The organism is Williamsia sp. Y844, assembly GCF_056786475.1.
Map to the genome: position 1 here is coordinate 746,966 of NZ_JBXCJB010000004.1, position 56,083 is coordinate 803,048.

58 protein-coding genes and 1 riboswitch (2 of these 59 cut by a window edge) are annotated in these 56,083 nt (G+C 64.1%); of the genes, 27 read left to right on the forward strand and 31 right to left on the reverse strand.

Annotation, left to right across the window (positions count from 1 at the left end):
* From AC1TQG_RS24665 to AC1TQG_RS24690, 6 genes are all read left to right on the forward strand, one after another.
* Positions 1-991, forward strand: the 3' portion of a protein-coding gene (locus AC1TQG_RS24665; RefSeq protein ID WP_482141160.1) for a M20/M25/M40 family metallo-hydrolase. 371 nt of this gene lie to the left of the window's left edge; only the last 991 of its 1,362 coding nucleotides appear in the window; its start codon lies off the left edge, out of view; its stop codon occupies positions 989-991.
* The gene (gene moeA, locus AC1TQG_RS24670) at positions 991-2,226 is read left to right on the forward strand and encodes a molybdopterin molybdotransferase MoeA (RefSeq protein ID WP_482141162.1); all 1,236 of its coding nucleotides are present in this window, start codon (positions 991-993) and stop codon (positions 2,224-2,226) included. Before AC1TQG_RS24665 ends, moeA begins: the two co-directional genes overlap by 1 nt.
* A gap of 93 nt (positions 2,227-2,319) precedes the next feature.
* A complete protein-coding gene (locus AC1TQG_RS24675) occupies positions 2,320-3,033 on the forward strand; it encodes a phosphatidylserine decarboxylase (protein WP_482141164.1) in 714 nt (237 codons plus the stop codon).
* Positions 3,030-3,959, forward strand: a complete 930-nt coding sequence (locus tag AC1TQG_RS24680) for a CDP-alcohol phosphatidyltransferase family protein (protein WP_482141166.1) — start codon at positions 3,030-3,032, stop codon at positions 3,957-3,959. The genes AC1TQG_RS24675 and AC1TQG_RS24680 overlap by 4 nt, the downstream gene beginning before the upstream one ends.
* Before the next feature lie 19 nt (positions 3,960-3,978).
* Positions 3,979-6,219, forward strand: a complete 2,241-nt coding sequence (locus AC1TQG_RS24685) for an AAA family ATPase (RefSeq protein WP_482141168.1) — start codon at positions 3,979-3,981, stop codon at positions 6,217-6,219.
* A gap of 177 nt (positions 6,220-6,396) precedes the next feature.
* Entirely contained in the window at positions 6,397-7,239 is an 843-nt protein-coding gene (locus AC1TQG_RS24690) for a mycofactocin-coupled SDR family oxidoreductase (RefSeq protein ID WP_482141170.1), read from the forward strand.
* Here AC1TQG_RS24690 and AC1TQG_RS24695 read toward each other — a convergent pair.
* The gene (locus AC1TQG_RS24695; protein WP_482141172.1) at positions 7,232-8,140 is read right to left on the reverse strand and encodes an FAD binding domain-containing protein; all 909 of its coding nucleotides are present in this window, start codon (positions 8,138-8,140) and stop codon (positions 7,232-7,234) included. The genes AC1TQG_RS24690 and AC1TQG_RS24695 overlap by 8 nt on opposite strands.
* Before the next feature lie 10 nt (positions 8,141-8,150).
* Positions 8,151-9,521, reverse strand: coding sequence for an ABC transporter substrate-binding protein (locus AC1TQG_RS24700; RefSeq protein ID WP_482141479.1), 1,371 nt, complete (start codon positions 9,519-9,521; stop codon positions 8,151-8,153).
* 417 nt (positions 9,522-9,938) lie between these two features.
* On the opposite strand from AC1TQG_RS24700, the gene AC1TQG_RS24705 reads away from it, so the two are divergent.
* The gene (locus AC1TQG_RS24705; protein WP_482141173.1) at positions 9,939-10,784 is read left to right on the forward strand and encodes a mycofactocin-coupled SDR family oxidoreductase; all 846 of its coding nucleotides are present in this window, start codon (positions 9,939-9,941) and stop codon (positions 10,782-10,784) included.
* A gap of 94 nt (positions 10,785-10,878) precedes the next feature.
* Here AC1TQG_RS24705 and AC1TQG_RS24710 read toward each other — a convergent pair whose 3' ends face one another.
* On the reverse strand, positions 10,879-11,484 hold the full coding sequence (locus tag AC1TQG_RS24710; protein WP_482141175.1) for a TetR/AcrR family transcriptional regulator: 606 nt from the start codon (positions 11,482-11,484) through the stop codon (positions 10,879-10,881).
* A gap of 169 nt (positions 11,485-11,653) precedes the next feature.
* Between AC1TQG_RS24710 and AC1TQG_RS24715 the strand changes: the two genes are divergently transcribed.
* Together AC1TQG_RS24715 and AC1TQG_RS24720 are read left to right on the forward strand one after the other, a co-directional pair.
* Entirely contained in the window at positions 11,654-12,928 is a 1,275-nt protein-coding gene (locus AC1TQG_RS24715; RefSeq protein WP_482141177.1) for a cytochrome P450, read from the forward strand.
* Between the two features lie 5 nt (positions 12,929-12,933).
* Complete coding sequence (locus AC1TQG_RS24720; RefSeq protein WP_482141179.1) at positions 12,934-13,140, forward strand: ferredoxin; 207 nt, start codon at positions 12,934-12,936, stop codon at positions 13,138-13,140.
* Positions 13,141-13,205: 65 nt separating this feature from the next.
* On the opposite strand, the gene AC1TQG_RS24725 is transcribed toward AC1TQG_RS24720, so the two are convergent.
* The 3 genes from AC1TQG_RS24725 to AC1TQG_RS24735 are packed head-to-tail and all read right to left on the reverse strand — an operon-like array spanning position 13,206 to position 16,325.
* On the reverse strand, positions 13,206-14,669 hold the full coding sequence (locus AC1TQG_RS24725) for an aldehyde dehydrogenase family protein (RefSeq protein ID WP_482141181.1): 1,464 nt from the start codon (positions 14,667-14,669) through the stop codon (positions 13,206-13,208).
* 46 nt (positions 14,670-14,715) lie between these two features.
* Complete coding sequence (locus AC1TQG_RS24730; RefSeq protein ID WP_482141183.1) at positions 14,716-15,546, reverse strand: mycofactocin-coupled SDR family oxidoreductase; 831 nt, start codon at positions 15,544-15,546, stop codon at positions 14,716-14,718.
* A 2-nt stretch (positions 15,547-15,548) separates the two neighbouring features.
* Positions 15,549-16,325, reverse strand: a complete 777-nt coding sequence (locus AC1TQG_RS24735; protein ID WP_482141185.1) for a carboxymuconolactone decarboxylase family protein — start codon at positions 16,323-16,325, stop codon at positions 15,549-15,551.
* An 80-nt stretch (positions 16,326-16,405) separates the two neighbouring features.
* Here AC1TQG_RS24735 and AC1TQG_RS24740 point away from each other — a divergent pair, with 80 nt between their 5' ends.
* Positions 16,406-17,089, forward strand: coding sequence for a TetR/AcrR family transcriptional regulator (locus AC1TQG_RS24740; protein ID WP_482141187.1), 684 nt, complete (start codon positions 16,406-16,408; stop codon positions 17,087-17,089).
* Here AC1TQG_RS24740 and AC1TQG_RS24745 read toward each other — a convergent pair.
* Positions 17,064-17,486 (reverse strand): hypothetical protein, encoded by a 423-nt coding sequence (locus AC1TQG_RS24745; RefSeq protein ID WP_482141189.1) that lies wholly within the window; start codon positions 17,484-17,486, stop codon positions 17,064-17,066. The two genes, AC1TQG_RS24740 and AC1TQG_RS24745, sit on opposite strands and share 26 nt — an antisense overlap.
* Positions 17,487-17,741: 255 nt before the next feature.
* Here AC1TQG_RS24745 and AC1TQG_RS24750 point away from each other — a divergent pair, with 255 nt between their 5' ends.
* Genes AC1TQG_RS24750 through AC1TQG_RS24780 form a run of 7 tightly spaced genes read left to right on the forward strand, consistent with a single transcriptional unit; the run spans position 17,742 to position 25,571 of the window.
* Positions 17,742-20,627: a Na+/H+ antiporter subunit A gene (locus AC1TQG_RS24750; RefSeq protein WP_482141191.1), complete on the forward strand. Its 2,886-nt coding sequence runs from the start codon at positions 17,742-17,744 to the stop codon at positions 20,625-20,627.
* Entirely contained in the window at positions 20,624-21,217 is a 594-nt protein-coding gene (locus AC1TQG_RS24755; protein ID WP_482141193.1) for a Na(+)/H(+) antiporter subunit C, read from the forward strand. The genes AC1TQG_RS24750 and AC1TQG_RS24755 overlap by 4 nt, the downstream gene beginning before the upstream one ends.
* Complete coding sequence (locus AC1TQG_RS24760) at positions 21,214-22,827, forward strand: Na+/H+ antiporter subunit D (protein ID WP_482141195.1); 1,614 nt, start codon at positions 21,214-21,216, stop codon at positions 22,825-22,827. Before AC1TQG_RS24755 ends, AC1TQG_RS24760 begins: the two co-directional genes overlap by 4 nt.
* Entirely contained in the window at positions 22,824-23,558 is a 735-nt protein-coding gene (locus tag AC1TQG_RS24765) for a Na+/H+ antiporter subunit E (RefSeq protein WP_482141197.1), read from the forward strand. Before AC1TQG_RS24760 ends, AC1TQG_RS24765 begins: the two co-directional genes overlap by 4 nt.
* Positions 23,555-23,818 carry a monovalent cation/H+ antiporter complex subunit F gene (locus tag AC1TQG_RS24770; RefSeq protein WP_482141199.1) on the forward strand — a complete coding sequence of 88 codons (264 nt, stop codon included), beginning with the start codon at positions 23,555-23,557 and terminating at the stop codon, positions 23,816-23,818. Before AC1TQG_RS24765 ends, AC1TQG_RS24770 begins: the two co-directional genes overlap by 4 nt.
* Positions 23,819-23,821: 3 nt before the next feature.
* Positions 23,822-24,154, forward strand: a complete 333-nt coding sequence (gene mnhG / locus AC1TQG_RS24775; RefSeq protein WP_482141201.1) for a monovalent cation/H(+) antiporter subunit G — start codon at positions 23,822-23,824, stop codon at positions 24,152-24,154.
* A 16-nt stretch (positions 24,155-24,170) separates the two neighbouring features.
* Entirely contained in the window at positions 24,171-25,571 is a 1,401-nt protein-coding gene (locus AC1TQG_RS24780) for an ABC1 kinase family protein (RefSeq protein ID WP_482141202.1), read from the forward strand.
* Here the strand turns inward: AC1TQG_RS24780 and AC1TQG_RS24785 are convergent.
* The 4 genes from AC1TQG_RS24785 to AC1TQG_RS24800 all read right to left on the reverse strand — a co-directional run bounded on the left by AC1TQG_RS24785 (position 25,561) and on the right by AC1TQG_RS24800 (position 28,537).
* Complete coding sequence (locus tag AC1TQG_RS24785; protein WP_482141481.1) at positions 25,561-26,697, reverse strand: glutamate--cysteine ligase; 1,137 nt, start codon at positions 26,695-26,697, stop codon at positions 25,561-25,563. The two genes, AC1TQG_RS24780 and AC1TQG_RS24785, sit on opposite strands and share 11 nt — an antisense overlap.
* Position 26,698: 1 nt before the next feature.
* Positions 26,699-27,382: a superoxide dismutase[Cu-Zn] gene (gene sodC / locus AC1TQG_RS24790; RefSeq protein ID WP_482141204.1), complete on the reverse strand. Its 684-nt coding sequence runs from the start codon at positions 27,380-27,382 to the stop codon at positions 26,699-26,701.
* A gap of 129 nt (positions 27,383-27,511) precedes the next feature.
* Positions 27,512-28,084 (reverse strand): LytR C-terminal domain-containing protein, encoded by a 573-nt coding sequence (locus AC1TQG_RS24795; RefSeq protein WP_482141206.1) that lies wholly within the window; start codon positions 28,082-28,084, stop codon positions 27,512-27,514.
* Positions 28,085-28,186: 102 nt separating this feature from the next.
* Positions 28,187-28,537, reverse strand: a complete 351-nt coding sequence (locus AC1TQG_RS24800; RefSeq protein ID WP_482141208.1) for a DUF3263 domain-containing protein — start codon at positions 28,535-28,537, stop codon at positions 28,187-28,189.
* A 152-nt stretch (positions 28,538-28,689) separates the two neighbouring features.
* Here AC1TQG_RS24800 and AC1TQG_RS24805 point away from each other — a divergent pair, with 152 nt between their 5' ends.
* Positions 28,690-29,307 carry a peptide deformylase gene (locus AC1TQG_RS24805; protein ID WP_482141210.1) on the forward strand — a complete coding sequence of 206 codons (618 nt, stop codon included), beginning with the start codon at positions 28,690-28,692 and terminating at the stop codon, positions 29,305-29,307.
* Positions 29,308-30,270, forward strand: a complete 963-nt coding sequence (locus AC1TQG_RS24810) for an N-acetylglutamate synthase, CG3035 family (RefSeq protein ID WP_482141212.1) — start codon at positions 29,308-29,310, stop codon at positions 30,268-30,270. It abuts the gene before it with no gap.
* Positions 30,271-30,296: 26 nt separating this feature from the next.
* Here the strand turns inward: AC1TQG_RS24810 and AC1TQG_RS24815 are convergent, their stop codons facing one another.
* From AC1TQG_RS24815 to AC1TQG_RS24830, 4 genes are read right to left on the reverse strand one after another with little or no spacing between them, the layout of a single operon-like run.
* The gene (locus tag AC1TQG_RS24815) at positions 30,297-30,968 is read right to left on the reverse strand and encodes an SRPBCC family protein (RefSeq protein ID WP_482141214.1); all 672 of its coding nucleotides are present in this window, start codon (positions 30,966-30,968) and stop codon (positions 30,297-30,299) included.
* Positions 30,965-31,456, reverse strand: a complete 492-nt coding sequence (locus tag AC1TQG_RS24820) for a (2Fe-2S)-binding protein (RefSeq protein WP_482141216.1) — start codon at positions 31,454-31,456, stop codon at positions 30,965-30,967. Before AC1TQG_RS24820 ends, AC1TQG_RS24815 begins: the two co-directional genes overlap by 4 nt.
* Positions 31,449-32,324 (reverse strand): FAD binding domain-containing protein, encoded by an 876-nt coding sequence (locus tag AC1TQG_RS24825; protein ID WP_482141218.1) that lies wholly within the window; start codon positions 32,322-32,324, stop codon positions 31,449-31,451. The genes AC1TQG_RS24820 and AC1TQG_RS24825 overlap by 8 nt, the downstream gene beginning before the upstream one ends.
* Positions 32,321-34,675 (reverse strand): xanthine dehydrogenase family protein molybdopterin-binding subunit, encoded by a 2,355-nt coding sequence (locus tag AC1TQG_RS24830; RefSeq protein WP_482141220.1) that lies wholly within the window; start codon positions 34,673-34,675, stop codon positions 32,321-32,323. Before AC1TQG_RS24830 ends, AC1TQG_RS24825 begins: the two co-directional genes overlap by 4 nt.
* Before the next feature lie 148 nt (positions 34,676-34,823).
* Here AC1TQG_RS24830 and AC1TQG_RS24835 point away from each other — a divergent pair, with 148 nt between their 5' ends.
* The gene (locus tag AC1TQG_RS24835) at positions 34,824-35,444 is read left to right on the forward strand and encodes a TetR/AcrR family transcriptional regulator (RefSeq protein ID WP_482141222.1); all 621 of its coding nucleotides are present in this window, start codon (positions 34,824-34,826) and stop codon (positions 35,442-35,444) included.
* Positions 35,445-35,449: 5 nt separating this feature from the next.
* Here the strand turns inward: AC1TQG_RS24835 and AC1TQG_RS24840 are convergent, their stop codons facing one another.
* Entirely contained in the window at positions 35,450-35,878 is a 429-nt protein-coding gene (locus tag AC1TQG_RS24840) for a protein-tyrosine phosphatase family protein (RefSeq protein WP_482141224.1), read from the reverse strand.
* 113 nt (positions 35,879-35,991) lie between these two features.
* Between AC1TQG_RS24840 and AC1TQG_RS24845 the strand changes: the two genes are divergently transcribed.
* Entirely contained in the window at positions 35,992-36,576 is a 585-nt protein-coding gene (locus AC1TQG_RS24845; RefSeq protein ID WP_482141225.1) for a hypothetical protein, read from the forward strand.
* A gap of 103 nt (positions 36,577-36,679) precedes the next feature.
* On the opposite strand, the gene AC1TQG_RS24850 is transcribed toward AC1TQG_RS24845, so the two are convergent.
* The 7 genes from AC1TQG_RS24850 to AC1TQG_RS24880 all read right to left on the reverse strand — a co-directional run bounded on the left by AC1TQG_RS24850 (position 36,680) and on the right by AC1TQG_RS24880 (position 44,011).
* A complete protein-coding gene (locus tag AC1TQG_RS24850) occupies positions 36,680-37,654 on the reverse strand; it encodes an alpha/beta hydrolase (protein WP_482141227.1) in 975 nt (324 codons plus the stop codon).
* 146 nt (positions 37,655-37,800) lie between these two features.
* On the reverse strand, positions 37,801-39,045 hold the full coding sequence (locus AC1TQG_RS24855; RefSeq protein ID WP_482141229.1) for a wax ester/triacylglycerol synthase domain-containing protein: 1,245 nt from the start codon (positions 39,043-39,045) through the stop codon (positions 37,801-37,803).
* Between the two features lie 32 nt (positions 39,046-39,077).
* On the reverse strand, positions 39,078-39,806 hold the full coding sequence (gene eutC / locus AC1TQG_RS24860) for an ethanolamine ammonia-lyase subunit EutC (RefSeq protein ID WP_482141231.1): 729 nt from the start codon (positions 39,804-39,806) through the stop codon (positions 39,078-39,080).
* A complete protein-coding gene (locus AC1TQG_RS24865; RefSeq protein ID WP_482141233.1) occupies positions 39,803-41,227 on the reverse strand; it encodes an ethanolamine ammonia-lyase subunit EutB in 1,425 nt (474 codons plus the stop codon). The genes eutC and AC1TQG_RS24865 overlap by 4 nt, the downstream gene beginning before the upstream one ends.
* 3 nt (positions 41,228-41,230) lie before the next feature.
* A complete protein-coding gene (eat, locus tag AC1TQG_RS24870) occupies positions 41,231-42,640 on the reverse strand; it encodes an ethanolamine permease (RefSeq protein WP_482141234.1) in 1,410 nt (469 codons plus the stop codon).
* A 68-nt stretch (positions 42,641-42,708) separates the two neighbouring features.
* A complete protein-coding gene (locus tag AC1TQG_RS24875; RefSeq protein ID WP_482141236.1) occupies positions 42,709-43,929 on the reverse strand; it encodes a N(5)-(carboxyethyl)ornithine synthase in 1,221 nt (406 codons plus the stop codon).
* On the reverse strand, positions 43,883-44,011 hold the full coding sequence (locus AC1TQG_RS24880; RefSeq protein WP_482141238.1) for a hypothetical protein: 129 nt from the start codon (positions 44,009-44,011) through the stop codon (positions 43,883-43,885). Before AC1TQG_RS24880 ends, AC1TQG_RS24875 begins: the two co-directional genes overlap by 47 nt.
* 117 nt (positions 44,012-44,128) lie before the next feature.
* Here AC1TQG_RS24880 and AC1TQG_RS24885 point away from each other — a divergent pair, with 117 nt between their 5' ends.
* The gene (locus AC1TQG_RS24885; protein WP_482141239.1) at positions 44,129-44,935 is read left to right on the forward strand and encodes an exodeoxyribonuclease III; all 807 of its coding nucleotides are present in this window, start codon (positions 44,129-44,131) and stop codon (positions 44,933-44,935) included.
* Between the two features lie 4 nt (positions 44,936-44,939).
* Here AC1TQG_RS24885 and AC1TQG_RS24890 read toward each other — a convergent pair whose 3' ends face one another.
* The gene (locus AC1TQG_RS24890) at positions 44,940-45,377 is read right to left on the reverse strand and encodes a MarR family winged helix-turn-helix transcriptional regulator (RefSeq protein WP_482141241.1); all 438 of its coding nucleotides are present in this window, start codon (positions 45,375-45,377) and stop codon (positions 44,940-44,942) included.
* Positions 45,378-45,452: 75 nt separating this feature from the next.
* Entirely contained in the window at positions 45,453-46,376 is a 924-nt protein-coding gene (locus AC1TQG_RS24895) for a hypothetical protein (RefSeq protein ID WP_482141243.1), read from the reverse strand.
* A gap of 209 nt (positions 46,377-46,585) precedes the next feature.
* Here AC1TQG_RS24895 and thiC point away from each other — a divergent pair, with 209 nt between their 5' ends.
* Together thiC and thiD are read left to right on the forward strand one after the other, a co-directional pair.
* Positions 46,586-48,244, forward strand: a complete 1,659-nt coding sequence (gene thiC / locus AC1TQG_RS24900) for a phosphomethylpyrimidine synthase ThiC (protein WP_482141245.1) — start codon at positions 46,586-46,588, stop codon at positions 48,242-48,244.
* Positions 48,241-49,092, forward strand: a complete 852-nt coding sequence (gene thiD, locus AC1TQG_RS24905; RefSeq protein ID WP_482141247.1) for a bifunctional hydroxymethylpyrimidine kinase/phosphomethylpyrimidine kinase — start codon at positions 48,241-48,243, stop codon at positions 49,090-49,092. Before thiC ends, thiD begins: the two co-directional genes overlap by 4 nt.
* 4 nt (positions 49,093-49,096) lie before the next feature.
* On the opposite strand, the gene AC1TQG_RS24910 is transcribed toward thiD, so the two are convergent.
* The 5 genes from AC1TQG_RS24910 to thiO all read right to left on the reverse strand — a co-directional run bounded on the left by AC1TQG_RS24910 (position 49,097) and on the right by thiO (position 52,941).
* Positions 49,097-49,849: an ABC transporter permease gene (locus tag AC1TQG_RS24910; protein WP_482141249.1), complete on the reverse strand. Its 753-nt coding sequence runs from the start codon at positions 49,847-49,849 to the stop codon at positions 49,097-49,099.
* Positions 49,849-50,868, reverse strand: a complete 1,020-nt coding sequence (locus AC1TQG_RS24915; RefSeq protein ID WP_482141251.1) for an ABC transporter ATP-binding protein — start codon at positions 50,866-50,868, stop codon at positions 49,849-49,851. The genes AC1TQG_RS24910 and AC1TQG_RS24915 overlap by 1 nt, the downstream gene beginning before the upstream one ends.
* A gap of 78 nt (positions 50,869-50,946) precedes the next feature.
* Positions 50,947-51,708: a thiazole synthase gene (gene thiG / locus AC1TQG_RS24920; protein WP_482141253.1), complete on the reverse strand. Its 762-nt coding sequence runs from the start codon at positions 51,706-51,708 to the stop codon at positions 50,947-50,949.
* Positions 51,701-51,904 (reverse strand): sulfur carrier protein ThiS, encoded by a 204-nt coding sequence (thiS, locus tag AC1TQG_RS24925; protein WP_482141255.1) that lies wholly within the window; start codon positions 51,902-51,904, stop codon positions 51,701-51,703. Before thiS ends, thiG begins: the two co-directional genes overlap by 8 nt.
* Positions 51,901-52,941: a glycine oxidase ThiO gene (thiO, locus tag AC1TQG_RS24930; protein WP_482141257.1), complete on the reverse strand. Its 1,041-nt coding sequence runs from the start codon at positions 52,939-52,941 to the stop codon at positions 51,901-51,903. Before thiO ends, thiS begins: the two co-directional genes overlap by 4 nt.
* A riboswitch (TPP riboswitch) is annotated at positions 52,932-53,054 on the reverse strand. (Overlaps the previous gene by 10 nt.)
* Positions 53,055-53,086: 32 nt before the next feature.
* Here thiO and thiE point away from each other — a divergent pair.
* Both thiE and AC1TQG_RS24940 read left to right on the forward strand, forming a co-directional pair.
* Positions 53,087-53,785, forward strand: a complete 699-nt coding sequence (gene thiE / locus AC1TQG_RS24935) for a thiamine phosphate synthase (protein WP_482141259.1) — start codon at positions 53,087-53,089, stop codon at positions 53,783-53,785.
* Positions 53,786-53,920: 135 nt separating this feature from the next.
* Complete coding sequence (locus AC1TQG_RS24940; protein WP_482141260.1) at positions 53,921-54,391, forward strand: 2-isopropylmalate synthase; 471 nt, start codon at positions 53,921-53,923, stop codon at positions 54,389-54,391.
* On the opposite strand, the gene AC1TQG_RS24945 is transcribed toward AC1TQG_RS24940, so the two are convergent.
* Positions 54,384-54,884 (reverse strand): NUDIX hydrolase, encoded by a 501-nt coding sequence (locus tag AC1TQG_RS24945; protein WP_482141262.1) that lies wholly within the window; start codon positions 54,882-54,884, stop codon positions 54,384-54,386. The two genes, AC1TQG_RS24940 and AC1TQG_RS24945, sit on opposite strands and share 8 nt — an antisense overlap.
* A gap of 219 nt (positions 54,885-55,103) precedes the next feature.
* Between AC1TQG_RS24945 and AC1TQG_RS24950 the strand changes: the two genes are divergently transcribed.
* Positions 55,104-56,083: the 5' portion of an MCP four helix bundle domain-containing protein gene (locus AC1TQG_RS24950; RefSeq protein ID WP_482141483.1), read on the forward strand. 379 nt of this gene lie beyond the right edge of the window; 980 of the gene's 1,359 nt are visible here — the first part of the coding sequence; the start codon lies at positions 55,104-55,106; the stop codon falls past the right edge of the window.

Here is a 56,083-nt window from a genome sequence, read left to right on the forward strand (position 1 = left end):
CGCATCGGACTGCAAGGGCAATCTGGTTGCCATCCTCACCGCATTGCGCGCGCTCGATCCGCTCCCGCCGGTCGGGATCCGGATCGTCATCGAGGGATCCGAAGAAGCAGGCGGCGAAGGACTCGACCACCTGGCGCGCACGCGACCCGAACTCTTTCAGGCCGACATGATCCTCATCTGCGACACCGGCAACGTCGCGCCCGGCATTCCCACGCTCACCACCAGCCTGCGGGGCATGGCCGCAGTGAAGGTGTCCGTGGAAACCCTTGCCTCCGAGGTTCATTCCGGCCAGTTCGGGGGCGGCGCACCCGACGCACTGGCCGCGCTGATAGCCGGCCTGGCAACTCTGCGCGACGCCGACGGCAACACCACGATCGACGGCCTCACCAACGATCAGTCCTGGCCCGGCGCCGCCTACGACGCGCAGCAGTTCCGGGCGGACTCGACCACCCTCGACGGTGTCGACCTCATCGGTTCGGGCTCCCCCGCCGAAATGGTGTGGGCGCGCCCGGCGGTGACCGTGATCGGTATCGACGCACCACCGACGGCCGGCGCCCCGGCCGCGATCAACCCGCGGGCAGCCGCGCAATTGAACTTGCGGGTACCACCAGGCATGGATCCCGACGAGGCCGCGACAGCGCTGGAAAAGCATCTACGCGAACACATTCCGTGGCATGCCCGGGTGGACGTCGAGATCCAGGCGACCGGCGCCCCGTTCTCTGCCGTCACCACCGGACCCGGCTACACCGCCCTGACCGCGGCGATGGCCAAGGCCTACGGCAAACCCGTCGTCCACTCGGGCCAGGGTGGATCGATCCCGCTGTGCACCGTCCTCGCGGAAATCTGTCCACAAGCCGAGATCGCGTTGCTCGGTGTCGAGGAGCCTGCGTGCCGGATCCACGCACCGAACGAGAGCGTCGATCCCGACGAGATCTCCAAAACTGCACTGTCCCTTGCCCTTTTCCTCTCGAAGTACGGAGCGAAGAACTGATGCGCAGCGTCTCCGAACATCAGGATGCGGTGACCGCTCTGTTCCGGGCGCCACGCGTTGTCACCGTGCCTGCCGCATCGGCACTGGGCCGGGTACTCGCCGAAGACACCGATGCCCCGATCACGTTGCCCGGCTTCGACAATTCGGCCATGGACGGCTATGCCGTCCGCGCCGAAGACATCGCCACCGCCACCGAGGACGCCCCAGTGGCTCTGCCGGTCGCCGCCGACATCCCGGCCGGACGGACGGACGCGCTCACGCTGGCGCCCGGAACCGCGCACCGGATCATGACCGGGGCACCGATGCCTGCAGGCGCCGACGCGGTGATCCAGGTCGAACGCACCGACGGTGGCACCGACACCGTGCGGGTCTTCGCAGCTGCCCCGGCCGGCACAGCGATCCGGCGGGCCGGATCCGACATCGGCATCGGAGCCCGCGCGCTGCCCGCCGGTCGAGTCCTGCGGGCACCGCAACTCGGTCTCGCCGCCGCACTGGGTCTGGCCGAATTGCCGATCTACGCTCCGCTGCGGGTACTGGTCCTCTCCACCGGCAGCGAACTGGTTCCGGCGGGCACACCACTCGAGTTCGGGCAGATCTACGAGTCGAACGGCGCGATGTTGACCGCGGCGGCCATCGAGGCCGGCGCGCATGCCGAGCAGGCTCATTTCGTGCCCGATGACGTCACCGAGTTCCGGGCCAGTCTCGACAGTTACATCGACGGAAAAGAAGGCCCGCATGTCGATCTGATCATCACCTCCGGTGGAGTCAGCGCGGGCGCCTACGAGGTCGTCAAGGACGCCCTCACCGGCGAAGGTGTCGACTTCGTGAAGGTTGCGATGCAACCCGGGATGCCGCAGGGCTGCGGCATCTACACGAGCGCAGGCGGCAACCCGGTGCCGATCATCACGCTGCCGGGCAATCCCGTGAGCGCGCAGGTGTCGTTCGAGGTGTTCATCCGCCCGCCACTGCGGTCCGCGATGGGACTACCGGCCCAGCGCCGAACCATCGCGGCATCGGTTACCGAGGCCTTCACCTCGCCCAAGGGAAAACGGCAATTCCGGCGTGGAGAACTCACGATCACCGATGGTGTCGCACAGGTCCGGCCCATCGGACCCCCGGCGTCACATCACCTCGCGTACATGGCTTCGGCCAACGTCCTACTGGACATCTCTGCCGACACCGACAAGGTCGACGCCGGCAGCACAGTCGAGGTCCTGGTACTCGAAGAGCTATGACACACCACCACCAATATCGATTCGGACCTGCGAAAACACTCGCCTCATCGGCACCGGCCGCGGCTCCGGCCGATGGCCTGGAACAATAACGCCATGGCCAGACGCCCCACTCCGACAGACGCCGAGCCGAGTACCGGTCTGGCTCACATCGCAGACCTCATCCGCGAGACCGTGCCGCCGCTGCACCGAGCCGGAATCCCGTTTGTTGCGGTTCCGGCCGCCATCGCCGTGGCCGGGCGCAAACATGGGTGGATCCGCACCCCGGCCACCGTTGCCGCGCTCGCCACCGCCGCGTTCTTCCGCCACCCGTCGCGGGTGCCACCGAACGCGCCCGGTGTTGTTGTCGCTCCGGCCGACGGGCAGGTCGCCCTGGTCGATCACGCGGCCCCACCCGTCGAACTGGGACTCGGCGACACCCCGCGTCCCCGGGTCTCGATCTTTCTCTCGGTTTTCGACGTGCACGTGCAGCGGATTCCCGTCGCAGGCAAGGTCGAGGCGATCGAATACCGATCCGGTTCGTTCGTCAGCGCCGACCTCCCGGCGGCCAGTGAGGCGAACGAACGCAACTCGATGCTGATCCGCACCGCCGACGGCGCCGAACTCGCCGTGGTCCAGATCGCCGGACTCCTGGCCCGCCGCATCGTCTGCGACGCCAAACCAGGTGATGAGGTCACACTCGGCGACACCTACGGCCTGATCAGGTTCGGATCCCGGGTCGACCTCTACCTTCCCGAGGGCACCCGCCCGCTGGTTGCCGTCGGGCAGCGTGCGGTGGGCGCGGAAACCATTTTGGCGCAATTGAAATGATTGCCTACGGACGGGGCGAAACCCAACGCACAGCCTCCCGCCGCGTCACACCGACAACCGGCCGTCGGCGGCCGAGTCGAGCCGGAACGCTGAACACCGGCAAGCTGCTGGTGCCATCTGCGTTCACCGTGCTGGCGATCTGCGCCGGTTTGTCGGCGACCAAGTTCGCACTCGACGGCCGGGTCGACCTGTGCGTGGCGATGATCGCCGCGGCGGCTCTGCTCGACGGCATCGACGGACGGATCGCGCGACTGCTCGGCGCGACAACCAAGATCGGCGCCGAACTCGATTCACTCGCCGATGCCATCAACTTCGGTGTCGCGCCCGCACTCACGCTGTACGTGCTCATGTTGCAGGGCAATGACGCCGGCTGGTTGCTGTCGCTGATCTACTGCTGTGCAATCGTTTTGCGACTGGCCCGGTTCAACACCCTGATCGACGACGATGACCGGCCGCAGTACACCAAGGACTATTTCGTCGGCGTACCCGCACCGGCGGCCGCCCTGATCGCGATCCTGCCGATCGCGCTCGACCAGCAGTTCGGCTCCGGCTGGTGGACATCGGACATATTCGTCGGCGGCTGGATGACCTTCACCGCACTGCTCGCGGTGAGCCGACTGCCCACCGCGTCGCTGAAATCGTTTGCGGTACCACCCAATGCACTGGTGCTGGTGCTGATCGGGGTGGCGCTGGTCGCCGCGGCCCTGCTGACTTACCCGTACGCTCTGATGTTCGCCGCCATCGGCCTCTACCTGATCCACATCCCCTTCGCCTGGCGCACCAAACGCTGGGTCGCCAGCCGCCCGGAGACCTGGGATTACCATCCGCGGGAACGGCGTGCCGAGCGCCGCGCGATCCGCCAGGTGCGTCGCGGACGGCCGACCCAATCCGCGGCCCGTCTCGGATTGCGGCGTCCCGGGGCCTGATACCGGTAGTTTTGCTTCTGTGACATCCGAATCCGCGGCCGCTGATCCCACCCACACCGGATCACCGCAGCTGACACTGACCGCACGACTCAACCTGTCGGCCGCCGAGGCCCGGCGCGGCATCGTCCGGGTGCACCCTGAAGTGCTCACCGGCCTGGCATTGCGCGAATGGGATGGCGTTGCGGTCATCGGATCCCGGACCACCACCGCGGTCATCGCCGCGACCTCGGCGTCCGAACCGACAGGTATCGCCCTGCTCGACGAACTGACGCTGTCGAATGCCGGGATCAAACCCGATGCGCCCGTGGTGCTCGCACCGGCCGTGGTCCATGGCGCCACCCGCATCGTGGTGCGTGGTTCGTCCCTGACCTCTGAATCGGTCGACGAACGAACACTGCGCCGGGCCCTGCTCGGCAAGGTGGTGTCGGTGGGCGATGTGGTCTCGTTGCTCCCCCGCGACCTCGGCCCCGAGTTCGCCACCTCCGAGGCCACCCGCACCCTGGCACGTTCGGTCGGCATCACCTGGACCAACGAACTGCTGACCGTCGTCGCCGCCGAGCCGGCAGGCCCGGTGAGTGTGCAACCCGACACCGCTGTGCTGTGGGCCGACCGCACGAGCACAGCCACGAACCCGACGCCGACCCCGAGCGCACCGATGCGGGTACAGACTCCGAGTACACCGGCGCCACCCGTACGCCGGGTCGATGAACTGGTCGGCGTCGATGCCCAGGTCGGCAAGCTCACCGAGTGGATCGGCTTGGCACTCGACAACCCCGAATTGCTCACCGCGCTCGGCGCGCAGGCACGGCTCGGCGCGATCGTCACCGGTCCACCCGGAGCGGGCAAGGCCACGGTGGTCCGGGCCGTGTGTGCCGACCGCAACCTGATCTACCTGGACGGTCCGGTGACCGGCGCCCTGGAGTCATCCGCCCGGCTGGCCGCGGTCAGAGATGCTGCCGACCAACTGGTTTCATCATCCGACGAGCGCGGATCAGTCCTGCTGATCAGCGACGTCGAAGCACTGCTGCCCGCAGAGGCCGATCCGGTGTCCGCCTTGATCCTCGACGCGCTGCGGACCGCCATCACCGCGTCGCGAGTCGCCTTGATCTGCACCAGCTCCCGGCCGGAGAACCTCGATACCCGCCTGCGCGATCCAGAACTCTGTGATCGGGAACTGTCAATCGCTCTTCCGGACAACAAGATCCGGCGAGGACTGCTCACCGCACTGCTGACCGACGTTCCCACCGAGACCATCGATCTCAGTGACATCGCCTCCCGAACACCCGGCTTCGTTGCCGCGGACCTCGCTGCCCTGACCCGCGAAGGTGCGCTGCGCGCCGCCGCCCGCAGCGCGCGAGATGGCAAGCCTCCCAAGCTGACCGAGGCCGACCTCAGCGGCGCATTGGAAGTGATCCGGCCGGTGTCACGGTCGGCCTCACCGGAGGTTACCGTCGGTGGCATCACCCTCGAGGACGTCGGCGACATGGTCGAGACAAAGCAGGCCCTGACCGAGGCCGTCCTGTGGCCACTGCGACATCCCGACACCTTCACCCGTCTGGGCGTCGACCCGCCGCGCGGTGTGCTGCTCTACGGCCCTCCCGGCTGCGGCAAGACCTTCGTGGTGCGCGCACTCGCCGCATCCGGGCAGCTCAGTGTCCACAGCGTCAAAGGTGCTGAACTCATGGACAAGTGGGTCGGCAGTTCGGAAAAAGCCGTCCGGGACCTGTTCGACCGGGCCCGGGAGTCCGCACCATCGCTCATCTTCCTCGACGAGATCGACGCGCTCGCGCCACGACGAGGGCAGTCCTCTGATTCCGGCGTCGGCGATCGGGTGGTCGCGGCCCTGCTCACCGAACTCGACGGCGTCGAACCGCTACGTGATGTGGTCGTCCTGGGCGCGACCAACCGACCCGACCTGATCGACCCCGCACTGTTGCGGCCCGGCCGGCTCGAACGCCTGGTGTTCGTACCACCACCAGACGCCGAAGCCCGCGGCGACATCCTGCGGACCTCGAGCCGGTCGGTACCGCTCGCAGAAGGCATCGATCTCGATGAGCTCGGCGCCGATCTGGACGGATACTCCGCGGCCGACTGTTCGGCGCTCTTGCGCGAGGCGGCGCTGGCCGCCATGCGTCGCAACATCGACGCCGCCACCGTGACGGCCGAAGATGTGGCCGTCGCCCGGGCAAGGGTCCGCCCCTCGCTCGACCCAGATCAGGTCGAGAACCTGCGGCGATACGCCGACAAACGCGGCGCCTGAACGCCGCAGAATACGTCAAACCCGACGCACCTGAGATCGATTTCGCCTGTTCGGTCAAAACGTTGACATGCTGACCCGTTTGGTGGAAATGTGCTGAGCGAGTGTTCAGCATTTACGTAAACAGTCGGCTCTGAGCGAGAACCGACGATGAGTCGATCTCGAAAGGGTTGGTGCACGATGGCGGGACGTATGGAGGGCAAGGTTGCCTTCATCACGGGAGCAGCGCGCGGGCAAGGGCGCAGCCACGCAGTGCGTTTGGCACAGGAAGGTGCCGATATCATCGCAGTCGACATCTGCGGACCGATCTCCGAAGAGGAGGCCGTGATCGCGGTGTCCACACCGGAAGACCTCGCCGAAACCGTCAAGCTCGTCGAGGACCTCGACCGCCGGATCGTTGCGGTACAGGCGGATGTCCGCGACTACGACGCTCTGAAAGCCGCCGTCGACAGTGGCGTCGAACAACTCGGGAGGCTTGATGTCATCGTTGCCAATGCCGGCATCGGCAACGGCGGCGAGACCCTCGACAAGACGAGCGAGCGCGACTGGCAGGAGATGATCGACGTCAACCTGTCGGGCGTCTGGAAGTCGGTGAAAGCCGGTGTTCCGCACCTGATCTCAGGGGGCAATGGCGGATCGATCATCCTGACCAGCTCGGTTGGCGGACTCAAGGCCTACCCGAACACCGGCCACTACATCGCCGCCAAGCACGGCGTTGTCGGGCTCATGCGCAGCTTCGCCGTCGAACTCGGAGAGCATTCGATCCGCGTCAATTCTGTGCACCCGACCAATGTGAACACTCCGATGTTCATGAACGAGGGCACGATGAAGCTGTTCCGTCCCGATCTGGAGAACCCGGGGCCCGACGACATGGAACTCGTCGCGAAGTTCATGCACGTGCTCCCGATCGGCTGGGTCGAACCCGAGGACATCAGCAACGCGGTGCTCTTCCTCGCCTCCGACGAAGCCCGCTTCGTCACCGGTGTGACACTGTCCGTCGACGCAGGCAGCTGCCTCAAGTAGCCGTCCCGGTATCGCGAATATCCACGAGGGGCGGGAAATCGGCCCCTCGTGGATATTGCGCTTCGTGAACTGCACGGCGCCACGCACGTGCCACCATCGCGGCTCCCGTACGTCCGCGATGGGCATTGATGGCCGACAGCCCCGAAATCGCTTCAGAACCAACCTCTTCGGGACAGATCTCCTCCACATGCGAACCCACAACCGCCAGTTCGGCAACAAGAGCCCGCACCACCGACGGGGCCAGACCGAACAGTGCGATCGCGCAGTGGTCGACGCGAGAGTAGGCGTCGAGCCAGACGACCACAGCTGCACCCGCCACTGCGAACTCCCCGCTGCGCCAGACGAACTCTTCGATGGCGTACCCGCTTCTGTCACAGCGGATCGGAACCACGATCCCGGTCAGGAGTTCGTCATCGGCCAATGCGGTTCGCCACGGGCCGACGAAGAAGTCCGTTGCCTCGATCGTGCGATTGCCACGAGGCGAGATCGCCTCGAACTCGGCATCAAGCGCCAACGCCACCGCGGCGTACTCGGCCGCAGCATCGGCATGGGCGATCGATCCGCCGATCGTTCCCCTGTCGCGAATACCGGAATGGCCGATCAGAGGAGTCGCACGCGAGAGCAATGGCACATTGGTCCCGATCAACCCCGATCGTCCGATCGCGGCATGCGTTGTACCCGCGCCGATCCAGACCGAATCCGGACCGATGTCGAAGCCCTGCATTTCGGGTATGCCACGCAGATCAACCAGGTGGGAGTACTCGACCAACCCCATCTCCATCATCGGCAGCAAACTCTGTCCACCGGAGACAGCGGTCGCGTCGTCACCCAGCTCGGCGAGGAGGGTCACCGCTTCCGCCACTGTGGACGGTGAATGATATTCGGCTGCCATCGTTTTCACGGCACTCCACTCATTTGACGTCGCTCATGCTCTTACCTACGTCGGCCAGAGTGAGGGGGGTGCCGTAGGTCTCGGTGTATTTGTACGGGGCAACGTCACATCGGTACGGGCCGTTGTCGGGTTGAAAGTCTGCAGGCTCCCATCCCGCACCGGTCAGTCGTTCGACGTTGAAGCAGGCTGACGGCGGCGTCGGCTGCGCCAGATTCACAGGCGCGTGCAGACCCCCACCGGTCCAGGCGGTTTCCTTCTTCGCGGTGTCGTGAAGGCAGGTACGTGTGAGGTCGTCCCCGCACTTGGCGGCCGATGTGGCAAAGAGTAGCCAGGAGGACATCGCGCGCATCGCCGGATGTGTCAGCTCTGCACCGGGGGCATATTTCGCCCATAGGTCCTTGAGCTGCTTCATCGCCGGCGCGTCACTGCTGAGCGGCAGATTTCCGCCGAGGTCCACGTAGTTGTGCTGATAATCCGCGGAGTTGCCCACCAAGTCGGCGAACTGCTGCCCGTAGGCGTTGTTGTTCGCATCAATCCAATCGAGCTTGTACTCCATGGACGTCAGCACGCTCTCCAGTTTGGCCAACTGCGAGAACTCACCATAGAAGATCAGTCCCTTGACACCCTTGCTCTTCAAGGCCTGCGCGTACGGTGTCCAATCCGAAACGCCCATAGCCGGATACAGATCGTTGTAGACAAACACCCCACCGGCCGCTTCGGTGGACTCAACGGCCTGCTCCCCCATGAGCTTGGTGACCGGCGAATCTCCGTTGATGATTCCGACCGCATCGGCCGAATCGGGATGGGCATCGTTGATCAACCACTGGCGGAACCCGAAGAACGGGTCGTAGCCGGGCACCTGAGTCGGATCCGCACTGATCTCGAGATCAGAACCCACCGACGACAATTGAGCGACCTGCGCAGGGAAGCTCGGCAACAGACAAGAGACCCGTTCCTTCACTCCGAGGCCGTCGAGTGCACTACCACCGCCGACAAGAGCAAAATCCTCGCGACACGCCTCCAACATCTGCTTCCGTACATCCATCAGCTTCGAGTCGCGGGTGGTGGCCGTGATCTTGCGGCCGCCGATGCCGCCCAACTCGTTGCACCACGACGTGAAAACCTTCGCCGCATTGACGAATTCGGCATTCTTGTTGAACCCCACGTCAGAGAAGACACCGACCCCGATCGCATCGGCCGTCACACCCTGAGTCGGCGAGGCAGACATCGAACCCTGCTGACACACATCCGACAGATCGCCGAAGTCGGCCGAAACGGCGTCTGAAGACGAACCCGAGGTGCCGGTGCTGTCGCCGTCGGCAGTTCCACCCCCGCCCCGGTCGCCACAGCCGGCCACCAGCAGAACAATCGCCACCGCGGCGACAAACATACGATGTGCAGTCACGATTTTCCTCCTCGGAGAGCATCCGGGTTGTGAGGCATGAGGGAAGAGCAGCGGCGGTGCGCAAGCCGCGTACGGTCCGAAAGGAGGGATCGGAGATGGTCCGTCCACTACCCGGCAAAGCTAGCTCTCCCGCATCGAAGAATCAAGCATTTCGCGAAATTTGTCCTGATCGATCGATCATATTTATGCGGCACTCGACTATGGAGGGCCCAGAGTATCGACGCTCAGATACCCCGATCTTGCTATTAGACCGGCTATTCCGTGTCCTTCGGCAGGATTGTTGCCGAGACCCCATCGTTGACAGAACAACCCCACAGTGACAGAGTCCTGATCGAGTGATCAGTTCCTGTCGGCGAACAATTGGATCGACGGGCAATCAATTTCGAAAGGATCGGTGGGACAATGGCAGGACGCATGGAGGGCAAAGTCGCCTTCGTCACCGGAGCAGCGCGTGGGCAAGGGCGAAGCCACGCTGTGCGCCTGGCACAAGAAGGTGCCGACATCATCGCGGTCGACATCTGCGGGCCGATCTCCAAAGAGGTCGAGCCACTGATCGCGGCGTCCACACCGGAAGACCTCGCCGAGACCATCAAGCTGGTCGAAGATCTGGACCGCCGAATCATTGCCAGCCACGTCGACGTACGCGACTTCGACGCACTCGCGTCGGCGGTCGACAAAGGTGTCGAAGAGCTCGGCCACCTCGATGTCATCATTGCCAACGCAGGCATCGGCAACGGCGGCGAGACCCTCGACAAGACCAGCGAGCGCGACTGGCAGGAAATGATCGACGTCAACCTGTCGGGCGTCTGGAAGACAGTCAAAGCCGGTGTGCCACATCTACTGTCAGCAAACAATGGCGGATCCATCGTGCTGACCAGCTCGGTCGGCGGCATGAAGGCCTATCCGAACACCGGCCATTACATCGCCGCCAAACACGGCGTCATCGGACTCATGCGCAGCTTTGCCGTCGAACTCGGACAGCACTCGATCCGAGTCAACTCGGTCCTTCCGACCAATGTGAACTCCCCGATGTTCATGAACGAGGGCACGATGAAAATGTTCCGGCCCGACCTGGAGAACCCGGGCCCCGACGACCTCGAAGTCGTCGCAAGGATGATGCACGTTCTGCCGATCGGCTGGGTCGAACCCGAAGACATCAGCAACGCGGTCCTGTTCCTCGCCTCCGACGAATCCCGCTACGTCACCGGCACATCGCTCGCCGTCGACGGGGGAAGTCTCCTCAAGTAACACCTCGATCGATTTCAGAGCTGCGCGGCATGTGCGAACCCCCATACCGCGCAGCTCTGATCAACCGACAAATCCAGGGTAGATCTCTCGATACTCATGCGTTGTGCTCCGGCGAAGATGCGGAGGAGTACTCGTCGATGAACCGCTCGATGAACGCCACGAGTTCGGCATGGCCGGCAGTGACGCCGACAGCTTCCTCGTTGCGGAGGTTGCGAGCCATACCCGTCAGGATCATCGACATCACCACCGGCGGATACTTTTCCAAGTCGACGCCACGAGCCCGAAGAACCATGGTCACCGCCGCGGTCTCGATGTCGCGAATGCGCTCGGACGACTTCTTCAATTCAGCACTGATCACCTTCCGATGATTGGCCAGTGCCATGAATTCGGTGTTCAGCTTGGTGGCCCGGGCATCGCCACTGACCAGCCACAACGCCCGCAGTGGATCATTCTGTTCCAGCGCGCGACGTTGACGCTCGTACGTGACCTCGGCGCCTCCACGGACCACGGCGAGAAACAGGTCGTCCATCGTCGGGAAGTAGTAGTACACCAACGCCTGCTTGACGCCTGCCCTGGCGGCGACCTTCCTGGATGTCGCCGCGGCGTAACCCTCTTCGAGAATGACCTCGATCGTCGCTTCCATCAAACGGGTGCGGGCATTGACCGCATCCGGATCACGCTTCGTGCGTGGCGTTGCCATTCAGCGTCCCCCGCCGACAAAGACGCGTACGGACTTCAAGCATCGCGAGCCCGAACACGATCTTGACTTCAAATTCACTCCCGCACTATGCATGACTCACTGTAACATTCTGATCGATCGATCAATTTGTGCTTCGGCAGTCTCACAGCCCACCACCGAAAGGCCTCCGATGGTTGACATCACCAAGGCAGACTTCTTCAGCGAACCCGCACTGGCGGACGACCCGTATCCGTATTTCGACGAGCTGCGGTCGCGGTGCCCGGTACATCCCATCGCCATGCCCCGTGTCATGGCCGTCACCGGCTATGAGGAAGCCATCGAGGTTTACCGGGACCCCGAGGTGTTCTCTGCCTGCAATTCCGTTGCCGGCCCGTTCCCACCGCTCGAAGGCCAGCCCGACGGCGACGACATCAGCGACTATGTCGAGCAGAACCGCGAGCACTGGTTCTTCCACGAGTACCTGATCACGATGGACGGCGCGCCACATGAGCGCGAACGGGGACTGCTCCGTCGCATCATGACCCCGCGTCGTCTACGGGAGAACGCCGAAGCGATGTCCGCCATCGCCGACCAGTGCCTCATCGAGGATGTTGCGACTGGCGCCAGCGAGGTGATCGCCGACTATTCCCGGCCCTTCACCACTCTGGTGATCGCCGACCTGCTCGGCATGCCGGACGAAGATCGAGAGAATCTCCGCATGAGCAACTTCAAGGCCAAAGTTGTTGGTGCGCTGGGTGGCTCAGAAACCGTCGAGACCAACCTGCTCGAGTATTGCGAAGAGCGATTCATGGAGTACGTCATCGATCGTCGCGAGAACCCACAGGAGGACGTACTCACCCAACTCGCAACCGCCACCTATCCCGACGGCTCCGTTCCGGAGCCCGAGGTGGTCGTACGATTGGCATCTTTCCTCTTCGGTGCCGGCCAGGACACCACCGCACGCCTGATCGGATCTGCGCTTCGCATCATCGCCGAAGACCAAGAGCTGCAGGCGAAGTTGCGTGAAGACAAGAAGGTCATAGCACCGTTCATCGAAGAGGTCCTGCGACTGGAAAGTCCCACCAAGAGCGACTTCCGGTTCACGAAGATGGCCGTCAACCTCGGGGGCGTCGACGTGCCGCCCGGTACGACCCTCATGGTCCATCCAGGTGCCTGTAACCGCGACGACCGCAAGTTCGAGAATCCGGATGTGTTCGACCTCGCTCGCGAAAACAACAGGGAACACATCGCATTCGGCCGCGGGGCGCACACCTGTCCCGGAGCGCCCCTGGCACGCGCGGAAGCCACCGCCACGGTCGAACGCTACCTCGCGAACACCGGCAACATCGCCATCAACGAGGACAAGCACGGACCGGCAGGCAATCGGCAGTACAGCTACGAAAAGACTTTCCTGCTGCGTGGTCTTTCAGAACTCCATCTGCTCTTCACCCAACCCGGGGAGTGATGAACATGACCACATCGCGTCCAAGGCTCACCGTCGACAAGGATCGTTGCGAAGGCCACGCACTCTGTGTCCAGACCGCGCCTGACATTTTCGACATCGGCGACGACGACATGGCCATCTGGGTTGAGTTTCCTCCAGAAGGATCCGAGAAGTCGATCCGCGCGGCGATAGCCGTCTGTCCCCGCCAGGCGATCAGCATCGAGGAACGCTGAACAAGGCAGGAGCAACCAGAACCGGCGACGAGATGGCTCGTCGCCGGTTCTGGTTGAACGACAGTTCACATACCGATTCGAATGTTCTTGACCTGCAAGAACTCGTGGAGTCCTTCCAGTCCGCCAGCGCGGCCGGTGCCACTTTGTTTGTAGCCGCCATACGGCCCCTGCGGCGAGATGTCGCTGTTCCTGTTGATCCACACCGAGCCCGACTCCAGTTGCCGCGCAACACGATGCGCGCGTGCCAGGTCGGTCGTCTGAACGTACGCATTCAGACCGAAAGTGGTGTCGTTCGCCAGGGCGACGGCTTCTGCCTCATCGGTAAAACGCATCACCGACACCACCGGTCCGAAGGTTTCGACGGTCGCCAATGGCGATGTGTTGTCGACATCGACGAACACTGTCGGCTCGATATAGAACCCGGAGCCGAGGTCACCACCGATCCGATGACCTCCGGTGATCAATTCACCCATCTCTTCTTCAACAGCACGGTCGATGACACCCAGGATCCTGTCGGCCGCAGCCTGGCTCACCACGGGACCGACCATGGTGTCTGCGTCGAACGGGTCCCCGATCGGCGCAGCCGAGATCACGTTCAGGAATCGCTCGAGGAAGTCATCGTAGACGCTGTCCTGCACCAGAATGCGGCTCGCACATGCACAACTCTGCCCTGATTGGCCCAAAGGGCCCTGCCAAGCCGCAAGGATCGCCGCCTGGTCGAGGTCGGCATCCCCGAACACGATGTCCGCGGATTTGCCACCCAACTCCGTGGCCACCGGAGTGAGATTGGGTGCGGCGGCGGCGATGATCTTGCGGGCCGTGTCGCCGCCACCGGTGAAGTGGATTTTCCCGATCCCGGGGTGACGGACAAGCGCGTCGCCACCCTCGGGTCCCGACGGCAGCACGTTGACAAGCCCTGGCGGCATTCCGACGTCGAGACACAACTCGCCGAACCGCAGAGGGCTGAACGGCGACAACTCCGATGGTTTGAGAATTACCGCATTCCCAGCGGCCAAGGCGGGAGCAACGTTCAGACCGACGACCACCATCGGGCCGTTCCATGGCGCGATGATGCCGACCACGCCATAGGGCTCACGCTCGATGAGATTGATGTCGAACCTGCTCGATACCGGGGTGCTCGACCCATGAGCCTTGTCGACGTACCCGGCGTAGTACCGAATGAAGCTCTCGGCAAGCATCACGTGGCCGGGGCTGGTTCGAACCGGCACGGCAAAATCGTGAACATTCAGGCGCGCCAGTCGATCAACGTCCTGCTTGACGGCGTCGGCAAGGTCGAACATGAGATCACGCCTTTGCGCCGGGGGCATGGAGATCCACTCACGCTGGGCCTCTCGCCCCGCTGACACTGCACGATCGATCTCGTCATATCCGGCGAGTTCGACAGTCGCATTACACAACCCATTCGCCGGATAGATGTGATCGTACGTTCCGCCCGACGACCCGGTGACCCGATCACCTCCGATCAACAACGCCGAAGGTAACGCTTCAGAAACCGGTACTGTGCTCATGCTTCCATCCAATCCATCCTGCGGTCAGAGTTGCCGATACGCATGTTCAGCGGATCATGAAGCCCGCGTCCAGGGCCCATTCGGTTCCGGTGATGAACTTGGCTTCGTCGGAGACCAGGAAAGCCACTGCGTTGGCAACATCTTCGGGCTCGAGCATCTGAATCGGGAGTGCGTTCTGCATTCCCGAGATGGAGTTGGAGCCACCGGCCGATGCTTCCTCGAACAGCTTCGTCATGGCTTCGTTCATCGTCATACCACTGGCCACACCCGTCGGATGAATGGTGTTGACCCGAATCCATTCGGGTGCAAGATAACTGGCCAGTCCCTGCATGAGTCCGACAAGTCCGCGTTTGGCGGATGCATAGGCCATGCCACTGGCATTGAGTGATGCCGACGCCTTCAATCCCGCAGTGGAGCTGGTGATCACGATCGATCCGCCGCGGCCACCTTCGCGGAGCGCGGGCAGTGAGGCACGGACGGTATGGAACACCCCGGACAGGTTCGTGTCGATGACGTCGTTCCAATCGGCGAGGAAGTCCTCCGATTCCGGTCCCATCCTGATGATCCCGGCGTTGGCGATCACGATGTCCAGCCGTCCGAACTCGGCCAGCCCCTCACCAAATGCAGCCGAAAGCTCCTCGTAATTCCGCACATCCGCCTTGCGGGCGACGATCCGGCGATCCTGCTGCTCCACAAGCCGCACGGTTTCGGCCAAATCCGCCTCGCTTGCATTGGGGTACGTCATCGAGTCGACGTTCTCGCAGATGTCCACAGCGATGATGTCGACACCTTCGCGTGCCAACCGCACGGCGTGAGCGCGGCCCTGCCCACGGGCGGCACCGGTGATGAACGCAACGCGACCTTCAAGTCCTGACATTTTCACGCTTCCTTTTCCAGTGGCCGGGCGATCCTTGCCCAGGCTTGTTCCGCAACTGCATGGAGAGCTTCACCTTTGGCGAAGCCGGAGTACGCCGACAGTTGGAGCACAACCTCGTCCATCTCGGCCTTGGTGATGTCGCCGGATTCGAGGGCCGATCCGGTATGCGACGTCAGTGGCAACGCCGAATCACACACCGCCACAGAGGCAACGGTGATGAATCGTCGATCACGCCGACTGAGACCGGGGCGCTGCCAGACGTGTCCGAATACAAAGTTCAGGATGCCGGCGTGCATGTACGGCGTGTCGGGACCGGGAGCCTCGATCAGATTGACGTCACGGAACTCCTGCACGCCACGCTCGATCCGCTCGTCCCAGTCGGACAATCCCAATTGCGTGTTCTCTTGCGGGGCCACCACACCCGAGCGGCCCCGGCCCTGCTCCAATATCGCCCACTGCCGTCGCACAACGCCCTCGAGGTGTGACGCCTTGGGCCAGCCGTTGTAGACCGCGAAATGCAAGACGAACTCCAGCATCTCGTCGATGGTGATGTCACCGCTACTCAGCGCGGCGATGACCTGATCCTCGATCGGCTGCTGCGCGTCGGCGGCGCCGACACAGGTCAATGTGACCCAGCGGCGGTTGCGGCGGCTCAATCCAGGCCGCGCCCACACCTCGCCGAAGACAAACCGCTGCTGCGCATCAACGAACGGGGTCGAGCCGATCGGGGGGGCCGACATCATCACGTCGCGATAGGCGGAAGGAGCCAGATTTTCCATTTTTGGTACTCACTTTCAGGTCGAGTGCCTGAACTTTAAGTCTCTAGACCTAATTTTGTCCATCATGGTTTCATGGTCAGATGTCGATGCCCCCGGTCGGTCGGTCCGCCAAACAGCAACTGGTGCTCACCGCCGAGCGCCTTTTTGCGGTCCACGGAATCGACGGGGTACCGCTGCGCCAGATCGGGACCGAAGCGGGCATGGCGAACAAATCGGCAGTGCAATATCACTTCGGATCAAAAGAAGGCCTGGTCGAGGCCATCCTGGTCAACCGCCTCGACGATCTGGACCGCAGGCGGGCACTGCTCCAGGCCCGAACACCCGCTGACGACTTGCGCGGGGTGATCGAGGCACACCATCTACCGTTGATCGAACTCGCCGAAGACGAAGACTGTTACTACTTGCAGTTCCTCGAACAACTCGGACACAAGGTCCACCCCTTGGACAGGCTTCCCTCGTCCAATCGGACAGTCGAGGACGCGTACACCGCACGGGTCGACTCACTGATCAGTGACATACCGAAACGTTTGCGGGAAATACGGATTCGCCAGGCATCGGCGACAAGCCTGCACGTGTGCGCGGATCGGCATCGCACCCGCATGCTGGGGCTACGGGTTCCGCCGTACGCGGTGCATGTGAGTCAGCTACTGGACAGCTTGATGGCGCACCTCGTGACCCCGCCGTCAGCGGAGACTCTCGCGGCCCTGGCCGCCTGGCCACAATCAAAGAGCAGACGGGCTACGACTGCGACACCTGATAGGTGATGGCCGTCGGGCCGCTGACCGATGCCTCGGTCGTGCCGATCACCACGGTGTAACGCTTGCCGTCCGCCTCGGCCACAAAACCCTTCACGGACTCGGCGCCTTCCTGGCGCTGGAATTGCTCGGTGAAACCAACGTCGAGAAGTTGCGTCGACGCGTTGTCGAACGGGTCGCCCGCGTCGGCCCGGCCGGCCACGGTCAGGTTCCAGCCGTCCTTGGCCGTGCCTCCGACAGCCAGCACCGCACCCTCGATCACCGGCACCTGGGAAGGGAAGTCACCGGGCAGCGCCAGCGATCCTGCCGACGTCGAATCGGCCTCTTTCTCGTCGCTGCCGCACGCTCCGACAAGCAACATCAAACCCGCCAGGATCAGCATCACAACCACGCGCACCCGAATCATGGAGACAGACTAGGTGGTGAGGTCGTCAACTGTCCTACCGACCGGCGGACAGCTTTACGGTGACCTGGGCGATTACTTGCATTCGGAAACGAATCGAAGCCCGAATACGGCACCTAGCAGCAGCAACGGTAGACTGGACCGCAGAGAACGAGGCCGAACACCCCACAGCAGGTAGCGCGACAGCAGGTATCGCGCAGTTTGTTCCCTGAGGCCTCGTGCGCCGACACACCGCCCACCTGATCGACGGAGTGCCCCTTGATTGCAGTCCTGGCCGCCTTGGCCATCACGGCTGTGCTGGCGCCTGCGATCATCACCTGGCTGGGCAGGCGCGGCTTCTACGTTCTGGCCCTGGCACCCTTCGGCGGGCTCATCTGGGTCTTCGCGAACTGGCCCGACGAATCCAGTGGCATCCGCACCGAGTCGATCACCTGGGTGCCCGCACTGCAGATGAACATCGACCTGCGATTCGACACCCTGGCCGCGATCATGTCGGTCCTGGTCCTCGGGGTCGGAGCCCTGGTGCTCTGTTATTGCGCCGAGTACTTCACCGAGACCCGGCGCCGGGTCGCCGGCTTCGGTGGCGAGATGGTCGCATTCGCGGGTGCCATGTTCGGCCTGGTCTGCAGCGACAACATGCTGGTCCTCTACATCTTCTGGGAATTGACCACGGTCCTGTCGTTCCTACTCGTCGGCTTCTACGCGGTACGCGCCACCAGCCGTCGCGCCGCCACCCAGGCACTGCTGGTCACCACGGCAGGCGGCCTGGCCATGCTGGTCGGCATCGTTCTGCTCGGTGAGATCGCCGGCACGTACTCACTGTCGGAGATCGTCGCCGATCCGCCTGCCGGAACGTCGGTCACCATCGCGATCGTGCTGATCCTGATCGGCGCCCTGAGCAAGTCCGCCATCTTCCCGTTCCACTTCTGGCTTCCTGGCGCGATGGCCGCACCCACCCCGGTCAGTGCCTACCTGCACGCCGCGGCGATGGTGAAGGCCGGCATCTTCCTGGTCGCCCGACTGGCACCGGGATTCTCCGACCTCGTGTCCTGGCAGGTCCTGGTCCTGGGTCTGGGCACGCTGACGATGCTGCTCGGCGGGTTCCGTTCACTGCGCGAATACGACCTCAAGTTGGTACTCGCCTTCGGCACCGTCTCCCAGCTCGGCTTCCTGATGGTGCTGGTGGGTATCGGCGATGCGAACGTGGCGATGGCCGGACTAACGATGCTCGTCGCGCATGCCATGTTCAAGGCCGCGCTGTTCATGGTCGTCGGCATCATCGACCACTCCACCGGTACCCGCGACCTGCGCAAGCTCGCGTGGCTGGGCTCCAGGTCGCCGTGGCTCGCCGCGATCGCGACGCTGGCCGCGGCCAGCATGGCCGGTCTGCCGATCACCCTCGGATTCGTCGGCAAAGAGACTGCCTTCGCCGAGATCTGGCACACCGGCGCGTTGAACTCCTGGCAGGGCCCGGTCGAGGTGATCTTGCTGGTGATCGGCTCCATCCTCACCGTTGCGTACTCGCTGCGTTTCCTGTGGGGTGCCTTCGGCCGTAAGCGCAAGTCGTCGCCGAGTCCGGCCGTCGCCCGACTGCACAAGCCGACCGCCGCATTCCTCATCCCGGCCGGGGTCCTGGCTTTGGCAGGCGTTGCCTCCGGTCCACTCGCCGGTCTGATCGGCGAGAGCTTCGAGCCCTACGCCGAGACCGTCCCCGACTACGGCGAACCGATCGTCCACCTGGCACTCTGGCACGGATTCAACCTGGCGTTGGCACTGTCCGGAGTCGCCGTGGTCGGTGGCATCGCTCTGTTCGTGCTGGTTCGCGAACTGGGTCGCCTCGGATTCGTGAAGCCGGCGCTGGGCAACGCCGACCGGATCTACGACGCGGTCCTTCGCGGCGCAGATACCCTCTCGGTCAACCTGACCCGTAACACCCAGCGCGGCTCGCTGCCGCGGACACAGGGCATCATCGTCGTCACCCTGGTGCTGCTACCGACCATCGTCCTGTTCGTCGGTTCGCGAAACCGGCTGGAGCTGAACGGGTTCGAATCACCTGTTCAGCTGGTCATCGGCGGCATCATGGTCGCGTCCGCGATCGCAGCCACCGTATTGCGCAATCGCCTTGCCGCCGTGTTGGTCGTCGGCGTCACCGGCTACAGCTGCGGTGTGTTGTTCGCCCTCCACGGCGCACCCGATCTGGCGCTGACGCAGTTCCTGGTCGAAACACTGACGCTGGTCATCTTTGTCCTGGTGTTGCGCAAGCTGCCTGCCGAAGCCGAGACGCGGCACGCCACCGGCTTCAAGCCGCTGCGCGCGCTCCTCGGCCTGGCGTTCGGCGCGCTCCTCGTCACGGTCGGCCTGTTCGCCGCGGCCGCCCGCACCACGATTCCGATGTCGACCGAGTTGCCCTACGCCGCATACAAGTACGGCAACGGCTCCAACACGGTCAACGTCCTGCTGGTCGACATCCGCGCCTGGGACACCCTCGGCGAGATCTCCGTCCTCCTGGTGGCCGCGACCGGTGTCGCCTCGATGGTCTTCCGGCACCGGCGGTTCGGATCGGCCCCCAGCGTCGCCGACGCCACCCGCGATCAAGCGCCGCGCACCGAATACGACGGCACCCAACAGTTCGGTGAGCGGACGACCTGGCTACGCGGCAGCAACTTCCGCGATCCGCGGCACCGGTCGCTGGTGCTCGAGGCCACCACCCGGCTGATCTTCCCGACGATGGTCGTGTTGTCGCTCTACTTCTTCTACGCCGGACACAACGCGCCCGGCGGCGGATTCGCCGGTGGTCTGACGATGGGACTCGCCCTGGTGCTCCGGTACCTCGCGGGCGGCCGCTACGAACTCGGCGAAGCCATCCCGATCGATGCCGGCCGAATCCTCGGTATCGGACTGGGTCTTTCGGTGGCCGCGGCGGTGGCCTCGGTCTTCGTCGGCGCACCAGCACTGTCATCGGCGACGATCGAGTTCACACTCCCGATCTTCGGCGACGTGAAACTGGTGACCGCACTGTTCTTCGACCTCGGCGTCTACTTCATCGTTGTCGGCCTGGTCCTCGATGTCCTGCGCAGCCTCGGCGCCCGCCTCGACGAAGACGCTCCACGGGTCCGCCGCGAGACACAGGAGGTCGACGCATGAGTGTCAACCTCGGACTACTCATCGTGGTCGGCCTGATGGCAGCCTGCGGCGTGTACCTGCTCCTCGAACGCAGCCTCATCAAGATGCTGCTCGGGTTGTTGTTGGTCGGCAACTCGATCAACCTGCTGATCATCACCATCTCCGGCGGAATGGGAAACCCCCCGATCATCGGACGTAGTTCGGGGGACCGAACTCAAGACGCCGATCCGCTGGCGCAGGGCATGATCCTGACCGCGATCGTCATCACGATGGGCATGGCCGCGTTCATCCTGTCGCTCGCCTACCGCAGCTTCATGATCAACACCGACGACGAGGTCGACGACGATCCGGAAGATCTGAAGGTCCAGCACCAACGCAGCGCGGACGCACCCGACCGCGACCGCAGCGACGACCCGGTCACCGGCCTCGACACCAGGCGCGGCGACATGTTCGACGATGCAGGCAATCCGTTGACCGAAGAGCAGATCAAGGCCCGTCGCGCCGAGATCTACGAAACCGACATCCTTCCCGACCCCGACGACCTCGCCGACGAAATGGCGGCAGATCTCGAGGAAACCGCGACGGACACCAGAGGGGGCTCAGACACATGACGTTGTCGAATGCCTGGTTCCCCACGCTGATCGTGGCGCCGGTGCTGGTTCCGATGATCGGCACCGTGCTCACGCTGATCATGGGCCGCTATCCCCGTTTTCAGCGTGTGGTGACCATCGTGGCGATCTCGATCGCCTTCATCTCCGCCTGCCTCTTGCTGTATCTGACCAACCGCGACGGTACCTACGCCCTGCACATCGGTGGCTGGGATTCCAAGGGCGGCGATCTCGGCCCATTGGGTATCACGCTTGTCGCCGACCAGCTCTCGGCCCTGATGCTCGTGGTCTCGACCGCGGTCCTGCTCTGTGTCATGCTCTACGCGGTCGGCCAGGGTATCCGCGACGGCACCGTCGACCAGCCGGTCTCGATCTTCCTGCCGACCTATCTGCTGCTCTGCACCGGAGTCTGCAACGCCTTCCTCGCCGGCGATCTGTTCAACTTGTACGTCTCGTTCGAAGTACTGCTGGCGGCCAGCTATGTGTTGCTGACGCTCGGTGCCAGCGCGGACCGGGTACGGGCCGGTGTGTCGTACGTGATGGTCTCGATGGTCTCGTCGCTGGTGTTCCTCGCGGGCATCGCGTTCGCCTACGCCGCCACCGGAACCCTGAACCTTGCCGAGATGGCGATCCGCCTGCAGGACGTACCCGATGGCACCAAGGGTGCGCTGTATGCGGTGCTGCTGGTTGCCTTCGGCATCAAGGCGGCCGTGTTCCCGCTGTCGACCTGGTTGCCCGACTCCTATCCCACCGCTCCGGCGCCGGTCACCGCGGTGTTCGCCGGCTTGCTGACCAAAGTCGGTGTGTACGCGATCATCCGGGCCCACACGCTGCTGTTCCCGGGCGGTTCCATGGACAAGGTCCTGATGGTGGCCGGATTGCTGACGATGCTGGTGGGCATCTTCGGTGCGATAGCCCAGTCCGACATCAAACGACTGTTGTCGTTCACACTGGTCAGCCACATCGGTTACATGATCTTCGGCCTCGCGCTGTCCACAGAGTTCGGACTGTCCGGCGCAATTTACTATGTGGCGCACCACATTCTGGTGCAGACAACCCTGTTCCTCGTGGTCGGACTCATCGAGAGACAGGCCGGCTCCGCCTCACTGCGCCGCCTGGGTGGTCTGGCGGCCAGTCCCCTACTGGCAGCTCTGTTCTTGATCCCGGCACTGAATCTCGGTGGCATCCCGCCGTTCTCCGGGTTCATCGGCAAGGTCGCGCTCATCGAAGCCGGCGTCCAGGACGGCAGCGTGCTCGCCTGGTTCCTGGTCGTCGGTTCGGTCGTGACCAGCCTGCTCACGCTCTACGTGGTGGCCCGGGTTTGGACCAAGGCCTTCTGGCGCCCGCGCGCCGACGCCCCCGAAGGTGACATGGCCGATGCCGGCCCCTCACCGCTGCTCGACGGATCCGACGCCGATGACGTCGCCTTCGACGACCGTGTGGATGTCGGCCGGATGCCCATCGGCATGGTGGTCCCCACCATCGCGATGGTGGTCGCAGGCATCATCCTGACCCTGTGGGCCGGACCCATCTTCGAGTTCACAGATCAGGCCGCCGCCGATCTCACCGACTCGAGCATCTACCTCGACGCCGTGCTGGGAGGTGGCCGGTGACCGGGCCAACCGCATCGTCACGACCACAACCGCCGTCCCCGCGCGGTCCGATACGTGCGCACCTGGTGAACGCCTGGCGGTTCACCGTCATCTTCATCGCCTGGCATCTGACCAGGACCGGGATCCTGATCAGGAACCGCATCCAGATCAAGCGATGGTTCGGTTCGGACCGCCGCGAAGTCGCGGTCCGGGTGTGGACGATCTCCTGGCTCGCCTTCGTCTGGGTTCTGCTCTGGGGTACGTTCGACCTCGCCAACGTCATCGCCGGCATCGGCGTCGCGATCGTGGTACTCATCCTGCTGCCGCTGCCGCGGGTCCCGGTTGAAGGCCGCATCCACCCGTTGACGGTAGTGGAGTTGATCTCCCGCCTGCTGATCGACCTCTTCAAGTCGAGTTTGCAGGTCGGCTGGCTGGCGATCCGGCCCGCCAAACCACCCCTGAGCGCGGTGTTGCGTGTCCGGCTTGCCATCAAGTCGGACCTGGTACTGACGCTTGCCGTGGACTATCTGAATCTGGTGCCCGGAACCATGGTGGTCGAGATCGACCACAGCCGCCGACTGCTGTATGTCCATATCATCGACGCCAGCTCACCGGAAAAGGTGAAAGCCTTCCACGAGCAGGTCGAAACCGTCGAACGGTTGTTCATCAAGGCCTTCGAACGCGATAGTGAATGGCATGCCAGCCCGTACCACGGAATCGACGACGACTACACGAGCGGAGTCATGAAGTGAACGTTGTCTGGATCATCGCTGCCTGTCTCCTGCTCTCCGCGTCGGTGCTCACCACCGCGCGCATGCTGATCGGCCCCGACACGCTCGACCGGCTCGTCGCACTCGACACCGCGGTGGCGGTGGCGACGTGTTCACTGGCGGTGTGGGCGGCCTACTCCATGGACTCGACTGTGGTGTCCGGGATTGTCGCGCTGTCGCTGCTCGGCTTTGTCGGAACCGTTGCGGTCGCCCGCTTCCGCGTCCGGGACAACGAGGTCTAGCGCATGATCTCCGACATCATCGTCTCCATCCTGGTCCTGAGCGGATCACTGATGGCATTCACGGCCTCCATCGGAATCCTGCGTTTCCCGGACACGCTGACCCGCATGCACGCGGCCACCAAACCTCAGACACTCGGACTGCTCCTGGTCCTGATCGCCGCCATGGTCCGCCTCTGGAACACCGTCGATTTCGGCATGCTGGTGCTATCGGCGATGTTTGCCCTGGTCACCGCGCCGGTCATCGCACATCGGGTCGGCAAACTGGCGTACCAGGAGCAGCGGATGCGCGACGATCTCATCCGCGAGGACGAGATCGAGACGCATCGCACCGACTGATGGCGCTGCCGAACTGATGGACCCCGAACCGTCCCCGTCCACACCCGCGCCATCTGCGTCGGCACTGCGCCGCGGTGGCGAGCTCGGAAAAGTGGCTGCACACACCGCGATCCGGCGAGTTCGTTCGCGCGCGGCCACCCTGGGCGGCTCGCCCGACGAACGCCGCCGACGCGCTGAGCGTGATGCCCTCGCCGCTGCCGACGAGCTGATCACCGTCCTCGGGTCCATGAAGGGCGCGGCAATGAAGGTCGGGCAGTTCCTCTCGCTGCTCGACCTGAACATGGTGCCGCAGTCGGCCCGACCCGCGTTCAACCAGAAACTCGCGATACTCCGCGACAACGCTCCCCGAGTGGCGAACGAGACGATGCTCGCCGTGGTCCGTGCCGAACTCGGTGACCGGATGTCTGCCGTCGCCGAGATCGATCCCGTCCCGATCGCCGCCGCATCCATCGGGCAGGTGTACCGGGCCCGGCTCACCGACGGCCGCGACGTCGCGATCAAGGTGCAGTACCCCGGGATCGACCGGGTGGTGCGTGCCGATCTGAAGAATCTCGCCATTGCGCTGCGCCTGTACAAGGGCCTTCTGCCCACGGCGGATCCACACTCGTTCGTTCGTGAGATCACCGGCAACATCGTCGCCGAACTCGACTACGCGGCCGAGGCCGACAACCAGCGCAGGCTCGCGGTGCGCTATCAGGGGCACCCCTTCATCCAGATCCCGGATGTGATCGACAGTCTCTGCAGTTCAAAGGTTCTGACCACGGAGCTGGTCAGTGGCATCACCTTTGACGAGGTGGCGAAACTGGATTCGGAGACCCGCGACCAGGTCGGGGAAGTGATCTACCGGTTCTACTGCGGCAGCATCCACACCGACGCCACGTTCTGCGGCGACCCACATCCGGGCAACATCATGCTCGCCGACGACGGCCGGGTCGCCTTCCTCGACTTCGGATCCAGCAAGACGATGTCCAAACGCGCTTTACAACTCGAGCGAGCGGCACTGATCGCCGCCCGCGCCGGTGACTCCGAACAGGTCGCCCGGATATTGCGGCGCGGCGACATCCTGATCGACGAGGACAACATCACCGATGCCGACGTCCTGGCCTACGTCCAGGACTCCACGTGGTGGCATATGGACGACGTGACACTGACCATCACACCCGAGATCGCCAACAGCGCCATGGTGGCGGCGGTCCATCCCGCCCATGACTACGCCGAACCCGCACGTAGGCAACGATTCCCGGAGGAGCACCTGATGGCCAGGCGGGTCGAGTTCTACACCTGCGCCATGCTCGGCCAGCTCGGCGCGACCGCCAACTGGTTCCGGATCGAATCGGAGTGGCTCACCGGTGCGGAACCGGAAACCGAACTGGGACAAGTCGATCAGTGGTGGCGTAAGCGCACCTTCAGCGACTGAGTTCGCCGACCACCGCGTCCACGACCGCAACCATGTCACCGGTCTCCGCGTAGATCTTCCGCTGCCGCTGATACGAGCCACCCCGACGCGGCATGTCTGCCACCGAAGCCAATTCGTCGACGCAGTCGAGTTCGACCGCAATCGGGGCCAACCTGGTCAACATGTCGTCGAGGTCGTCGGTGACAAGACGCTCGTTGCACTGTGCGTCGGTGATGATGATGGCGTCGAGCCCGTAACGTGCGGCCCGCCACTTGTTTTCCTGCACCAGCCAGGGCGCCATCACCGGCAGCGTTTCACCGGCGTCGAGCCGATGATCGAGATCCACGACCAGGCAGTGGATGAGCGCCACCAGTCCGGCGAGTTCGGAAACGGTGGACACGCCGTCGCAGACCCGGATCTCCACCGTCCCCAAAGTGGGCGAAGGCCGGATGTCCCAGCGGATCTCGTTGAGGTGCTCGATGATTCCGGTGGTCATCTGATCACCGACAAAATGCTCGAACTCGGCCCATTTCTGGAACTGGAACGGCAGGCCCGCGGTGGGAAGCTGCTGGAACATCATCGCGCGATTACTGGCGTATCCGGTGTCCTGGCCCGCCCACATCGGCGACGACGCCGACAACGCAAGCAGGTGCGGGTACTGGTTCAGCAGCGACGACACGATCGGTAAGACCTTGTCGCGGTGGTTGATCCCGACATGCACGTGGACACCCCAGATCAGCATCTGACGACCCCACCACTGGGTGCGTTCGATCATCTCGGCGTACCGGGGTGAGGGTGTCAGCTGCTGCGTGGACCACTCCGCAAAAGGGTGTGTACCGGCGCCGTACAGGTCGACGCCGATACCGTCGGCGATCCGGCGGACCACCGCCATCGACTCGGAGAGGTCGGCGATCGCCTCCCCGGTGTTGTCGCAGATTCCGGTGACGAGTTCAACGGTGTTGCGCAGCAACTCTTTGTGGATTCGGTCGCCGGAACTCGGGTTGTCGAGTCGGCTGACCTCTTCGAACAGTTGCGCCGCAGAGTTCGACAGATCCCTGGTCTGCTTGTCGACGAGGGCGAACTCCCATTCCACGCCGAGCGTGGGCCGCGGCGAAGCCTTGAAGTCGATCGATCGAGAGTTGTTTATCTCAGGCCTCTTCGATGACGCCGCAGGCGATCCGCTTGCCTGCGTCACCCGTCATCAGCGTTTCCTCGTCAGGCGCCGGTGCGTACTTGGTTGGAATGTTGCCGAAGTTGTCCGGCTTCTCGTGGATCACGATAGCGGTCTGCAGGATCTGCTCGATGTCGAAGGCATCGGTGACCGTGACGGTTTCACCGGTGCCCTCATCATTGATGTAAATCGAAACGAGGTCGCCGCTGGCCGGATGCGAGGTGTTGCCATCGACCTGCAGGTGTCCGCCTGCGGAGAGGAAGTCCCCGGCGGCGCCACCGGTCGGAGGCGTCGAGTCGGGCTCGCACTTGCCCACCGCGTGGACGTGCATGCCGTGGAAACCGGGTGCGAGGTTCTCGGCCTTCACGGTGACGACAACCGAGCCCGCTTCGTTGGTGTCGAAGCTGGCCGTGCCTGCCGACTGGCCATCGGCTGTGCGCAGTTCCGCGGTGGCCTCGCCACCTTCACTCGGATCACCGATCGCGCCTACGTCAATCGGCGCCGGATCACCGGTCACGACGCTCGGCGTCGTCCCGCGTTCCTTGGTGGGGTTCTCATCCGGGCTGCAACCGGCCACAAAAAGTACAGCCATCGCTGCCGGTGCCACCAGCGCGGCGGCCCGCCACACAGTGCTGAGGTTCTTGAGCGAGCGCTGCGCCATGATTGAGCTCCCTTGGGGTTGGGCGTACGAATCCACCGGTTCTACCGTCGGTAGTAGGTCAGAAAAATCATATCCGTGTTGATGCCGAGCTCCGCCTCCGGCTTCGTCTTTCCGTTCCGGTCGGGATCATCACCGGGTCACGACGATGAGTGGCAACCCACCCGGACACTGGCTGAACGCCGATGGCCGCGGATCAACCGAGACGTCGCCACCGAGATCTTCGGCAAGTTGCTCGGCGGCAGCGCGCTGCCGGGCTGTGTAGAAAATCGTGTTCTCGGTGATGCTCGCCGACTGCAGATTCGTCGGTTCCGCGGTCTCCCAGCCCAGGTCTTCGACCTTTTTGGTGAACGTCTGGCCAAGGCCGCTGACTGTGCCTGCATTGAAGATGCAGACCTCCGGACGGCTGGGGTCAGCTGAGGTGGAGGTCGATGGCCGCGCCGAGGTCGTGGCCGTGGGCGTGGTCTCGGTCGCCGGGGCTTGCGGCGCAGCCGATGAGGGCGCCACAGAAGTCGACTGCCGACTCTGCGCAGCTTGGAGGCCGGCTTCGGGGTCGGAGTCGCCAGTGGCAGCAGAGTGCCAACCGAGTCCGATGAACACCACGGCAACCGACAGCAACAGCATTGCCCCGGCGCGTAGTGGCAGGTGAGGGTTCTCCCGACGCGTCGGAGATTCCGGCGGATCAGTTTGGTCGGACTTGGTCATTGGGTCAACCTTACGAAACTTCCCCAGCCATCCGCACGCGGCGGGTCCGACAAGTCGTCAGGAAGGCAGAGCCGAGTCATCAGGAACGGCAAAGCCGAGCCATCAGGTGACGTCGAAACCGAGGCGGCGGGCCGCACGGGCCTTCTGCCGACTGGCCCGCAGTCGACGTAGTCGCTTGACCAACATCGGGTCGGCAGCCAGCGCCTCAGGACGGTCGACGAGTGCATTGAGCACCTGGTAATAGCGGGTTGCGGACAAGCCGAACAACTCTTTGATGGCCTCTTCTTTGGCGCCGGCATACTTCCACCATTGACGCTCGAATGCCAAGACCTCATGGTCGCGCCGAGTCAGCCCATCGGCTCCAACCTCGCCGGGCCCCAACTCTGCATGGTGCTGGCTGATGTTGTCCGCAAGTCCGGAATTCTTCTGGTCTCGCGCGGTTGCGCCGTCCATCTCGCTCCCTTGAGAATCGGTCCTACTCCACCCCGTCGCCAACACCAACTTGACGATAGTTATGTCACGAATTACATCAGTGTGGTTCGTGGTACATCTAACCACGCCGCCAGTGGATTTCGCTTGATGGCATGCCGAGTAATCTGACCCTCATGGCAATTCTTCCGATCTGCATCGTCGGTGATCCGGTGCTGCACAATCCCACTGAGATCGTCACCCTCGACGCCGAAGGCAAACCACCCGCTGACGTGGTGGCATTGCTCGACGACATGTACGAAACAATGGACACGGCCAACGGTGTTGGACTCGCCGCAAATCAGGTCGGCGTGGGTCGGCGTTTCTTCGTCTACGACTGCCCCGAGGGTGATGGCCGGACGGGGCCGCGCCGACGCGGCGAAGTGATCAACCCCGTCCTCGAGACGTCAGAAATTCCCGAGACCATGCCCGACCCGGATGACAACGACGAGGGCTGCCTGTCGGTCCCGGGATTGCAGTTCCCCACCGGGCGCGCCGAATGGGCAAAGGTGACCGGTGTCGATCGCAATGGTGACCCCGTCGAGGTCGAGGGCAAAGGCTTCTTCGCCCGGATGCTTCAGCACGAAGTCGGACACCTCGACGGCTACCTCTACACCGACGTTCTGGTCGGACGGAACGCCCGGGCCGCCAAAAAGACCATCAAACGCAGTGGGTGGGGCGTGCCCGGTCTGTCCTGGCTGCCAGGCTCGGAGTCCGATCCGTTCGGGCACGACGACGAAGATGACGACGACTAGGTGACCCCGGCTGCGGGCGACCGCGTGGTGGTGCGCTTCCGGAAAGGACCCGGAGCGCCCGCCGACTGGCGCGCCGACGAGACCGCGACCCTGAGCGACGTCACCGGCATCCTCGAATCCACGGACCCGGAACTCCGGGTCCGTCGTGGCGTCGAATTGCTGCACATCCCGGCCGAACTGGTCGTCGCGGTGAAGGTGCTCTCCGACAAGCCGGTGCGGAACTCGGAGATCCGGTCGTTGGAGCTCGCGGCCGCCAGGGCCTGGCCCGGACTGGAATCGGAGATGATCGACGGCTGGTTCGCCCGCGCCGGCGCCGGATTCACGCGGCGGGCGAACTCCGCGGTGCCGCTGGAGATGGGCGCACGTCTCGACTCGCAGACCCTGCAGCGGTTGGGCCGGTGGTACGCCGCGCGGGATCTGCCGGTGATGCTTTCCGTGGTGTCCCGGCTGGTCCCGGGGTCCCACGTGCCCGAGGACGACTACACAAGCCCGGTGGACGTACTGACCGCACCGATCGGCACGACGGCGATTACTCAGCCCGATCACCCCGTGACGATCACCGATCAACCCACCGACAAGTGGATGGCGGTCTACGCCGCAGGGCGGACGATCTCGGACCTGTCCACAGCACGAGCCGTTGTCTGCGCATCGCAGGACGGACGTCTCGGCTTTGCCGAGGTACGCGACTCCCGCGGGAATGTGGTTGCCATCGGCCGCGGCGCGATCACCACCGGCCTCAAAGACGAAGTATGGCTGGGTGTCTCAGCACTGCAGACCGATCCCGAACACCGGGGCCAGGGCCACGGACGGTCGATCATGGCCGCGATCGAGTCGTGGGGCGGCGCAGGCGGCGCGACATCGACCTACCTGCAGGTCGAAACCACCAACCATCACGCCCGGGAGTGGTACCGCCGCTTGGGCTTTGGTCTACACCATTCCTACGGCTACGTCGAGTACCGCTAGCGTCGAGCGGCTGGGTGACGGTCCGACTACTGGGCTCGGCGGCGGCGGTAGAGAACGATCAGCGCGGTCGCCACCAGGGATACCCCCACCGACACGGCGGTCCGGGTGACGATGCCGCCGAATCCCGACGCCTCGATCAGGTCGATCGGCTCGGCGGGCTTCCTCGGCGCCACCGGCTTTTCGGCCACCGGCGCCGCGGCCGGTGTTTCAGAGGTCTCGGCAGCGGGTGTCTCGGCCACTGTCGCGGCGGCCTGGTCGCTCTCGATCTCTGCAGCAAGGTTCTCGGAGAATTGTCCGATCAGTTTGCCCGCCACCTCGGCCATCGCGCCGCGCCCGAACTGTGCGGGCTTCCCGGTGATGTCGAGTTCGGTCTCGACGAATACATCGGTGTGCCCGCCTGCATCGACAAGACGGCAGGTGACCACCGCACTCGCGGTGCCGTTGCCTCGTGCTTCACGGCCGCTACCTTCGAGGACGGCGATCTTGGCCTCTTCGTCGCGGGAGCGGAACTTGATGATTCCCGCGTAGCTCAACGCGATCGGCCCCAGCTTGACCTTGACCTTGCCCTTGAACTGATCACCTTCGTTGGAGGTGAGCGTGGCGCCGGGGACGCAGGGGGCAACCCGTTCGATGTCGAGCAGCACCTGCCATGCCTCCTCGACCGGAACGCCGATGCTGAACTGGTTCTCGAGCTTCATGCGGGCCTTTCACTTCCGTTGATCGAATCGGCCGCCGCACGAACGGCTTCCACGATTCCCTGGTACCCCGTGCACCGGCAGATGTTACCGGAGAGCGCTTCCCTGATCTCGGTTTCGCTCGGATCGGGTGTCTCACGCAGGAAGGCTGTCGCGGACACCACAAAACCCGGTGTGCAGAAACCACATTGGAGACCGTGGTGGTCACGGAATGCGCACTGCACTGTGGAGAGCTCACCGTCAGAGGACGCCATACCCTCGATCGTCGTGATCTCGGCGCCGTCCACCTGGACCGCGAAGAGCAGGCAGGCACGAACCGCCTCGCCGTCGACGAGCACGGTACAGGCGCCACACACGCCGTGTTCACAGCCGAGATGCGTTCCGGTCAAACCACAGTCGACCCGCAGAAAGTCGGCCAGCGTGAGTCGGGGTGCAATCGATGCGTGATACAGCGCGCCGTTCACCCAGACCTTGATCTCTACATCAGCCATTCTTCGCCTCCAAAAGCGCGCGATCGAGCGCACGGTTGACTCGTGTTGCCCCGACCCGGGTTCGATAATCGGTGGAGCCGTGCAGATCCGCCGGAACCGAGGTGAGCCCCGACACCGCGAGTTCCCCGATCTCTTTGGTGTCGATCTCGTCGACGGAAACACCGATCAGCGCCTGTTCCGCCGCGGTGGCGCGGGTGACCGCAGGGCCGAGACCGAACAGACCGATGGCGCATTTTTCGATCCGGGATTTGTCGTCGATCCGTACCGCCACAGTCGCCCCGGCGATCGCGAAATCACCTTGGCGACGGGCGAACTCATCAACCGCGAACCCGCATCTACCCTCCCATACCGGGAAAGTGACGCCGGTCAGCAATTCGTCTTCGACCATGGCGGTGCTCCACATACCGGTGAAGAAGTCCACGGCCGGCACCGTCCGCGCACCACGCGGTGAGAGCAATTCGATCTGCGCGTCGAGCGTGATGGCCACCGCCGGATACTCGGCTGCGGCATCGGCGTGAGCGATCGAACCGCCGATGGTGCCGCGATTCCGGATCTGAAAGTGCCCGATCAGCGGTGTCGCCCGCGCCAGCAATGGCACCGATTCCGTCACCGTCTCGGACCGGCCAATGGCACTTTGCCTGGTGCCTGCACCGATCCAGACGGATTCACCGCGCACTTCGATGCCTTCGAGGCCGGACAACCGGCTGATGTCGATAAGGTGCTCGAATGCGGCAAGGCGCAGGGCCAGCATCGGCATCAGACTCTGGCCGCCCGCAATGAATTTGGCCTCGTCACCGAGTTCGGCGAGCAGGCTGACGGCTTCGAATGCGGTGGCCGGCCGGTGGTAGTCGAACGCTGCGGGCTTCATCGGGTCACCGATCCCGCACGTGCCGCATCCACCATCGCGACGATCCTCGCCGGACTCAGTGGTAACTCACTGACCTCGACACCGAACGGCGCCAAGGCATCGGCGACGGCGTTGACCACGGCCGGCGCCGAACCGATTGCCCCACCCTCGCCCACGCCCTTGAAACCGCCCGGACCGGGGCCCATCGTCTCGACGTGCACGATCTCGATGTTGCTGGGCACTTCGGTTGCGGTGGGCATCAGATAGTCCATGAATGTTGTGGTCACCGGGTTTCCGGATTCGTCGTAGGCCAAGTGCTCGTAGAGTGCGCCGCCGATGCCCTGCACCGTTCCGCCCCGGATCTGCCCCTCCACCACGTTCGGGTTGATCATCGGGCCGATATCCTCGCCGACGATAAACCTCAGGAGGGTGACTTCACCGGTCTCGATATCGACCTCACAGGTGCACACGTGGGTGGCATTGGCCCAGATCATCGGAGCCTGCGCCTTGTAGCGGCCACTGGACTCGAGGCCCGGAGACACTCCCGCGGGGAGCGAATCAGGTTGGTAATACGCGATATCGGCGATCTCGGCGAGAGAAATGCCCGGCCCGTCCCCACCTCGTACCGAGGCATGGCCGCGGATGAAGTCGACGTCGGCGACATCGGCACCCAACTTGTGGGCGGCGATTGCCAGGATCTTCTCCCGCAGGCCGCTCGCGGTGACGGCCACCGCGCCCGCGGTCATCGAACCCGAACGGCTGCCCTGGGTTCCGGCACCGAACGGCGTCACCGCGGTGTCTCCCTGAATGGTGTGGACGTCTTCGATCGCCACACCCAGTGCGTCCGCGGTCAACTGCACCACGGTTGTCTCGACGCTGTTACCCGCGGAACCACCGTTCACGAAAACGTCGACGGTCCCCGACGGATTGACCCGGATCGTGGCACCCTCGGTTGCCATGAACGGTGTTGAGGCCGAGGTGGGTTCGATGTAGGTACAGGTCCCCACACCCAGATACCGACCTTCGGCCCGCGCCGTCTCCTGCTCGCGCCGGAATGCCGGATAGTCGAGCGCCTCGACCGCCTTCTCGAAGGTCTCGAGTGGGGTCGCATCCGAATAGGGCATCCCCAACGCGTTGCTCACCGGCATCTCGTCGGCGCGGAGCAGGTTGCGGCGTCGTAGCTCGATCGGGTCGATGTCCATCTGCCGGGCGGCGGCGTCGAGCAGCACTTCCCTTGCCATCGACTCGTACTGCCATGGGCCGCGGTACGCGACGCGTCCAACAGTGTTGGTGTACACCAACTTCAGGCCGAACGTTGCTTGCGGAACCCGGTACGGTCCCGGGAACAACATTCCCACCGCGCCCGCACCGGTCAGCGGCGACGGAATCGGGTATGCCCCGATGTTCTGTACATGATCGAGTTCGGCGGCGACGATCTTGCCGTCGGAATCGAAGGCCATCCGGGCTGCGCCGTGCTCTTGACGCGCCATGCCCGCCGACATCAGATGTTCCTGCCGATCCTCGATCCACTTGACCGGGACACCGATCTTCTTCGCGGCGATCATCACGCAGGTCTCTTCGCGCTGCGGCACCACTTTCTGGCCGAATCCACCTCCGGTGTCTTTGCACACCACGCGGACCCGATGCTCGGGGACACCGAGTATCCGGGAAGCAAATCCGCGCGCTTCGTGCGGTGACTGGCTGGAGAGCCAGATCGTCATCTCGCCACTGGGCGAGGACCATTCGGCGACGATGCCGCGGGTTTCCATCGGCATCGGCGAATGGGCCTGCTGGTATACGGTTCGGCGAACGACGTGCGCCGCCGCGTCGAAGATCGGATCCATCTCCGATGCCGGACGTCCGGGGAGTTCGATCGCCAGATTCCGTGCGAACTCGGCGTGAACGAGCCCGTCGGCGTCCGGTGCAGTTCGGTAATTCACCACCGGCGGCAACACGTCGTAGTCGACGATCACCATGTCGACGGCGTCCTCGGCGATGTACCGACTGGTGGCGATCACCATGGCGATCGGGTCGCCGACGAATCGCACCTCGTCTTCGGCCAGCGACGGCCACTGTGACGTCCCACCGACCATTCCGTCGAGTGAATAGCGGAGTTCGTGGACACCCGGATTGATATCGGCGGCAAGGTAGATGGCCTTGACCCCATCGATCGCCAGCGCCTCCGAGGTGTCGATGCCCAGGATCCGGCCGCGCGCGACGGTGCTGCGCACAAACGCGATGTGCAGCATGCCTGGCCGGGTGATGTCGTCGACATAGCACCCCGCGCCTGCCACGAGGCGGGCGTCCTCGACCCGTGGCACCCGGGCCCCGACGTACCGGGCGGTTGAAATTTCAGTTGTGCTCACCGGCACCCCTCTGTCCGTTCACATTGCGCATGATCGACATACTTTTGTGCACTCGCTCAGCTTTGTAGGATTGCGGTATGTATAGCAGTTTTCGGAGAAGTCGGTCAAGGTTTTGCCCTCCTTCGCAGTGTCATAAAACGCCAGGTCTTTTGGCGTGACAGCGGGTGTGCGGCGGCGGAAGAATGACGGCGCAGGCGAGTCCGAAACCCGCGACGCGCTGGTGCGGGCGACCGCTCAGATCATGCTCGAGGAGGGCTACGCGGCAGCCACCTCACGACGGGTTGCGGCGCGGGCCGGAATCAGGCCACCCCTGGTCCACTACTACTTCCCGACCATGGACGATCTGTATCTGGCCGTCTTCCGGGACGGCGCCGAGGCCAACCTGAAACGCCTCAAGCGGGCGCTCACCGACGAGCAACCGATGCGGGCAATTCTGCAACTGCACAGCGACCCGATGGGTACCGCACTCCAGATGGAGTTCATGGCGCTGTCGAATCACCGCAAGGCGATCCGCTCCGAGATCGCGGAGTACGGCCTGCGCTTCCGCGAGATCGAGACAGCCGCGTTCGCCATGCTGATGGGCGCTCGCGGCATCGATCCACGAGACCTCCCACCGGTCGCCGTGTCGGTCGCGGTGACCTGCGTGACCCGAACCCTGGTCATGGAGAACGAACTGGGTATCACCGGCGGGCACGATCAGACGCAACGAGTACTGGACGATCTGGTGCGACAGCTCGAACTCCGGCCACCTCGGATCGAGCACGGTCCCGAGTAGTCGACCTATCCGAAGTGGGCAACATACCTTCGCTGCCAAGGCATTTCGACGGCATCCTCGCGGTAGTTCGCCCGGACGTAGTCGACGGCCTGCGGTGCGGGCACACCATCGATCACCGCCAGGGCGGCCAGCGCCGTACCGGTCCGTCCGCGACCGCCGAGGCAGGCCACCTCCACCCGTTCGATTTCGGCGCGCTCCCACACCTCTCGCAATGCATCGGCGGCGGCGGCCCGATCGGACGGTAGCCAGAAATCCCGCCACCGCAGCCATCGGCCACGCCACGGCACGGCCGGGGGCTGGTGACCGAGTAGGTACAGCCCGAACTCGGGCTGCGGACCAGCCGGCATCGGGTCGCGTAATCCTCGTCCCCGCACCCGCTTGCCGGATGGGAGCGTTAGCACCCCGTCCGCCGAGTCGTCCCAGGTGAGAGCCATGGGGCCAGCGTAAACGGCCGACTCTCCTCGAACTCCTCTATCCGCCCACAGCGAACCTGGATGACGTAACGCTGTAACGGTGTAATCATGTAATCACCTACCAAGGAGGCATCATGAAAGGCACACATCCAGGATCCAGAGGACCCGGTGGACGCCGCGGAGGCTGGCAACAGGCGCAGCTCCCGGACGCCGGCGATGCCGGTGCATGGTTCACCGGACGACTGCCCGACGACTGGTTCGACGGACCCGTCGAGGTGACGGTCGACCGCGACGAGATCACCGTCATCGGCACCCTCACACCGCCGGACACCGGCACCGACGACAGCGGCACCGAAAAGACCGCGACAGCTGCAGCACAAGGCCGCGCATCACGCTTCCGTGAGGACACCCGCGGCGAGCGGATGTCCATCGCCGACGAGGCCCAGGCCCGTTATGCCCGGAAGGTTTCATGGGGCGTCAAGGTCGGCGACGAGCGGATCCTGTTCACCCACATCGCCGTTCCCGTGATGACGCGACTGCGTCAGCCGGAACGACAGGTCCTCGACACCCTTGTCGACGCCGGGGTCGCACGATCACGTGCCGACGCACTGGCATGGTCGGTCAAACTCGTCGGTGCCCACACCGATGAATGGCTGGGCAAACTACGATCCGCAATGGACGACGTCGACAACCTCCGCGCGCAGGGTCCCGAACTCTGACCGGACGAACCCCCGTGGCGAAATTCGCGCCAGTTACCCGCACACGCGCCCGCTGCAACCGGCGCGTACGCAGGTAAGTGGCGCGAATTCGGCCCGGAGAGCCTCAGCGGAACCAGCCGGAGTCCTTCGCCCGCCACAGCATCTCCGACCAGTATCCCCAGTCGTGTGTGCCGGTGATCGGGTAATCGGTGGTGATGGGCAGCCGGTTGATCGCCGCCTGGGCCTCAAATGCGCGGGTTTGCGCAAGGGCCAGCACCTCGAGGGGCGAACCCTTGAGGGAGTTGATGGGATCGGTGTTGTATTGACCCCACAGTCCGGTAGACGCGGCGACCCGTACTTTGAGCCCGTGCATCTTCGGCACTTGGATGAGTGGGTCGTTGTCCGCCCATCGCGGACTCCATGGCGGACCGAACATGCTGTCTGAGTTGAACGGACCAACACCGGCTTCGATGCCCGCATCGATGAGTATCAAGCGCACCGCACTGCGGGTGCCGGGCACCGACAACGCCAGGACGCCGGACATGGAAAACGCATGCGAAAAGTTTTGTCGATTGTTGGCAGCGATCACCAGTGCAGGGCCGCCGCCCATCGAAATTCCGGCGATGGCGTACCTGCCACTTGGTCCGCGAAGTCCCTGCGCGTCCATAGCCTGAACCAGGCTCCACGTGATCACGCAGTTCCACTGGTACCGGAACTGTTGGTTGTTGAGGTTGCTCGGGGCGTCCCAATCGGCATACCAGCTGGCCAGCCCGCCGATGGGCTGAACCACGTTGACGCCGGAATCGGCCATGTCCTGAACCCGGGTGTTGTGCTCCCATCCGCTGACATCGTTGGTCGCCCGCAATCCGTCGAGGAGGACCACCGTCTTGTAGTTCTCTGGCCGCGCCCAGTAGTTGACCTTGATCGGGCCGGGCATGCCACAGGAGTCGATCCACATTGTCTGACGAGCTGGTGCCGCATTTGCGGCACCAGAACCGATGGTCAGGCCGCCGGCGATCAGCATCGCCGCACCGACAGTCGCGGCGAGTGAACGCATTCCGATTCGAGCGCCCGAGCGTCTGGCTGCAACGAGTTTCATCGACGGTTCTCCCTCAGGCTTGAATGCCATCTGGTACCCATGTCGTCAAAAGCACATCAAATGTAACGCGAAGGACCCCTTATTTGCGCTGGATGACCAAATCCGTCAGGGCCATCCCCCGACGTCCATGCGGAGGCTCCCGGACCTCAATCGGCGGCGATGGCCGCCAGCGTCCGTTCGACCGCCGCCGCAATCTCCGCCACGTCGGGGATGTACTCGGAGTCGGTTTCGATGCCGATCCACAACCGGCCGGCGTAGGACGCTGCTGTGAATCCGACCCGTACGTTGCCGGCAAGCGGCCCCAAGGGCCACAGTTCGACAAGTGGCGCGCCATCGAGCACCAGTGGGCGGCTCGGACCCCGCACATTGGACGCGACAGTCGCGATCATGCGCTGGTGCCGGGCGAGCACATTGAATCCGCGTGCCAGTAGGGCCGAGCGGATGACGGTCCCCGAGGCCCGCGCAAGGGCCTTCGAGGCAGCCGTCCGCGCAGCGACCACCGCAAGTGCGGACAACGGATCGGAAAGTGGCACATCGACAATCATCAAGCCGACGGCATTGTGCGCGGGGCCGTGCGCGTCGATTCGCACCGGAACCGAAATCGCGAGGGATTCCGGAATCGGTTCTCCCGCATGCTCGATCACAACAGCGAGCCCCTGTCCCACCGCGATCAGGTAGGCGTCGTTGACCGTTGCGCCGCAGCGTTGGGCAGCTGCCTCGAGCGCCGCAAGATCGACACTGGCGGACGACACTGCCCGGCCCGCACTCACGGGACCGAGCAGTATCCGAGACCTGATGCGCGACTGCATGATCGAACGCACCCGAAAGGCCAGCCGCGAGGCGGACGACGGCACGGAACCCGCCTCGCGCTCAACAACTCTCACCGGCCGGGCATCGTGCTCCACCGAATCCTCCCCGAAAAGGCGCTCCATCAATGCGCTCGCGCGAGCGCCATCGACCAGCGCGTGGTGTAGCCGCACCACCATTCCGCAGCGGCCAGGCCGAGCGGCCGGGACGAGCGCGATGTGCCAGAGCGGGTGATTGGGGCCCAGTGGTGTCATCACCAAACGGCTGCATACATCTTCGAACCCTTCACCGGGGAGCGCTTCCTCGATGGTGATGTGCACCGCGGGATCGGCCGCTGCATACGTCCACCACCATTGCCCGTCCCGACGATCGGGACGCTGGTGCAGGTCGACCTCCGCCTCGATCCGCGGGCTGAGCGCGACGCGGAGCCGATCGATGTCAGGGTGGCCATTGTGGTCGACGAAGCCGCTGCCGCCGCCGAGCACTCCGGCCAGCGTCACAACGTACGGCTGACCGCCGGGGCTGATGCCGAGCGTCGCAACATCGACCGCAGCAATCGGTACATCGGGAATCGGCCTACTCATCGAAACCCCCTGCGCTGACCATCATCCGAACCTCAGTCAGCGGTCAGCGAGCGACTGTTGTCCTTGAGTTCAAAGCCGCTGCGTCCCAGTGTGCGGGCACCTTCCACCAGCGCCGCACACACCCGGGCGGCGTCGGCGTAGCCCAGACCGCCGGGTGGGTGGATGTTGCTGATGCAGTTGCGCATCGAATCGGCCCGCCCCGGCGTCGGCAAGTGTGTCAGGTAGATCCCGACGCTGTCGGCGACCGACAGTCCCGGACGCTCGCCGATGATGACGATCAATGTTCCGACCTTCTGGGCCGCCCCGATGTGATCACCCAACGCCACCCGGGCCTGGGTGGCGATCACCGGTGGGGCGAGCGAATAGCTCGGTGCCAAAACCTCTTTCAAAGCCGAAAGCAAGCCCGCGCCGTGTTCGGCGAGCGCAATCGGAGACAACCCGTCGGCCAGAACAATGCCGATATCGGCACCGATTTCATCCACGGAATCCAGATCTGCCGGCATCCGACCCAGATCCGGCCTGCGCAGGTACTCACTGCGATCGGCAGCCCGGCTAGTCACCAACAGCGGTTCCCCCAGACCCACCGCCGCGACGTCGACAACCAGCGCGTCGACGTCAAGTGGCTGGTGAACCGCATCCCTGGCCGCCGCGTGCGCAGTGGCGAACTCGAGCACCCGCGTCGTCGGAAGCGAATCCCCGGTGCGCCCCAGCCCGATTCGTGCCGCCGTGCGCAGACGCAGCGCATCCCACAGTTCACTCATCGGGCCACCGGACCGGCGAGCGAGCGCAGCGGCGACGCTTCCGGTGCCAGATCCAGCACCCGGCCGTCCGGACCGAGCATGCCGATCCGGTCAAGCCAGGCGGCGAACTCGGGGGCCGGAGCCAAACCCAGTGTGCGGCGGGCATACAACGCGTCATGGAACGACAAACTCTGGTACCCGAGCATCACATCGTCGGCGCCGGGCACGGTGATGACAAATGGCACACCGGCGACCCCGAGCAGCGTCAACAGGTTGTCCATGTCGTCCTGATCGGCTTCGGCATGATTGGTGTAACAGACATCCACCCCCATCGGCAGACCCAGCAACTTCCCACAGAAGTGGTCTTCGAGACCGGCGCGCAGGATCTGCTTGCCGTCGTACAGGTATTCGGGGCCGATGAACCCGACCACTGTGTTGATCAGCAGCGGATCGAGTTCGCGCGCAACAGCATACGAGCGCGTCTCCAATGTCTGTTGATCAACGGGCTTTCCACCGGTCCCGATGTGAGCGCCCGCCGACAACGCCGACCCCTGCCCCGTCTCCAGATACATCACATTGTTGCCGACGGTCCCGCGCTGCAACGACTTCCCTGCCTCGTTCCCCTCGCGCAGCACCGCGAGGTCGACACCGAAACCCTTGTTGGCGCCTTCGGTTCCGGCTATCGACTGGAACACCAGATCCACCGGCGCCCCCGCCTCGATCAAACCGATCGTGGTGGTGACATGCGAGAGCACACACGATTGCACCGGAATCTCGTACCGCTGCCGGATGTCGTCGAGCAAATGCAGCAACTCCGATGTCGCGTGCGGTGAATCGGTCGCCGGATTGATCCCGATCACCGCATCCCCACAGCCGAGCAACAATCCGTCGAGAGTTGCCGCGGCGACCCCCGTCGGATCGTCTGTGGGATGGTTCGGTTGTAGTCGGGTCGCCAGCGTTCCCGGCAGACCGATGGTGGTCCGGAACGCCGACACCACCGAGACCGCACGCGACACCGCGATCAGATCCTGATTGCGCATCAGCTTGCTCACCGCCGCCGCCATTTCCGGCGTCACCCCTCGAGACACCGAAGTGAACGTCGCAGCGGCGTCGGCCGCAGGTCCGGCCGCCACGTCCAGCAACCAGTCCCGGAACTCCCCGACAGTAAACGATCCAACGGTCGAAAATGCCTGCGCATCATGGGTATCCATGATCAACCGCGTGACCTCATCGGTCTCGTACGGAACCACGTCCTCGGTCAAGAACACCGTCAACGGCACATCGGCAAGGGCCCACTGTGCGGCCGCCCGTTCGGTATCCGACTCGGCTGCACACCCGGCCAATTCGTCCCCGCTACGGGCCGGTGTCGCTTTCGCCAGCAACTCCACCAACCCGTCGAAGATGTAGGTGGTGCCGGCGAGCGTGTGTCGATAGATCGTCACGCCTTATTCCATTTCCTCGTCTGCCTCTGCGAGCAAGGCGAACTCCTCGTCGGGCGAGTTCGCCACCAGGTGTTTGCGGCTGTACAAACCAAAGTAGGCCATGAAGATGACAAACGCGCCCAGACACCAGAGCGCCGCCGTGGTGTCGACCAGGAAGGTGGCGATCACCGAGGCGATGGCGATCACGAGAGCGAAACCGGTGGTGTAGACCCCACCCGGGGTCTTGTACGGACGTGGCATATCAGGCTCACGAACCCGGAGCACGATGTGACTGACCATCATCAGCACGTAGCTGAGCGCGGCCCCGAAGACGGCCATGTTCAACAGGATTGCGCCCTCGCCGGTGAAGGTGAGCGCGAATCCGATGATGCCCGGGATGATCAGCGCCCAGGTCGGTGCCTTCCGGCTGTTGGTGACCGACAGTGCCGTCGGCAGATAGCCGGCCCGTGACAATGCGAACAGCTGACGCGAGTAGGCGTACATGATCGAGAAGAAGCTCGCGACCAGACCGGCCAGCCCGATGTAGTTGACGACCGTTGCGGCACTGCCGTCGATCGCGTCGACCAGCGGGTTCGCCGATTCGCCGACACCCTGCGCGCCGAGCGCGCCGGTGGCCAGGAACAACACCAGTGCAGCGGTCAGGAGCAGGACGCCCATGGCCGCGATGATGCCGCGCGGCACGTTCTTCTCGGGGTTCTCGGCTTCTTCCGCGGCCAGCGGCACGCCTTCGATGGCCAGGAAGAACCAGATCGCGAACGGGATCGCGGACCAGATGCCCAAATAGCCGAACGGCAGGAAATCCGACGATCCGGTTGCATCCGGATCAGCGGCGATGTCCGTGAGCAGCCCCGTGTCGAAACTCCCGATGGCGGCGATACCGAAGATGACCAGCCCGACAAGCGCGATCGCGGTGATGACGAACATCGCCTTGAGGGCCTCGCCCGCACCGACGAGGTGGATGCCGATGAAGACCACGTACACAGCGAGGTAAACCCACCAACCGTCGGAGATCCCGAACAGGTCCAGCGATTCGACGTAGCCGCCGATGAAGGTGGCGATGGCTGCCGGGGCGATCGCGTACTCGATCAGGATCGCCGTGCCGGTGGCAAACCCACCCCACGGCCCCAACGCCCGCCGGGCAAAGGTGTAACCACCACCGGCGGCAGGCAGCGCCGATGACATCTCTGCCATCCCCAGCACCATCGCGAAATACATCGCGGCGATGATCACCGACGCGATGAGCAGACCACCGAATCCGCCTTCGAGCAGACCGGCATTCCATCCGGCGTAATCACCGGAGATCACATAGCTGACACCAAGCCCGGCGAGGAGAACCCACCCGGCTGTGCCCTTACGCAGTTGACGCTTCTGAAGATATTCGGAGGACTCCGAGATCTCGGTTGCATGGGTCATGCCGAACGGTATCGAGCCTTTGCAGCGACGAGGTTAGCGCCAGCTTGCGACCTTGTTTCGTCCGATGATCAGCCGACGGCGGCGACAGCGCGATCCGACCGGAACACGTGGGGGTACACCTCTTCGCGGTCCTGGAACGACAGGATCGATGGATTCGAGACCACACCTTCGCGGACCTCGATCGCCCGCGAGATGACAGGTGCGTCATCCCAGGCCGCAGGCCCATCCATGATCACACTCAGATGCGGCAGCAACGCCGAACTGATCTCCCAGGTCGCCGAGTCCCACAAGTAGGAAGGGCTGTGGTCAACCGCGTAGTAGAGGACATTGTTGCCGACGGTGAACGACGGCTCGATGAACGTCGTCGGGCGGGCCCAGCTGAAGCCCATGCCTTCGTCGCAAGAAACATCGATGATGATGCTGCCCGCTTCGAACGCCTCCAGGTCGGATTCGTCGAGAAAGGTCAGCGGCATGTCGGTGTTCTGCAGGACGCAGTTGACGATGATGTCGCTACCTGAGAGGAACTCGGCCACCGACACCATGCCATCCGGCGTCTGCGCCGACATACTGGCCGGGTCACCGCGCTCGCCGTACTCGAGCTGCACGATCTGGGTTCCGTGGATCGGTGAGCCGACCGCCGCGACGTCACGGTTGGTCAACACGTGCACCTCGCCGATGCCGTGCGCATTGAGTGCGGTCACCGCACCGCGTGCGGTGGCTCCGAAACCGATGACGGTGGCCTTGAGCCGGCGACCGTAGTCGCCGGTCTTGCCTGCCAGCTCCAGCGCGTGCAGCACCGAGCAGTAGCCGGCCAGTTCATTGTTCTTGTGGAAGACGTGGAGGGCAAAGCGACCGTCGGCCCCCCAATGGTTCATCGCCTCGAATGCGATGAGCGTCAATCGACGGTCGATGGCGATCTGGGTGAGGGCGGTGTCCTGCACGCAGTGCGGCCAGCCCCAGATCGTTTGTCCGACACGCATTTCCAAGAGATCAGCAGCCTGCACCTTGGGAAGCAGGATGACGTCGCAGTCGGCGATCAATTCCGCGCGGGACGCAATTCGTCCGACATACGGCAGCAGATCGGCGTCGGTGACGCCAAAATGCTCGCCGTAACCGTGTTCGAGCTGAATGTATGGGCGCAGGTCCTCATCGAGGTCCACGAAATGCCGCGGATGGACAGGCAGTCGACGCTCGTTCTCTTTGGCCGAATGCGCCAGTATCCCAACAGAAAGTCTGGGCACCTCAGCGTTTCTTGCTGCCAGTGAAGTTGGTCTCGCCAGGCGCGGCATCGGACTTGCCTTTTTTGATGGCGCGCTTTTCTTTCAGGGACTTGCCGGTCTTCATACCTTGACGGGGCGATTTGTCTGCCATGTGGCGATCCCTTGATTGAGAACCTGATAGGTCCCGATTGGCTCACCTTACGCCCACGGGATCCACAATCACCGGGCGCAGACCTGCGCGGACACACCGGTGTGAAAAACTTGCTGCATGCTTCGAATCGCCACCTGGAACGTCAACTCCATCCGCGCCCGCAGTGAGCGGGTGGTCAACTGGCTCGAACGGTCGAACATCGACGTCCTGGCGATGCAGGAGACCAAATGCAAAGACGAGCAGTTCCCGGCGATGGGTTTCGAGGCCGCCGGGTACGAGGTCGCCACCTTCGGCTTCAGCCAGTGGAACGGCGTGGCGATCGCTTCGCGCGTCGGCCTCGAGGACGTCGCGCGCCAGTTCGACAACCAGCCCGGATTCACCAAGGACCCTGAAGTGGCTCCGGTCCTGGAGGCCAGAGCGCTCGGCGCCACCTGCGGCGGTGTGCGGGTATGGAGCCTTTATGTACCCAACGGCCGCTCCCTCACCGATCCGCACTACGCGTACAAGCTCGAATGGCTGGCTGCGCTACGCGACAACGCCGACAAATGGCTGGCCGATGATCCGCAGGCACAGATCGCGCTGACCGGGGACTGGAACATCGCACCCACCGACGACGACGTGTGGGATCCGGCGTTCTTCGAAGACAAGACGCACACCTCCGAACCCGAACGCAACGCATTCGAGGCAATGGTCAAGACCGGCTACGCGGATGTGGTGCGGCCTCATGCACCCGGACCCGGCGTCTACACCTATTGGGATTACACCCAACTCCGGTTCCCCAAGCGGCAGGGAATGCGCATCGACTTCAGTCTGTGTTCACCGGCACTGGCAGCCCGGGTCACCCACGCCGAGATCGACCGTGAAGAACGAAAAGGCAAGGGCGCCAGCGATCATGCTCCGGTGATCATGGAGCTCGGCGACTGAGCACTCACTGCTCGGGGCGTTCGGCCAACTCCTCGGCGATCTTGTGCAAGGCCCGCGCCAGGACATCCCGTTCGGTCTCGTCCAGCCCGGCCAGAGCCTTCTCCAGCACCTGAACCCGGTGAGACCGATTGCCGTTGCCCAGTTCGATTCCGGTCTCGCTCGGCGCCAGCAGGCTCGCCCGGCCGTCCGCCGGATCTGCGGTACGCACCACCAGACCGTCTCGTTCGAGACCGGTGACGATCCGCGACATCGTCGGCACCGTGAGATTCTCGCGTTCGGCCAGCGTCGACAGTCGAATCGGTACCCCGGTGTCGAGCAGTACCCACAGCGCCGACAACGAACTCAACGGCAGTGCACTCTTGTTCGCACCCGCGCGCAGCGCCCTGGCGATCCTTGCGAGATCACGCGAAACTGAGGCGGCGGCGTTATTGGGCGCTGTCATAAACAGGTAGTTTACGTACGAAGAATTCAGACGTACCGGGCTATTCGATAAGTAATGCTCACAGGCAGGGCGCGGTCAGTCTGCCAGCCGGGCAGCATCAACGTCTTTGCCTGCTTCGGCGGCGTTGGCGGCCTGCGCGGCACCGGACCACGCGATCACCATCGCCCCGGCCACCGCCACGACAAACCCGGTGACAGCGAGCCAGGTCCGTCCCGGCACGGCATCGTCGCCGAGCCAGATGATGCCGACAATCGCAGGCAGGACCGTCTCACCGACCACCACCGCCGCCGTCGCCGCATTCACCGAGCCGAGTTGCAACGCAACGGTGTTCAGGTAGTAGCCGCCGGCACCGGTCAACAGGATCGCGTAGGCGGCCGGGTCGGACAGGATCTCGATGATATTGAAATCGGAGACCCCGTTGAGAATTCGCACCGACACCGCGACCATCCCGAACATGGCACCGGCACCGAGTCCGGCGGCGATCGCCGCCCGCGAACCGAGCCACCGGACGAGCCCGAAGGACAGACCCGCCAAGGCAAACGCCACCACGAGTACACCCCAGTGGAACCACATCCCATCATGACCGGTCCCGTCCTCATCTGCCGACAGTCCGATCGCGACGAGCGCCCCCACCACCGCGCCGATCGCGATCCAGTCCCGGAGCAGCAGTTTGATGTCGAGGACAAAGATCCCGAGGATCGCCGTGACAACCAGATACGAACTGACGATGGTCTGAGACAAGAACAGCGGAGCCAGGCGCGAGGCCACGGCGTTGCCAGCGAAACCGAGGACATCGAGAACGGTACCGACGATGAACGCACCGGTCAGTACTGCAGCGATGGTGGCGCGCATGGTCGGACCGCCGGTGGCGGTCTCGAACCCGGTATCGCCCCTTGCCACCGCATCTTGTTTGGACTGGCGCGCACCGTATGCCTGCAATACGGACGAGGTGCCGTACGCGAGCGCGGCGAACACGGCCGCGAGGACCCCATAGACCATTTGCCGAGTATGACCGATGGGCCCGGAACAATGCCGTGAACCAACTACCCGAACGGATCCTGCCCACCAAAACTCCGGACGGTGACGTAAGCTACGCCGAGAACAACTTCACAAGCACGGGGGCTCTTCGATCCGAGGGCTGAGAGGACGGCAGGCGGCCGTCGACCGTATGAACCTGACCGGATAATGCCGGCGTAGGGAGAAATACCATGGCGACAGCCGTCCATTCAGTCACGACCGGACCCATTCGTGGCAGCTCGAAGACCTACCAAAAGATCGACCATCTGCGCGTTCCCGGCCGGCGCGTGCACCTGTCCAACGGTGAGCATCACGACCTGTACGACACCTCCGGCCCCTACACCGAGACCGACCCACAATTCGACCTCGAAGCCGGCCTCCCGAAGACTCGCGATACCTGGCAACGACCCGCACCCATCAACGGTGCCGGCACCCAACTAGCTTGGGCCAGAGCAGGTTTGATCACCGACGAGGTGCGTTACGTGGCGGCACGGGAACAGTTGCCCGCCGAACTCGTCCGCGCAGAGGTGGCCGCAGGCCGAGCCGTCATCCCGGCCAACCACCGGCATCCGGAATCGGAGCCGATGATCATCGGCAAAGCCTTCACCGTGAAGGTCAACGCCAATATCGGGAACTCCGCGGTCACGTCGTCCATCGCCGAGGAGGTCGAGAAGATGGTGTGGGCCACCCGATGGGGAGCCGACACCATCATGGACCTGTCCACCGGCAAAGACATCCACGCCACCCGCGAATGGATCATGCGCAATTCACCGGTGCCGGTGGGTACCGTACCCATCTACCAGGCAATGGAGAAGGTCAACGGCGATCCGACTCAGCTCACCTGGGAGATCTACCGCGACACCGTGATCGAGCAGGCCGAACAGGGTGTGGACTACATGACGGTGCATGCGGGTGTGCTGCTGCGGTATGTGCCGCTGGCCGCGAACCGCGTCACCGGCATCGTCTCGCGCGGTGGTTCGATCATGGCGGCCTGGTGCCTCGCGCACCACGAAGAATCGTTCCTCTACACACACTTCGACGAACTCTGTCGCATCTTTGCGCAATACGACATCACCTTCTCGCTCGGCGACGGCCTGCGTCCGGGTTCGATCGCCGACGCGAACGATGCCGCACAATTCGCCGAATTGCGCACGCTCGGCGAGCTGACGAAGATCGCCAAATCCTTTGGTGTGCAGGTGATGATCGAAGGTCCGGGCCACGTCCCCATGCACAAGATCGTGGAGAACGTCCGACTCGAAGAGGAACTCTGCGAAGAAGCCCCCTTCTACACACTCGGCCCCCTTGCCACCGACATCGCGCCTGCATACGACCACATCACTTCTGCCATCGGCGCCGCGATGATCGCCCAGGCCGGCACCGCGATGCTCTGTTACGTCACACCCAAAGAGCATCTGGGCCTACCCAACCGGGATGACGTGAAGGTCGGCGTGATCACCTACAAGATCGCCGCCCATGCCGCCGACCTCGCCAAAGAACATCCGCGAGCACAGGAGCGGGACAACGCACTGTCGAAGGCACGCTTCGAGTTTCGCTGGAACGACCAGTTCAACCTCTCGCTCGATCCCGACACCGCTGTGGAGTATCACGACGAGACGATGCCGGCCGAGCCGGCCAAGACCGCCCACTTCTGCTCGATGTGCGGTCCCAAGTTCTGCTCGATGCGCATCTCCGCCGATGTCCGCGAATACGCGCAGAAACACAACCTGGTGACCCAGGACGACATCGACCGCAAGTTGGCGGCCGACATGGCGGCCAAGTCCCAGGAGTTCCGCGACAAGGGAGGCGCCGTGTATCTGCCGCTGACCGAGGCGAATTCGGTTGCAACATGAATGAGACACCACTGTTGCCGCTCGCCGAACCAGGCCAGAGCCCGATCCGTGTCATGACCATCGCCGGGACGGATTCCGGTGGCGGCGCGGGCATCAACGCCGACCTGCGCACCATGGCATTGCTTGGCGTACATGCCACCACGGCGGTGGCGGCGGTCACCGTACAGAACAGTCTGGGGGTCAGCGGATTTCATCCGATACCCCCCAAGGTGGTGGCCGCCCAGATCCACTCGGTTGTCACCGACATCGGGATCAGCGCAGCCAAGACCGGCATGCTCGCCTCCGGCGACATCATCAACGCGATCGTCGACGTCGCCGGCGACCTCGACATCGGCTGCGGCCGGTCCATCCCACTCGTTGTCGACCCGGTGTGTGCGTCCATGCACGGCGACCAACTGCTGGCCGATGAGGCGATGCATTCTTTACGCAGCAAGCTCATTCCGATTGCCACCGTGATCACGCCGAACCTCGACGAGGTCAGGCTGATCACCGGCATCGAGGTGACCGATCGGGCCAGTCAGGAAGCTGCCGCCCGGGAATTGCACGCCCTCGGTGCGCAGTGGGCACTGGTCAAGGGTGGCCACCTGCGGTCTGATCCGAACAGTCCGGACCTGCTGTTCGACGGATCGGACTTCATCGAACTGACCGCCAAGCGCATCGACACCACCCACGACCACGGGGCCGGCGACACGCTGGCCGCAGCGATCACATGTGCACTGGCCCACGGCTATTCGGTGCCGGCCGCGGTCCGTTTCGCCAAAGCGTGGGTGACCCGTTCACTGTCCGCGGCCTACCCGCTCGGGGCAGGCCACGGACCGGTGAATCCACTGTGGCGCCTCGGAGTGTGAGGACTCAGGCGTCGCGACGGTCGGTGACATAGATCGCGGCACCGAAGACCACCGCGGCAAACACGATGTAGTAAACGAGCGAACCGTATTCATTCCAGTGGAAATCGACGCTCGACCCGTTGCCGCCGCCATAGAGGAAGTGGTCGCCGTTGACGAACGGCAGGAACGGCCCAATCCAGTCTTGTACCTTCGGGATCGACGCGAGCACGTTCTCCAGCACCAGCATCCATACCAGCAGGATGACGATCGCACCGGCTGTCTGCCGGATCATCGCACCCAGGCCCAGTGCGATCAGCGCCGAGAAGAACGCATAGACCGGTACTCCCCAGTACATCCGTACCGCATCGGATCCGAGCAGATCGAAGTCACTGCCGGACAACGATTTACCCAGCACGATCGCCAACACAGCGAGCACAAACGTGATGCCGGCGGCCAGACCCCCGTAGACAACAGCTTTGGCGAACAACACGTTGTGCCGATTCGGGATGGCCTGAAAAGTGGTTCGGATCGTGCCGAAGCGATATTCACTCGTCACCGCCAATACGGCCATGATCATCAGGACGACAACACCGAAACCGCTCACCCCGAACAGAAAGTCTGAGGCGTCAAGACTGTCGATGCTGGTCCCTCCGTCGTCGACCAGGCCGAACAGTATGGCCATGCCGAGGCCCAGCACGATCACGATGCCGACACACCAGTACGGCGACTTGGTGGTGAGTAGTTTGATGCGTTCAGCTGCAATTGAATGTGTCAGCATCAGTTGCCCCCTCCGTACTGGTTCACGTTCTGCTGATTCCACGTCTGCTGCGGTGGCTGATTCGACTGCCACCCCGGTGGCGGTTGCTGTGCACTGGTCGCCATCGATTCGTTGCCGTGGTACTCGACGGCACCGGCCGTCATCGACATGAACACTTCCTCGAGCGACGCAGTTGTACTGGAGAGTTCATGCAGGCCGATCCCGCTGGCTGCAGCGACGTCACCGATCTGATCGGTGGTGACGTTCTCCAGGTTCAGTGCCGGCCCCGAGCCTTCATCGGCGACCGGCACGGACCGCAGTCCGGCTGCCGCCAAGGCCGATTGGAGTTCGGCGAGCCGAGGGCTCCGCACACGTACGGTGACCATCGCCCCACCGGTGAAATCCTTCACCGATGAGTCGGCGATCAACTGTCCGCGGCCGATGACGATCAGATGCTCTGCCGTCAGCGCCATCTCGGTGAGCAGATGACTGGAGACCAACACAGTACGACCCTGGTCAGCCAAGGCGCGCATGAACTTTCGAATCCAGACGATGCCCTCCGGATCGAGTCCGTTCACCGGTTCGTCGAAGAGCAGGACCCCGGGATCGCCGAGCAGTGCGGCGGCAAGGCCCAGACGCTGCGACATACCCAGCGAGAAGCCGCCTGCCTTCTTGCCCGCCACCTCGGTCAGGCCGACATCGGCGAGGACCTGGTCGACGCGGTGAAGAGGTATGCCGTTCGCTGCCGCCATCCACCGCAAGTGGTTGCGAGCCGATCGGTTCGGATGCACCCACTTTGCGTCGAGAAGGGCCCCGACCTGCGTCAACGGATTCTTCAGGTCGCGGTACAGCTTCCCGTTGATGGTTGCCGTTCCGGCGGTGGGCCGGTCCAGACCGAGAATCATGCGCATCGTCGTCGACTTACCTGCACCGTTCGGTCCGAGGAATCCGGTCACCAGACCGGGCTTCACATCGAAGGTGAGGTTACTGACCACCTGATTCTGGCCGTAGACCTTTGTCAATCCCTGAACACTGATCATGGCTCACAGTCTGCCATCGAGCTGTCGTCAACCGCATCATCCTTCAGTCTGACAAATCAGACGTGGGATCAGGTGTGATCAGCGATCGATCTGAGGCGACGACGCCTGCGCCCAGAACCTCTTCGGAATACGCCCCGCACCATGCGCGAGCCGGCCGGCGACGACCGCGGCCTGCATCGCCGCGGCCATGCGCGGCGGGTCTGCCGCACGGGTGACCGCCGAGGCCAGCAGCACTCCGGAACATCCCAGCTCCATCGCCAAGGCCGCATCACTGGCGGTCCCGATACCCGCGTCGAGGATCACCGGCACCCGCGCCGACGCCACGATCATCTCGATGTTGTGCCGGTTGATGATCCCGAGTCCGGTGCCGATCGGCGACCCCAACGGCATGACGGCCGCGGCGCCCGCGTCTTCGAGCCGCCGGGCCAGGATCGGATCGTCGTTGCTGTACGGCAACACCACGAATCCGTCGTCGACCAGCGCAGTGGTCGCCGCGACCAGTTCCGGTCCGTCTGGCAACAGGGTGCGGTCATCGCCGACGACCTCGACTTTCACCCAATTGGTCCCGAGGGCCTCGCGGGCGAGCTGAGCGGTCAGCACCGCTTCGGCGGCCGACCGACAGCCGGCCGTATTGGGCAGGACATCGATGTTCAAGCGGCGCAACAGGTCCAGCACACCGGTCCGGCCCGCGGAGTCGACACGCCGCATCGCCACGGTCGTCAGTTCGGTTCCCGAGGCGATCAGGGCCTCTTCGAGCACAGCCAGATTCGCTGCGCCACCGGTGCCGGTGATCAGCCGCGAGTGCAGTGTGCGATCACCGATGATCAGCGGATCATCCACCTTGCACCGCCGTCAGGATCTCGACGCTGCTGCAGGATCCGAGTGCGGTGTGCCAGGTGGACTTCGGACGCACCACCCCGTCGATCGCGATGGCCACGCCGGTGCGCGGCAGATCGAGGTGTTCGAGCAGTTCGACCACGGTCATCCCTTCCGGAAGCGCGGTGGCAACGCCGTTGACGACCACGTCGGTTGTCATGAGAATCTCCCTGGATCGATGGCCGGTTCGTCAATAGTGTTGCCCGCGAGCATGTCCGCCACCAGATCGGCGGTGATAGCGCTCATCAGGATGCCGTTGCGGCCGTGTCCGGTGGCCACACAGACGCGTTCGTCGATTCTGCCGATGATCGGGAGTCCGTCCGGCGTCAGCGGACGCAGCCCGGCATCGGCGGAGAACAGGCGATATTCGCGCAACGACGGCATCAGCTCGATGGCGTCCGCCAGCAGATCGGCCACACCGCCGACCACCGGTTGCAGATCCGCATCGCCGTCGTACTGGGTGGCACCCACGACCACCCCGTCGGATCGGGGCACAACGTAGACGGCACGACCGTTGATCAGCCCTCGGACAACGTGTTTGGGGGGTGAAAGCGCCCCCTGCGCCCAGCCGAGCCGGAGCACCTCCCCCTTCGATGGGTACACCGGCAACCCAGGCAGGAGTTTCGCCGATCCCACGCCCGCGGTCAGCAACAGCTGATCGTCCGGTGGGCCGCCCAGGTCGGTGACCTCGTCACGAACGAAGTGCACCCCGAGGGTGGACGCACTCGCGGTGAGCACCGACAACAACCGGCGGTTGTCCACGGCCATCTCACCACTGGCCAGAAAACCACTGCGCACCCGCGTCGACACCGCCGGTTCGAGCTCACGAATCTCGTTACCGGTCAACGGCTGCACCCGATGACCACGTTGCCCGAGCCAGTCGGCGGCCATCGCGAGTTCGCCGACGTCGGCGCTGTCCACTCCGGCCATCACGCTGGAGCGCGCCGCAACCACACGGGGATCTCCGAGGCTGTCCAAGAACGCAGGCCATCGGGCCATCGCACGTTCGGCAAAGGTGAGATAGGTGTCTTCACCGACGCGACTCTCGCCGGCAATGCCGAGCATTCCGGCCGCAACCGCCGATGCCGCATCACCCCGGCCGGGGTCATAAATGGTTACTTGCCAGCCACTTTCGGCAGCCCGAAGCGCGCAAGACAGCCCGATGACGCCGCCACCGACAATTCCGAGGGTCTTCATCCCACGTCCTTCCTTCGCCGGCATTATCCGGATCAGGTGTAACGGTTTCGCGGACGGTTCGTGTCCTGCGGTCTCAGCCCGAGCGATTCCCTCGAGCACCCGTGTGTGTACTGCCGAACAGAGTACGCCGGTACATTCGGGGACTGTGACTGCCCACAACCAATCGGCCCCTGCCCGTGCTCGTTTGAGTGCTGCCCGGCTCTATCTCTGCACCGACGCCCGCCGCGAGCGCGGTGACCTCGCCCGGTTCGCCGACCGCGCACTCGCCGGCGGTGTCGACATCATCCAGCTCCGCGACAAGGGTTCACCCGGCGAGCGCGAGTTCGGACCACTCGAAGCCGCCCATGAGCTGGATCTCCTCGCCGAGCTGGCCGAGGTCACCGCCCGCCACGGCGCATTGCTCTCGGTCAACGACCGCGCCGACATCGCTGCACTCTCGGGCGCCGACATCCTGCACCTCGGCCAGGACGACCTCCCGGTGGCAGCGGCCCGCCGAATCGTCGGCGACGACGTCATCATCGGACGCAGCACCCACTCGAGCGTCGAGGCACGCAGCGCCGCAACAGAACCCGGGGTCGACTATTTCTGCACCGGTCCCTGCTGGCCGACACCCACCAAACCCGGTCGCAGTGCACCGGGGCTCGACCTCGTCCGTGACACCGCGGCCCACGCCCCGGCCCGTCCCTGGTTCGCAATCGGAGGCATCGACGAGCAGCGACTGCCCGAGGTCATCGCCGCAGGCGCGCAGCGCATCGTGGTCGTCCGGGCGATCACGGCCGCGCCCGACCCGGAGGCCGCTGCCCGTCGTTTGAAGGACAATCTGCTTGCATCCATCAAAATCTGAGAGCTATGGTGGGGAGATCATGATGAAGCAGCTTCTCGTAGTTCACCGCCGTAGCGGGGTCTGATTCGACCGGCCCCCCGCTGCGGGCCGTTGCGCTATCCGCTGGTCATCCTCTTTCCCGGAAGACCCGCTCTCATGAACACTCTGATCTCCACTGATTCACAACATCAGCATCGCGACCACTTCACTGCCCGGTTCGGACGCCCGCTGCCATCGGCCCTTTGTGCCGAAGCCGCAGGTATGAGCTGGTCCGCCTTCACCAATACCTACGCCCCCACCTCGGGTCCGCTCCGCCTTGGCAACTGGACTGCCGACCGCGGCGCCGATGACCTGCTGTTCTGTCAGGCGACCATCGCCGACGGCGACTCGATCTCTGCGCTGGCCGCCACCGCATCCGGACCGATCGGCGCACTCACCGACATGCTGTATCAGCTCGGCGCCAGACTCGAGATCGCCGACCTCCACCAGTACGACCACGCGGGGGGTGTCACCACACTCCTGCGCTGCGAACGTGACGGTCGACGGACCTGGTCGATGGGGTCGGGCACCAACGGTGAGGACTCGGCGCTGGCCGCACTGATCGCGGCGGCGAACCGGCTCAGCTGACGGTGCCGGTATCGGCCGCGCCGACGATCGAGCCGAGTTGGATCCTCAGATCGGGCCAGCTCGCCCCGAACGCCGGGTGCAGCGGCAATTCGTTCACCTGGTCAGAGCTGACCCAGCGCAGTTCCACCGACTCACCGTTGGCCGTGGTGACCAGCGGATTCGCAACCTCGGCGATCACGGTGGTGTAGGTCCAGCCGCTGGGGGCTCGATGTGTCACCAACTCGGTGTGCACGGTCAGTACCGCATCGGCGATCCCGGCCTCTTCATCGGCCTCACGCACCGCGGTGTCCACCGCGCTCTCGTGGGAGTCGCGGGCGCCGCCCGGCAGTGCCCACGTCCCGCCCTGATGGCTCCAGACCGCGCGATGCTGTAACAGAATCAGCGCTTCACTCGCTTCACTAAGTGTGAAGAGTAATAGTCCGGCGGCACCGTGACGGCCCCAGTAACGCGATCCATCCGCGTCGAAAACCCATCCGTCGCCGTCGCCTCGCACCAGAACCTCCTCGCCAGCCCGCGTTTGTTGGTAGTCACGCTACTTGCAACCAGCGAGTGACACGGGGTCGCACTGCAACAAGTCCATGATCAATCGAAGTAATGTCGCAGTCAGTTCGAAAATAACTCCGATCAGGACACGACCTGTTCGACCCGGCGAGCTCCAGGAAGAAGGGACCGCGTGACCGGCGGCAACGCAACATCTTTGCGTACCCGGTTCATGCGTGCGGATAAGCCCTACTCCGACCGACCGGCTCCGCTGACCCGGCGCGAACTGATGAATCTCACGCGCGAGCGGTCGCCGCACCCCATCACCAACATGCGCGAACTCGCCAAGACCAGCCCCGGCAAACTGATGATCATCATGGCGGTCCTGATCATTTCCTGCGTCACGGTCGGCTGGTATGCCTCAGACACCCTCGACCAGCGCACCAGCACACTCGAAGTGATGATCGACGAGACCGAACCGCTGGCCGAGGCGTCGCAGGTGCTCTACAGCTCACTGTCGATCGCCGACGCCGCCGCCAACACCGCGTTCATCTCCGGCGGTCTGGAACCGGCCGCGCTTCGGGCCAGCTACAACGACGCGGTGGCGACCGCCGCGAACGCCATGATCGAGTCCGTCAGCGGTACCGCCATGGACAATGCCCAGGTCCGGCAGGACCTGACCACCCTGTCGACACAGCTCCCCGTCTACACGGGCCTCATCGAGTCGGCCCGGATCAACAATCGCCTTGGCAATCCGGTCGGATCGGCATACCTGGGCGAGGCGTCGAACATGATGCAGGAGACCATCCTGCCCGCAGCCGAACGTCTGTACACCGAACGCTTCGAGGCCATCGGCAACGCGCGGACCAACTTCACCAGCCCACCGTGGGGTGTCTACTTCGCCCTCGCTCTCGTCCTGGCCGCGCTGATCGCCACCCATCTCTACATCGCACGTCGCAGCCGACGACGTTTCAACATCGGACTGCTCGTGGCCATCGGATGCCTGGTGATCGGATTGATGTGGTTGCTGATCGGCGGACTGTTGTCGGTGAAGGCAACCAGCGATGCCGAAAAACTCGGTGCGGCTCCCCTCGGTGAACTCACCTCGGCCCGGATCCTCACCCAGCAGGCCCGATCGGACGAAACCCTCTCGCTTGTCCGACGCGGCGATCAGCAAGACATCGAGGCGAGCTGGACCGAGGCCTCCAACCA

What these genes read in the sequence shown, in the direction of transcription:
- moeA (WP_482141162.1), top strand. Translation starts at nt 991, where the DNA reads ATGCGCAGCGTCTCCGAACATCAGGATGCGGTGACCGCTCTGTTCCGG.
- AC1TQG_RS24675 (WP_482141164.1), top strand. Translation starts at nt 2,320, where the DNA reads ATGGCCAGACGCCCCACTCCGACAGACGCCGAGCCGAGTACCGGTCTG.
- AC1TQG_RS24680 (WP_482141166.1), top strand. Translation starts at nt 3,030, where the DNA reads ATGATTGCCTACGGACGGGGCGAAACCCAACGCACAGCCTCCCGCCGC.
- AC1TQG_RS24690 (WP_482141170.1), top strand. Translation starts at nt 6,397, where the DNA reads ATGGCGGGACGTATGGAGGGCAAGGTTGCCTTCATCACGGGAGCAGCG.
- AC1TQG_RS24700 (WP_482141479.1), bottom strand. Translation starts at nt 9,521, where the DNA reads ATGTTTGTCGCCGCGGTGGCGATTGTTCTGCTGGTGGCCGGCTGTGGC.
- AC1TQG_RS24705 (WP_482141173.1), top strand. Translation starts at nt 9,939, where the DNA reads ATGGCAGGACGCATGGAGGGCAAAGTCGCCTTCGTCACCGGAGCAGCG.
- AC1TQG_RS24710 (WP_482141175.1), bottom strand. Translation starts at nt 11,484, where the DNA reads ATGGCAACGCCACGCACGAAGCGTGATCCGGATGCGGTCAATGCCCGC.
- AC1TQG_RS24715 (WP_482141177.1), top strand. Translation starts at nt 11,654, where the DNA reads ATGGTTGACATCACCAAGGCAGACTTCTTCAGCGAACCCGCACTGGCG.
- AC1TQG_RS24720 (WP_482141179.1), top strand. Translation starts at nt 12,934, where the DNA reads ATGACCACATCGCGTCCAAGGCTCACCGTCGACAAGGATCGTTGCGAA.
- AC1TQG_RS24725 (WP_482141181.1), bottom strand. Translation starts at nt 14,669, where the DNA reads ATGAGCACAGTACCGGTTTCTGAAGCGTTACCTTCGGCGTTGTTGATC.
- AC1TQG_RS24730 (WP_482141183.1), bottom strand. Translation starts at nt 15,546, where the DNA reads ATGTCAGGACTTGAAGGTCGCGTTGCGTTCATCACCGGTGCCGCCCGT.
- AC1TQG_RS24735 (WP_482141185.1), bottom strand. Translation starts at nt 16,325, where the DNA reads ATGGAAAATCTGGCTCCTTCCGCCTATCGCGACGTGATGATGTCGGCC.
- AC1TQG_RS24740 (WP_482141187.1), top strand. Translation starts at nt 16,406, where the DNA reads ATGTCGATGCCCCCGGTCGGTCGGTCCGCCAAACAGCAACTGGTGCTC.
- AC1TQG_RS24745 (WP_482141189.1), bottom strand. Translation starts at nt 17,486, where the DNA reads ATGATTCGGGTGCGCGTGGTTGTGATGCTGATCCTGGCGGGTTTGATG.
- AC1TQG_RS24755 (WP_482141193.1), top strand. Translation starts at nt 20,624, where the DNA reads ATGAGTGTCAACCTCGGACTACTCATCGTGGTCGGCCTGATGGCAGCC.
- AC1TQG_RS24760 (WP_482141195.1), top strand. Translation starts at nt 21,214, where the DNA reads ATGACGTTGTCGAATGCCTGGTTCCCCACGCTGATCGTGGCGCCGGTG.
- mnhG (WP_482141201.1), top strand. Translation starts at nt 23,822, where the DNA reads ATGATCTCCGACATCATCGTCTCCATCCTGGTCCTGAGCGGATCACTG.
- AC1TQG_RS24780 (WP_482141202.1), top strand. Translation starts at nt 24,171, where the DNA reads ATGGACCCCGAACCGTCCCCGTCCACACCCGCGCCATCTGCGTCGGCA.
- sodC (WP_482141204.1), bottom strand. Translation starts at nt 27,382, where the DNA reads ATGGCGCAGCGCTCGCTCAAGAACCTCAGCACTGTGTGGCGGGCCGCC.
- AC1TQG_RS24795 (WP_482141206.1), bottom strand. Translation starts at nt 28,084, where the DNA reads ATGACCAAGTCCGACCAAACTGATCCGCCGGAATCTCCGACGCGTCGG.
- AC1TQG_RS24800 (WP_482141208.1), bottom strand. Translation starts at nt 28,537, where the DNA reads ATGGACGGCGCAACCGCGCGAGACCAGAAGAATTCCGGACTTGCGGAC.
- AC1TQG_RS24805 (WP_482141210.1), top strand. Translation starts at nt 28,690, where the DNA reads ATGGCAATTCTTCCGATCTGCATCGTCGGTGATCCGGTGCTGCACAAT.
- AC1TQG_RS24815 (WP_482141214.1), bottom strand. Translation starts at nt 30,968, where the DNA reads ATGAAGCTCGAGAACCAGTTCAGCATCGGCGTTCCGGTCGAGGAGGCA.
- AC1TQG_RS24820 (WP_482141216.1), bottom strand. Translation starts at nt 31,456, where the DNA reads ATGGCTGATGTAGAGATCAAGGTCTGGGTGAACGGCGCGCTGTATCAC.
- AC1TQG_RS24825 (WP_482141218.1), bottom strand. Translation starts at nt 32,324, where the DNA reads ATGAAGCCCGCAGCGTTCGACTACCACCGGCCGGCCACCGCATTCGAA.
- AC1TQG_RS24840 (WP_482141224.1), bottom strand. Translation starts at nt 35,878, where the DNA reads ATGGCTCTCACCTGGGACGACTCGGCGGACGGGGTGCTAACGCTCCCA.
- AC1TQG_RS24845 (WP_482141225.1), top strand. Translation starts at nt 35,992, where the DNA reads ATGAAAGGCACACATCCAGGATCCAGAGGACCCGGTGGACGCCGCGGA.
- AC1TQG_RS24850 (WP_482141227.1), bottom strand. Translation starts at nt 37,654, where the DNA reads ATGAAACTCGTTGCAGCCAGACGCTCGGGCGCTCGAATCGGAATGCGT.
- AC1TQG_RS24855 (WP_482141229.1), bottom strand. Translation starts at nt 39,045, where the DNA reads ATGAGTAGGCCGATTCCCGATGTACCGATTGCTGCGGTCGATGTTGCG.
- eutC (WP_482141231.1), bottom strand. Translation starts at nt 39,806, where the DNA reads ATGAGTGAACTGTGGGATGCGCTGCGTCTGCGCACGGCGGCACGAATC.
- eat (WP_482141234.1), bottom strand. Translation starts at nt 42,640, where the DNA reads ATGACCCATGCAACCGAGATCTCGGAGTCCTCCGAATATCTTCAGAAG.
- AC1TQG_RS24875 (WP_482141236.1), bottom strand. Translation starts at nt 43,929, where the DNA reads ATGCCGCGCCTGGCGAGACCAACTTCACTGGCAGCAAGAAACGCTGAG.
- AC1TQG_RS24880 (WP_482141238.1), bottom strand. Translation starts at nt 44,011, where the DNA reads ATGGCAGACAAATCGCCCCGTCAAGGTATGAAGACCGGCAAGTCCCTG.
- AC1TQG_RS24885 (WP_482141239.1), top strand. Translation starts at nt 44,129, where the DNA reads ATGCTTCGAATCGCCACCTGGAACGTCAACTCCATCCGCGCCCGCAGT.
- AC1TQG_RS24890 (WP_482141241.1), bottom strand. Translation starts at nt 45,377, where the DNA reads ATGACAGCGCCCAATAACGCCGCCGCCTCAGTTTCGCGTGATCTCGCA.
- AC1TQG_RS24895 (WP_482141243.1), bottom strand. Translation starts at nt 46,376, where the DNA reads ATGGTCTATGGGGTCCTCGCGGCCGTGTTCGCCGCGCTCGCGTACGGC.
- thiC (WP_482141245.1), top strand. Translation starts at nt 46,586, where the DNA reads ATGGCGACAGCCGTCCATTCAGTCACGACCGGACCCATTCGTGGCAGC.
- thiD (WP_482141247.1), top strand. Translation starts at nt 48,241, where the DNA reads ATGAATGAGACACCACTGTTGCCGCTCGCCGAACCAGGCCAGAGCCCG.
- AC1TQG_RS24910 (WP_482141249.1), bottom strand. Translation starts at nt 49,849, where the DNA reads ATGCTGACACATTCAATTGCAGCTGAACGCATCAAACTACTCACCACC.
- AC1TQG_RS24915 (WP_482141251.1), bottom strand. Translation starts at nt 50,868, where the DNA reads ATGATCAGTGTTCAGGGATTGACAAAGGTCTACGGCCAGAATCAGGTG.
- thiS (WP_482141255.1), bottom strand. Translation starts at nt 51,904, where the DNA reads ATGACAACCGACGTGGTCGTCAACGGCGTTGCCACCGCGCTTCCGGAA.
- thiO (WP_482141257.1), bottom strand. Translation starts at nt 52,941, where the DNA reads ATGAAGACCCTCGGAATTGTCGGTGGCGGCGTCATCGGGCTGTCTTGC.
- AC1TQG_RS24940 (WP_482141260.1), top strand. Translation starts at nt 53,921, where the DNA reads ATGAACACTCTGATCTCCACTGATTCACAACATCAGCATCGCGACCAC.